Source organism: Mycobacterium sp. Soil_C_30, from assembly GCF_057656995.1.
Genome location: NZ_JBDGJH010000003.1, coordinates 453217 through 509257, shown reverse-complemented (window position 1 = coordinate 509257; position 56041 = coordinate 453217). Strand labels below are relative to the sequence as shown.

55 protein-coding genes (2 of these 55 running past the window's edge) are annotated in these 56041 nt (G+C 67.2%); 27 read left to right on the top strand and 28 right to left on the bottom strand.

The genetic code is table 11. The annotated features are described in order from the left end of the window. From AC3A6P_RS08155 to AC3A6P_RS08140, 4 genes are all read right to left on the bottom strand, one after another. Positions 1 to 3, bottom strand: partial view of an ABC transporter permease gene (locus AC3A6P_RS08155; RefSeq protein ID WP_487690551.1) — the 5' portion only. 816 nt of this gene lie to the left of the window's left edge; only the first 3 of its 819 coding nucleotides appear in the window; the start codon lies at positions 1 to 3; its stop codon lies off the left edge, out of view. Positions 4 to 41: 38 nt separating this feature from the next. Beyond that, positions 42 to 887 carry an ABC transporter permease gene (locus AC3A6P_RS08150; RefSeq protein ID WP_487690630.1) on the bottom strand — a complete coding sequence of 282 codons (846 nt, stop codon included), beginning with the start codon at positions 885 to 887 and terminating at the stop codon, positions 42 to 44. Positions 888 to 897: 10 nt separating this feature from the next. Then, positions 898 to 2016, bottom strand: coding sequence for an ABC transporter substrate-binding protein (locus AC3A6P_RS08145; RefSeq protein WP_487690550.1), 1119 nt, complete (start codon positions 2014 to 2016; stop codon positions 898 to 900). A gap of 146 nt (positions 2017 to 2162) precedes the next feature. Beyond that, positions 2163 to 3143, bottom strand: coding sequence for an esterase family protein (locus tag AC3A6P_RS08140; RefSeq protein ID WP_487690549.1), 981 nt, complete (start codon positions 3141 to 3143; stop codon positions 2163 to 2165). Positions 3144 to 3411: 268 nt separating this feature from the next. On the opposite strand from AC3A6P_RS08140, the gene AC3A6P_RS08135 reads away from it, so the two are divergent. From AC3A6P_RS08135 to AC3A6P_RS08120, 4 genes are read left to right on the top strand one after another with little or no spacing between them, the layout of a single operon-like run. Continuing rightward, positions 3412 to 4026, top strand: coding sequence for a TetR family transcriptional regulator (locus tag AC3A6P_RS08135; protein ID WP_487690547.1), 615 nt, complete (start codon positions 3412 to 3414; stop codon positions 4024 to 4026). A 32-nt stretch (positions 4027 to 4058) separates the two neighbouring features. After that, positions 4059 to 5630, top strand: a complete 1572-nt coding sequence (locus AC3A6P_RS08130) for a phytoene desaturase family protein (RefSeq protein ID WP_487690545.1) — start codon at positions 4059 to 4061, stop codon at positions 5628 to 5630. Between the two features lie 30 nt (positions 5631 to 5660). Beyond that, a complete protein-coding gene (locus AC3A6P_RS08125) occupies positions 5661 to 6401 on the top strand; it encodes an alpha/beta hydrolase (RefSeq protein WP_487690543.1) in 741 nt (246 codons plus the stop codon). A gap of 36 nt (positions 6402 to 6437) precedes the next feature. After that, a complete protein-coding gene (locus tag AC3A6P_RS08120) occupies positions 6438 to 7253 on the top strand; it encodes a HugZ family pyridoxamine 5'-phosphate oxidase (RefSeq protein ID WP_487690542.1) in 816 nt (271 codons plus the stop codon). On the opposite strand, the gene AC3A6P_RS08115 is transcribed toward AC3A6P_RS08120, so the two are convergent. Then, a complete protein-coding gene (locus AC3A6P_RS08115) occupies positions 7244 to 9121 on the bottom strand; it encodes an HNH endonuclease signature motif containing protein (RefSeq protein WP_487690540.1) in 1878 nt (625 codons plus the stop codon). The genes AC3A6P_RS08120 and AC3A6P_RS08115 overlap by 10 nt on opposite strands. Before the next feature lie 157 nt (positions 9122 to 9278). Here AC3A6P_RS08115 and AC3A6P_RS08110 point away from each other — a divergent pair, with 157 nt between their 5' ends. Next, the gene (locus AC3A6P_RS08110) at positions 9279 to 9557 is read left to right on the top strand and encodes a hypothetical protein (RefSeq protein WP_487690538.1); all 279 of its coding nucleotides are present in this window, start codon (positions 9279 to 9281) and stop codon (positions 9555 to 9557) included. 6 nt (positions 9558 to 9563) lie between these two features. On the opposite strand, the gene AC3A6P_RS08105 is transcribed toward AC3A6P_RS08110, so the two are convergent. After that, on the bottom strand, positions 9564 to 10481 hold the full coding sequence (locus tag AC3A6P_RS08105; protein ID WP_487690537.1) for a TIGR03564 family F420-dependent LLM class oxidoreductase: 918 nt from the start codon (positions 10479 to 10481) through the stop codon (positions 9564 to 9566). Between the two features lie 31 nt (positions 10482 to 10512). Between AC3A6P_RS08105 and AC3A6P_RS08100 the strand changes: the two genes are divergently transcribed. The 6 genes from AC3A6P_RS08100 (at position 10513) to AC3A6P_RS08075 (ending at position 16310) form a co-directional block, all read left to right on the top strand. Next, positions 10513 to 10911: a TIGR03668 family PPOX class F420-dependent oxidoreductase gene (locus AC3A6P_RS08100; RefSeq protein ID WP_487690535.1), complete on the top strand. Its 399-nt coding sequence runs from the start codon at positions 10513 to 10515 to the stop codon at positions 10909 to 10911. Between the two features lie 5 nt (positions 10912 to 10916). After that, positions 10917 to 11537: an FMN-binding negative transcriptional regulator gene (locus AC3A6P_RS08095; protein ID WP_487690533.1), complete on the top strand. Its 621-nt coding sequence runs from the start codon at positions 10917 to 10919 to the stop codon at positions 11535 to 11537. Positions 11538 to 11546: 9 nt separating this feature from the next. After that, complete coding sequence (locus tag AC3A6P_RS08090; protein ID WP_487690531.1) at positions 11547 to 12551, top strand: magnesium transporter CorA family protein; 1005 nt, start codon at positions 11547 to 11549, stop codon at positions 12549 to 12551. 35 nt (positions 12552 to 12586) lie between these two features. Next, on the top strand, positions 12587 to 13369 hold the full coding sequence (locus AC3A6P_RS08085) for an SGNH/GDSL hydrolase family protein (protein ID WP_487690529.1): 783 nt from the start codon (positions 12587 to 12589) through the stop codon (positions 13367 to 13369). A gap of 79 nt (positions 13370 to 13448) precedes the next feature. Beyond that, entirely contained in the window at positions 13449 to 14189 is a 741-nt protein-coding gene (locus AC3A6P_RS08080) for a L,D-transpeptidase (protein ID WP_487690528.1), read from the top strand. 72 nt (positions 14190 to 14261) lie between these two features. Beyond that, the gene (locus AC3A6P_RS08075; RefSeq protein WP_487690526.1) at positions 14262 to 16310 is read left to right on the top strand and encodes an elongation factor G; all 2049 of its coding nucleotides are present in this window, start codon (positions 14262 to 14264) and stop codon (positions 16308 to 16310) included. Here the strand turns inward: AC3A6P_RS08075 and AC3A6P_RS08070 are convergent. Both AC3A6P_RS08070 and AC3A6P_RS08065 read right to left on the bottom strand, forming a co-directional pair. Continuing rightward, positions 16297 to 16485 carry a ferredoxin gene (locus AC3A6P_RS08070; RefSeq protein WP_487690524.1) on the bottom strand — a complete coding sequence of 63 codons (189 nt, stop codon included), beginning with the start codon at positions 16483 to 16485 and terminating at the stop codon, positions 16297 to 16299. The two genes, AC3A6P_RS08075 and AC3A6P_RS08070, sit on opposite strands and share 14 nt — an antisense overlap. Then, positions 16482 to 17693 carry a cytochrome P450 gene (locus AC3A6P_RS08065; RefSeq protein WP_487690629.1) on the bottom strand — a complete coding sequence of 404 codons (1212 nt, stop codon included), beginning with the start codon at positions 17691 to 17693 and terminating at the stop codon, positions 16482 to 16484. Before AC3A6P_RS08065 ends, AC3A6P_RS08070 begins: the two co-directional genes overlap by 4 nt. A 173-nt stretch (positions 17694 to 17866) precedes the next feature. On the opposite strand from AC3A6P_RS08065, the gene AC3A6P_RS08060 reads away from it, so the two are divergent. Then, positions 17867 to 18439 carry a TetR/AcrR family transcriptional regulator gene (locus AC3A6P_RS08060; RefSeq protein ID WP_487690522.1) on the top strand — a complete coding sequence of 191 codons (573 nt, stop codon included), beginning with the start codon at positions 17867 to 17869 and terminating at the stop codon, positions 18437 to 18439. 37 nt (positions 18440 to 18476) lie between these two features. Continuing rightward, positions 18477 to 19199 (top strand): SDR family NAD(P)-dependent oxidoreductase, encoded by a 723-nt coding sequence (locus AC3A6P_RS08055; protein WP_487690520.1) that lies wholly within the window; start codon positions 18477 to 18479, stop codon positions 19197 to 19199. A gap of 36 nt (positions 19200 to 19235) precedes the next feature. On the opposite strand, the gene AC3A6P_RS08050 is transcribed toward AC3A6P_RS08055, so the two are convergent. After that, the gene (locus tag AC3A6P_RS08050) at positions 19236 to 19520 is read right to left on the bottom strand and encodes a DUF1330 domain-containing protein (RefSeq protein WP_487690519.1); all 285 of its coding nucleotides are present in this window, start codon (positions 19518 to 19520) and stop codon (positions 19236 to 19238) included. A gap of 119 nt (positions 19521 to 19639) precedes the next feature. Further along, positions 19640 to 21010 (bottom strand): FAD-dependent oxidoreductase, encoded by a 1371-nt coding sequence (locus AC3A6P_RS08045; RefSeq protein WP_487690518.1) that lies wholly within the window; start codon positions 21008 to 21010, stop codon positions 19640 to 19642. A 97-nt stretch (positions 21011 to 21107) separates the two neighbouring features. Between AC3A6P_RS08045 and zwf the strand changes: the two genes are divergently transcribed. Both zwf and AC3A6P_RS08035 read left to right on the top strand, forming a co-directional pair. Further along, positions 21108 to 22607 (top strand): glucose-6-phosphate dehydrogenase, encoded by a 1500-nt coding sequence (gene zwf / locus AC3A6P_RS08040; protein ID WP_487690516.1) that lies wholly within the window; start codon positions 21108 to 21110, stop codon positions 22605 to 22607. A 37-nt stretch (positions 22608 to 22644) separates the two neighbouring features. Then, the gene (locus AC3A6P_RS08035) at positions 22645 to 24318 is read left to right on the top strand and encodes an acyl-CoA synthetase (protein WP_487690515.1); all 1674 of its coding nucleotides are present in this window, start codon (positions 22645 to 22647) and stop codon (positions 24316 to 24318) included. On the opposite strand, the gene AC3A6P_RS08030 is transcribed toward AC3A6P_RS08035, so the two are convergent. Further along, positions 24278 to 25558: an MFS transporter gene (locus tag AC3A6P_RS08030; RefSeq protein ID WP_487690514.1), complete on the bottom strand. Its 1281-nt coding sequence runs from the start codon at positions 25556 to 25558 to the stop codon at positions 24278 to 24280. The two genes, AC3A6P_RS08035 and AC3A6P_RS08030, sit on opposite strands and share 41 nt — an antisense overlap. Before the next feature lie 48 nt (positions 25559 to 25606). Continuing rightward, positions 25607 to 26680, bottom strand: a complete 1074-nt coding sequence (locus AC3A6P_RS08025) for an NAD(P)H-dependent amine dehydrogenase family protein (RefSeq protein WP_487690512.1) — start codon at positions 26678 to 26680, stop codon at positions 25607 to 25609. Positions 26681 to 26756: 76 nt separating this feature from the next. Between AC3A6P_RS08025 and AC3A6P_RS08020 the strand changes: the two genes are divergently transcribed. Then, positions 26757 to 27512: a glucose 1-dehydrogenase gene (locus tag AC3A6P_RS08020; protein ID WP_487690510.1), complete on the top strand. Its 756-nt coding sequence runs from the start codon at positions 26757 to 26759 to the stop codon at positions 27510 to 27512. Positions 27513 to 28102: 590 nt separating this feature from the next. Beyond that, positions 28103 to 29410: a hypothetical protein gene (locus AC3A6P_RS08015; protein ID WP_487690509.1), complete on the top strand. Its 1308-nt coding sequence runs from the start codon at positions 28103 to 28105 to the stop codon at positions 29408 to 29410. A 55-nt stretch (positions 29411 to 29465) separates the two neighbouring features. Here the strand turns inward: AC3A6P_RS08015 and AC3A6P_RS08010 are convergent, their stop codons facing one another. Genes AC3A6P_RS08010 through AC3A6P_RS07955 form a run of 12 tightly spaced genes read right to left on the bottom strand, consistent with a single transcriptional unit; the run spans position 29466 to position 42028 of the window. Further along, positions 29466 to 29960, bottom strand: coding sequence for an SRPBCC family protein (locus AC3A6P_RS08010; protein WP_487690508.1), 495 nt, complete (start codon positions 29958 to 29960; stop codon positions 29466 to 29468). A 31-nt stretch (positions 29961 to 29991) separates the two neighbouring features. Then, the gene (locus tag AC3A6P_RS08005; protein WP_487690507.1) at positions 29992 to 30342 is read right to left on the bottom strand and encodes an ArsR/SmtB family transcription factor; all 351 of its coding nucleotides are present in this window, start codon (positions 30340 to 30342) and stop codon (positions 29992 to 29994) included. Between the two features lie 48 nt (positions 30343 to 30390). Continuing rightward, complete coding sequence (locus AC3A6P_RS08000) at positions 30391 to 31458, bottom strand: acyl-CoA dehydrogenase family protein (protein ID WP_487690506.1); 1068 nt, start codon at positions 31456 to 31458, stop codon at positions 30391 to 30393. Then, positions 31455 to 32621, bottom strand: a complete 1167-nt coding sequence (locus tag AC3A6P_RS07995; RefSeq protein ID WP_487690505.1) for an acyl-CoA dehydrogenase family protein — start codon at positions 32619 to 32621, stop codon at positions 31455 to 31457. The genes AC3A6P_RS08000 and AC3A6P_RS07995 overlap by 4 nt, the downstream gene beginning before the upstream one ends. Further along, positions 32618 to 33532, bottom strand: a complete 915-nt coding sequence (locus AC3A6P_RS07990; protein WP_487690504.1) for an acyl-CoA dehydrogenase family protein — start codon at positions 33530 to 33532, stop codon at positions 32618 to 32620. Before AC3A6P_RS07990 ends, AC3A6P_RS07995 begins: the two co-directional genes overlap by 4 nt. After that, positions 33529 to 34680 (bottom strand): acyl-CoA dehydrogenase family protein, encoded by a 1152-nt coding sequence (locus tag AC3A6P_RS07985; RefSeq protein ID WP_487690503.1) that lies wholly within the window; start codon positions 34678 to 34680, stop codon positions 33529 to 33531. Before AC3A6P_RS07985 ends, AC3A6P_RS07990 begins: the two co-directional genes overlap by 4 nt. A gap of 2 nt (positions 34681 to 34682) precedes the next feature. Further along, a complete protein-coding gene (locus AC3A6P_RS07980; RefSeq protein WP_487690501.1) occupies positions 34683 to 35840 on the bottom strand; it encodes a CaiB/BaiF CoA transferase family protein in 1158 nt (385 codons plus the stop codon). Beyond that, positions 35833 to 36759: an SDR family NAD(P)-dependent oxidoreductase gene (locus AC3A6P_RS07975; protein ID WP_487690500.1), complete on the bottom strand. Its 927-nt coding sequence runs from the start codon at positions 36757 to 36759 to the stop codon at positions 35833 to 35835. The genes AC3A6P_RS07980 and AC3A6P_RS07975 overlap by 8 nt, the downstream gene beginning before the upstream one ends. Next, positions 36756 to 38591: a flavin-containing monooxygenase gene (locus AC3A6P_RS07970; protein WP_487690498.1), complete on the bottom strand. Its 1836-nt coding sequence runs from the start codon at positions 38589 to 38591 to the stop codon at positions 36756 to 36758. Before AC3A6P_RS07970 ends, AC3A6P_RS07975 begins: the two co-directional genes overlap by 4 nt. Continuing rightward, positions 38588 to 39796: an LLM class flavin-dependent oxidoreductase gene (locus AC3A6P_RS07965; protein WP_487690497.1), complete on the bottom strand. Its 1209-nt coding sequence runs from the start codon at positions 39794 to 39796 to the stop codon at positions 38588 to 38590. Before AC3A6P_RS07965 ends, AC3A6P_RS07970 begins: the two co-directional genes overlap by 4 nt. A gap of 4 nt (positions 39797 to 39800) precedes the next feature. Next, the gene (locus AC3A6P_RS07960; protein WP_487690627.1) at positions 39801 to 41123 is read right to left on the bottom strand and encodes an aromatic ring-hydroxylating oxygenase subunit alpha; all 1323 of its coding nucleotides are present in this window, start codon (positions 41121 to 41123) and stop codon (positions 39801 to 39803) included. A gap of 47 nt (positions 41124 to 41170) precedes the next feature. Further along, positions 41171 to 42028: an SDR family NAD(P)-dependent oxidoreductase gene (locus tag AC3A6P_RS07955; protein WP_487690495.1), complete on the bottom strand. Its 858-nt coding sequence runs from the start codon at positions 42026 to 42028 to the stop codon at positions 41171 to 41173. A 154-nt stretch (positions 42029 to 42182) separates the two neighbouring features. Here AC3A6P_RS07955 and AC3A6P_RS07950 point away from each other — a divergent pair, with 154 nt between their 5' ends. The 8 genes from AC3A6P_RS07950 to AC3A6P_RS07915 all read left to right on the top strand — a co-directional run bounded on the left by AC3A6P_RS07950 (position 42183) and on the right by AC3A6P_RS07915 (position 51746). After that, positions 42183 to 43793, top strand: a complete 1611-nt coding sequence (locus AC3A6P_RS07950; protein WP_487690493.1) for an SMP-30/gluconolactonase/LRE family protein — start codon at positions 42183 to 42185, stop codon at positions 43791 to 43793. Then, entirely contained in the window at positions 43790 to 44530 is a 741-nt protein-coding gene (locus AC3A6P_RS07945) for a GntR family transcriptional regulator (protein ID WP_487690492.1), read from the top strand. The genes AC3A6P_RS07950 and AC3A6P_RS07945 overlap by 4 nt, the downstream gene beginning before the upstream one ends. A gap of 10 nt (positions 44531 to 44540) precedes the next feature. Then, positions 44541 to 46070, top strand: a complete 1530-nt coding sequence (locus AC3A6P_RS07940; RefSeq protein ID WP_487690490.1) for an AMP-binding protein — start codon at positions 44541 to 44543, stop codon at positions 46068 to 46070. After that, on the top strand, positions 46067 to 46843 hold the full coding sequence (locus AC3A6P_RS07935) for an SDR family NAD(P)-dependent oxidoreductase (RefSeq protein WP_487690488.1): 777 nt from the start codon (positions 46067 to 46069) through the stop codon (positions 46841 to 46843). Before AC3A6P_RS07940 ends, AC3A6P_RS07935 begins: the two co-directional genes overlap by 4 nt. Then, positions 46840 to 48327 carry an AMP-binding protein gene (locus tag AC3A6P_RS07930; RefSeq protein WP_487690487.1) on the top strand — a complete coding sequence of 496 codons (1488 nt, stop codon included), beginning with the start codon at positions 46840 to 46842 and terminating at the stop codon, positions 48325 to 48327. The genes AC3A6P_RS07935 and AC3A6P_RS07930 overlap by 4 nt, the downstream gene beginning before the upstream one ends. 109 nt (positions 48328 to 48436) lie before the next feature. Beyond that, entirely contained in the window at positions 48437 to 49564 is a 1128-nt protein-coding gene (locus AC3A6P_RS07925) for a GGDEF domain-containing protein (RefSeq protein WP_487690626.1), read from the top strand. 16 nt (positions 49565 to 49580) lie between these two features. Then, positions 49581 to 50462 carry a LysR family transcriptional regulator gene (locus AC3A6P_RS07920; protein WP_487690485.1) on the top strand — a complete coding sequence of 294 codons (882 nt, stop codon included), beginning with the start codon at positions 49581 to 49583 and terminating at the stop codon, positions 50460 to 50462. A 75-nt stretch (positions 50463 to 50537) separates the two neighbouring features. After that, positions 50538 to 51746 carry an MFS transporter gene (locus AC3A6P_RS07915; protein WP_487690483.1) on the top strand — a complete coding sequence of 403 codons (1209 nt, stop codon included), beginning with the start codon at positions 50538 to 50540 and terminating at the stop codon, positions 51744 to 51746. A gap of 11 nt (positions 51747 to 51757) precedes the next feature. Here AC3A6P_RS07915 and AC3A6P_RS07910 read toward each other — a convergent pair whose 3' ends face one another. After that, the gene (locus AC3A6P_RS07910) at positions 51758 to 52000 is read right to left on the bottom strand and encodes a hypothetical protein (protein ID WP_487690481.1); all 243 of its coding nucleotides are present in this window, start codon (positions 51998 to 52000) and stop codon (positions 51758 to 51760) included. Between the two features lie 58 nt (positions 52001 to 52058). After that, positions 52059 to 52934, bottom strand: a complete 876-nt coding sequence (locus AC3A6P_RS07905; RefSeq protein ID WP_487690480.1) for a rhomboid family intramembrane serine protease — start codon at positions 52932 to 52934, stop codon at positions 52059 to 52061. A 207-nt stretch (positions 52935 to 53141) separates the two neighbouring features. Between AC3A6P_RS07905 and AC3A6P_RS07900 the strand changes: the two genes are divergently transcribed. Beyond that, positions 53142 to 53753 (top strand): TetR/AcrR family transcriptional regulator, encoded by a 612-nt coding sequence (locus AC3A6P_RS07900; RefSeq protein ID WP_487690479.1) that lies wholly within the window; start codon positions 53142 to 53144, stop codon positions 53751 to 53753. 16 nt (positions 53754 to 53769) lie between these two features. On the opposite strand, the gene AC3A6P_RS07895 is transcribed toward AC3A6P_RS07900, so the two are convergent. Together AC3A6P_RS07895 and AC3A6P_RS07890 are read right to left on the bottom strand one after the other, a co-directional pair. Next, a complete protein-coding gene (locus AC3A6P_RS07895; RefSeq protein WP_487690478.1) occupies positions 53770 to 54693 on the bottom strand; it encodes an LLM class F420-dependent oxidoreductase in 924 nt (307 codons plus the stop codon). 8 nt (positions 54694 to 54701) lie between these two features. Then, positions 54702 to 55346, bottom strand: a complete 645-nt coding sequence (locus tag AC3A6P_RS07890) for a hypothetical protein (RefSeq protein ID WP_487690476.1) — start codon at positions 55344 to 55346, stop codon at positions 54702 to 54704. 57 nt (positions 55347 to 55403) lie between these two features. Here AC3A6P_RS07890 and AC3A6P_RS07885 point away from each other — a divergent pair, with 57 nt between their 5' ends. After that, positions 55404 to 56041, top strand: partial view of a DUF427 domain-containing protein gene (locus AC3A6P_RS07885; protein WP_487690475.1) — the 5' portion only. It continues 70 nt past the right edge of the window; only the first 638 of its 708 coding nucleotides appear in the window; it begins with the start codon at positions 55404 to 55406; its stop codon lies beyond the right edge, outside the window.

The window sequence follows — 56041 nt, the reverse complement described above, 5'->3', positions numbered from 1 at the left end:
CATTCTTTGACTCGCCATTCTTTGACTCGCCATTCTTTGACTCACCGAAGCCACCGGCTCGTGCGTCGCACCAGCAGGTTGTACGCCACCATCACCACGGCGACCACGATGATCATCTCCAGTGCCAGCGCGTAGGCGAATCCGGACTGTCCCAACACCACCTCACTGGTCAGCGCCGCCCGGATCAGCAGCGGCAGGATGGGACTGCCCTGGCTGACCAGCGCCGCGGCCGTGGCGTAGGCCGCAAAAGCGTTGGCGAACAACAGCAGTACCCCACCGAGAAAGGCCGGTGTCAACAACGGGAGCGCGACTTCCCGCCAGTACTGCCAGGTGGTGGCTCCCAGGCTGACCGCCGCTTCGCGCCACTGTTCTCGCAACCCCTCGAGTGCGGGAAGGAACACGATGACCATCAGCGGGATCTGGAAGTAGGTGTACACCAGCACCAGCCCGGACAGGCCGTACAACCAGCCGCCGCCGGCGAGGTTGAACCCGGACAGGGCGACCACCCAGACGGTCAGCACACCGTTGAGCCCGATCGTCGCCAGGAACGCGAATGCCAGTGCCACACCGCCGAACTGAGCCAACACGCTGCACAACGACAGCGCCGCCCGCCGGAACGCCGACGTCGCCGGGCGGGCCAGGATCAGCCACGCCAGCACCGCCCCCAGCACCGCACCGATGATCGCCGTACTGCCGGACAGCAACAGGCTGCGCCACAGTGCGGCCAGGGCGGTGTCCGAGAACAACGCGGCCACCAGGTCGAAGGTGAAGCCTTCGTCCCCCACGAAGGCGTTCACGATCACCGTCACGGTCGGGACGATCAGGAAGATCGCGACGAAGGCGAAGAACGGCAGCAGCGGCAGCCCGTCCCGCAGCCGGCGGACCAGCACGGTGGTGTCAGCCAACGGCCGCGGCCCAGTTCTCCGCCAGGTACTTCGACGCCGCGTCCGTCTGCTCCTTGGTCAGGATCGTCGTCGGCCCCTCGATCTCGGGAAGCTGCACCCCGCTCTTGATCAACGCATCGGCCCGCACCGGTCGCACCCCGCCCTCGGCGTAGAGCTTCTGGCCCTCGTCGCTGTAGAGGAACTCCTGCCACAACCGGGCGGCGGCGGGATGCGGAGCGTCCTTGTTGATGGCCTGGTAGTAGTAGCCGGCCACGGCGGCGTCCTGCGGCACCAGCGTCTGCCAGCTCGGCAGCTTCTTGGTCTCGGCTTCGTTGAGGTAGTTCCAGTCGATCACCACCGGGGTCTGACCCGATTCGATGGTGGCCGGTGTCGGATCGACGGGCAGGAAGTTGCCCGCCTCCTTGAGCTTGCGGAAGAACTCCACGCCGGGGGCGATGTCGTCGGCCGATCCGCCCTGGGACACCGCCACCATGACGACACCGGAGAACGCCGCGCCGGCCTGAGTCGGGTCTCCGTTGAGCGCGACCTTGCCCTGGTACTCGGGCTTGAGCAGATCGTTGACGCTGGTGACCGGCGGCACCTTCGCCGAGTCGAACCCGATCGACATGTAGCCGCCGTAGTCGTTGACCCACAGGCCGTCGGCGTCTTTAAGTTCGTCGCCGATCTCGCCGAAGGTCTCGACCTTGTACGGGGCGAACATCGCGGTGTTGGCCAGCGCCACCGACTGCCCGAGGTCGAACACGTCAGGCGCGGTGCTGCGGCCCTTCTGCTGGTTCGCGGCGTTGATCTCGTCCTGGCTGGAGGCGTCGGGCTGAGCCGAGTTCACCTTGATGCCGTACTTCTGGCTAAACGCGTCGATGACGGCGCCGTAGTTCGCCCAGTCCGGCGGCAACGCGATCACATTGAGCTCACCTTCGGCCTTGGCGGCTTCCACCAGACCTTCGAGCCCACCGAAGTCCTCCGCGGAGGTGGCTTCCGCGGCATTGACGCCGCCGTCGGTCTGCTCGCCGGAGCTCTCCTTCTCCGGCGGTGCGCAGGCAGCCATCGCGAGGACCAGAGCACTGGCCGAGACAGCGCCGAGGAGGCGCTTGGACGTGAAGACAGATGTCATGGCCGAACCTTCCGATGGTCATTCGACTACCACGTGACGCGCCGGTTTACGCCGCACGGCGCCGGGGTGAACGTAACCGGAGAACACGGCCCACAACGAGAAAATCCCCCAACTGTGACAGTTGGGGGATCTTCTCGTGATTCGGGTCAGCCGATCAGATGCGCCTGCAGGTCCGGCTTCATTGCCTGCAGCTCCCGGCCCCAGTAGTTCCAGTTGTGGGTGCCGTTGTTCGGGAAGTTGAAGACACCGTTGCTACCGCCCGCCGCGATGTAGTTGTCGCGGAAGGTGATGTTGGTGCGGATGGTCAGGCCCTCCAGGAACGTGGCCGGCAGGTCGCCGCCGCCGAGCTCGTTGGGCTGGCCGTTACCGCAGTAGATCCAGATGCGGGTGCCATTGGCGACGATCTGCGGGATCTGCACCATCGGGTCGTTGCGCTTCCAGCCGCTGTTCGGGTCTTCGGTCTTGCCCCACATGTCGTCGGCCTTGAAGCCGCCGGCGTCACCCATCGAGATGTTGATCAGGAACGGCCACCAGCCCTCGGAGGGGTTCAGGAAGCCGGACATGGAGCTGGCGTAGGTGAACTGGTTCGGGTGGTACACCGACAGGATCAGCGACGCCGAGCCGGCCATGGACAGCCCGACCGCGGCGTTGTTGGTGGAACGCACCTGACGATTGGCGGCCAGCCAGTTCGGCAGCTCCGAGGTCAGGAAGGTCTCCCACTTGTAGGTCTGGGTCGGGCCCTTGTTGCGGGCCGGGGCGTACCAGTCGGTGTAGAAGCTCGACTGTCCACCGACCGGCATGACGATCGACAGACCCGAGTCGAGGTACCACTCGAAGGCCTGGGTGTTGATGTCCCAGCCGTTGAAGTCCTCCTGGGCACGCAGGCCGTCGAGGAGGTAGACCGCCGGCGAGTTCGGGCCGCCGCTCTGGAACTGGACCTTGATGTCCTTGCCCATCGAGGGCGACGGCACCATCAGGTATTCCACCGGCAGGCCCGGGCGCGAGAACGCCCCTGCCGTCGCGGTCATCCCGGTCACGCCGAGCAGTCCGGGCAGAGCCGCGGACGCCACCGCCGCGACACCGAGCCGACGCGCCCAATTCCCACGCAGCTTCGAGAAGAATTTCATCAGTTGATTTCCAGCCAATCTGTGCTTACGACGCAGATGCCGTCGCGACTCCATTGCCGACGCACCGTGGCGCGACGGCGATCCTGTACCAGTCGTCTTCGTTGTCACACATGACGCTCCCCTGCCGGCTGACCCTACAGGGGACACCCAGCTAGCGATAGTGGACGCTAGCTGATAAAGGGGTGGTTAGGCGAACCGTAAAAACTGACCGTTTCGGCAAATATGCCATCCCGCGGGGGCCTCGGTCAGCTCCGGTAGCGTGGCGGCGATGGTCCGACCTGCACAAACAGCCCGCAGCGAACGCACCCGCGAAGCGCTGCGCCAGGCCGCGCTCGTCAGGTTCCTCGCCCAGGGCGTGGAGGCGACGTCGGCCGATCAGATCGCCGCCGATGCCGGCGTTTCGCTGCGGACCTTCTACCGGCACTTCACCTCCAAACACGATTTGCTGTTCGCCGACTTCGACGCCGGCCTGCAGTGGTTTCGCGCCGCGCTGGCCTCCCGGCCCGCTGACGAACCCGTCCTGGTGGCAGTCAACACCGCCATCGCGGCCTTCCCCTACGACGCCGAGGCCGTCACCAAGATCGCCCGGCTGCGCGCCGGCGAACTGGACAGCGAGCGGATCGTGCGCAACATCCGCCAGGTGGAAGCGGACTTCGCGATCGCTGTCGAAGCGCATCTGCGCCGCACTCACCGGGGCAACGGCTCCGGAGACCGGCGTCTGCATCTGACCGTCGCGGCCCGGTGCATCGCCGCAGCGGTGTTCGGTGCCATGGAGGTCTGGATGGTCGGCGAGGACAGATCGCTCGACGAACTGTCCCGGCTGTGTCAGACCGCGTTGTCATCCCTCGAATCCGGCATCGTGCACGACCTGGTTTCGTCATAATTGACAAAACTTTGACGTGAGGGAGCCCGGTCATGCCCGATTTTGACGTGATTGTGGTCGGCGCCGGGCACAACGGGCTCACCTCCGCGGCCATCGCGGCGGCAGCGGGCCTGCGCACGGTCTGCCTGGACTTCAAGCTCTACGCCGGTGGCATGGCCTCGACGGTCGAACTCTTCCGGGACAACGGGGCTGGCTATCGGTTCGAGATCGCCGGCTCGCTGCAGTTCCCCACCTCACTGGAAGTGAGCGCAGAGCTGGGCCTGGACACCTTGCCCACCATCGACGTCGACGTGATGTCCGTGTCGCTGCGCGGCGTCGGCGATGCACCCGTCGTCTACTACACCGACCCCATGCAGCTGATGACGCATCTCAACGACGTGCACGGCGCCGAGGCCGTCAACGGCATGGCCGGCCTGATGGCGTGGAGCCTGGCGCCCACCCGGGCCCTCGGCCGGTTCGATGCCGGCCGGCCACCGAAGACGTTCGACCAGATGTTCGCGTGCGCCACCAACGATTTCGAGCGCGCCGCGATCAACGACATGCTGTTCGCCTCGGTGTCCGACGTACTGGACCGTTACCTCCCCGACCGGGAGAAGCACGGCGCGCTACGCGGAATGCTCGCCTTCCTCGCCGTCAACACCACCTACCGCGGACCGCAGACACCCGGCAGCGCCGCGGCGCTGGCCTACGGACTGGCGGTACCCGACGCCGGCGCCGTGCTGATGAAGAAACTCAAAGGCGGCATCGGCGCGCTCACGGTGCACCTACGCGAGCGCGTGGAGTCACACGGCGGGCAGGTGCGGTTGCGCAGCCGGGTCGACGAGATCCTCGTGACCGACGGCCGCGTCAGCGGCGTGCGCTTGCAGGACGGGTCGGTGCTGACGGCTCCGATCGTCATCTCCAGCCTGGCTCCCGATGTGACTGTTTCTCTTGTCGATGGCGGCACGATGCCGGTCGAGGTGCGCGACCGCTACGCCCGCATCGACCACCGCGGCAGTTATCTGCAGATGCACTTCGCCCTCGACGGCATCCCCGAATTCGCCGCACCCTACGAGGTACTCAACGATCCCGCGATGCAGTCCGCCATCGGCTTGTTCAGCACTCCCGAGGAGCTGCAGGAGCAGTGGGAAGCCAGCCGCCGCGGCCACGTTCCCCGTGATCCGGCCATCGCGCTGCAGATTCCGTCGGTGCATGATCCGGAACTGGCGCCCGAGGGCAAGCATGCGGCGTCGGCATTCGCGCTGTGGTTCCCCGTCGAGGAGCACGAAGCCGGTTACGGCGAACTGAAAGCGGCGATGGGCCAGCGGGTCATCGACAAGATCACCCGGTTGGCGCCCAACTTCGAACGGTCGATCATCCGGCACACCACCTTCACCCCGAGACACATGGGCACCATGTTCGGCGCGCCCGGCGGGGACTATTGCCATGGGCTGCTGCACTCCGATCAGATCGGGGTGAACCGCCCCGGGCCGCGCGGCTACGTCGACCAGCCTCTGCCTGTCGAGGGGCTGTATCTGGGTGGCGCGGGATGCCATGGTGGGCCGGGCATTACCTTCATCCCGGGGTACAACGCCGCCCACCAGGCGCTCATCGATTCCGGCTAACCGCCGACCGATCGCAGGCATACTGGCGCCATGGGCGCCAATCCCCGGAAGATCCTGCTTCTGCACAGCTTCTTCGGCCGCCCGTCGCTGTTCGGCCCGTGGATCGACTACTTCACCGCCGCCGGCTACGACTGCCACGCCCCCGCCCTGCCCGGCCGCGACCCCTCCGACGATGCGGTGCTCACCCGCACCGGCATCGACGACTGTTACGCGGTGGCCCTGTCCGCCTACGACGCCCTCGGGGAACCGGCGATCGTGATCGGACACAGCCTGGGTGGCCTGCTCGGCCAGAAGGTCGCCGCGGCCCGTGATCCCGCCGCACTTGTTCTGCTCGCCTCGATTCCGCCGGGGATCCTCGTGCCGCAGGCCAGAGTGCTGCGACATCTGGTGCCGCTGCTTCCGGACATTCTGCGCGGCCGGCCGTTCCTGCCGTCGGAGTCGACCATCCGGAAGGTGCCGCTGAGCACGCTGGCGCGTGCCGAGCAGGACGTCCTGCTGCCGCGCCTGGTACGCGACTCCGGTCGGGTGTTCCGTGAGATGTCCCTGGGCGCCTCGTCCACCAGAGTGAAGTCCTCGGCGGTGACGTGCCCGGTTCTGTGTGTCAGCGCCGGCGAGGACCGGAATGTCGCGCAATGGATCTCGCGCCGGATCGCAGCGCGGTACGGCGCCGCACACCAGGTGCACCCGATGCTCCCGCATTGGATCATCGCCGAATCGGCTGTCGAGACAGTGGCGCCCCCGGTGCTGTCCTGGCTGCGGCGTACCGTCTGACATTCGACTTCGCCATCTGAACCTACGAGGAGACATGTGGCAAACCGTGACCATGGCGACCCCGGCGACGCGCCGTCCATCCCGCCGCCGCTGACCCAGCCCGTCAATCCGGTTCGGCCGTCAGCTGCCGAGGAGGCCCGCACCATCGCGGCCTCCACCAACACCGGGACCCTGGCCACTCTCACCACCGACGGTGACCCGTGGGCGTCCCTGGTGACCTATGGCTTGCTCGACGGAGCGCCGGTGCTGTGCGTCTCGCACATGGCCGAGCACGGTCGTAACCTGGCCGGCGATCAACGCGCCAGCATCGCCGTCGTGGCGCCGGCCACCGATACCGATCCACTGGCCAATGCCCGCATCACCCTCGCCGGGGTGGTGCAGCATCCCGTCGGCGCTGAACTGGAGGCCGCTCGCGCCGCTCACATCGCTGCCGTGCCCGCCGCCAAGTACTACATCGACTACAGCGACTTCGCGCTGTGGGTCCTGCGCGTACACCGGGTCCGCTGGGTCGGCGGTTACGGCCGAATGGATTCGGCCGGCGGTGCCGATTACTCTGCGGCAGAGCCGGATCCGGTGACGCTACAGGCGGCCAATGCGATTGCGCACTTGAACGCCGACCATGCCGGCTCCCTGGCCCTGATGGCCCAGCACCTCGGCGGCTTCCCCGACGCCACCGCAGCCACCTGCACCGGCGCCGACCGCTACGGCCTGGACCTGAAGGTCACCACCCCGCGCGGCATCGCTTACACCCGCGTGGGCTATCCGGAGCGACTGAATGCCGTCGCCGAGATGCGCGCTGCCAGTGTGGCTTTGGTGAAGGCCGCGCGTGAAGCAGGTGCGGGTCAGCCCTGACCCGCCCAGCCCTTGGGCGGGGGTCTACTCCGTCCACCATCTTCGAGGGCGCGTTGGGTGGCGTTGTATTCGCGTTCGGCGTCGATGCGTTGTTGGCGGTCTTGTTCTCGGGTGCGTTTGCGTATAGGCATGGTGGGGCCCGGGTCGGTCTTGCGTCGTTTCGTGCGTTTGGCCGGTGGTGGGAGTTTGGCGGTGGTGGGGTCCCAGTCGGAAAACACCAGCCGGGTGCCGGGTTCGGTGAGGTACTCGTGTCCCGTGGGTGCTCGCCAGATGACTTCGCCGGTGGGCAGTTGTTCGTCAGTCCATCCCTCGGGCCCGGTGCGGAACGTCTTGGCGAGGTGATGCTCGCGGCACAGTACTTTGCCGTTGGAAGCGTGGGTGGGGCCGCCGTCGCTGTCGGGGATGGTGTGGTCGATGTCGGCGTATTCGGCGCGGCGGTTGCAGCCCGGGAACCGGCAGCGCATGTCACGGCATTGCACGAATTCGCGCAGTGTTCCGGTGAATGCGTATCCCGTCCTGGGTTGTTCGGTGGGGATCGGTAAGGCCTTGACTGTCGCCCCGGTGCGGATCAATTCGGCCAGCAGCCCGGTGGGGATGACGGCACCGGTGAGGGTGACCGCCGGCCGCACCGGTGCGGCGCTCGCGGCGGGTGGGGTGGCCTCGGCCGAATCCGGCTGCGGTGCACAGCATTCCGGGTCGGTGCCGGTCTCGAGCGCCGCGGCGTCGCTCGAATCACAGGGCCCGGGCGATGGCTCCGGCGTGGTGCGGGTGGCACACGGCGGGCCTTCCTCGTCCTCGTCATCGTCGTCGGGCGATGTCGACTCATTCGAATCATCAAGCGGTCGAGCGTGTCCCGAGGTGTCCGCGCCTGGTTCGGGGGTGAAGTCGTCGAGGGCGGGTGGTTCTGCCCCGAGGTCAGGTGCAGTGCAGTTCCAATCCGCCCAGCCCTGCTCACCTGAGGTCGGCGCCTCCAGATCCACCGTCGGGGCTGGGCTGTCATCGGGCTGAAAGCTCCGGGCGGCCGCGACGTCGGCGAGGGCGGCCTCCAGGGTGGCTTGTTCGGCCAGCACATGCACGATCACCGACTCGACTCTCGAGGGGATGGTGGTCGCAGCACACTCGGGGTTGCCGCACTGGCACACCAGGCGGTCCTGGCGGCGGAACATCGCCCCGTAGGCCGCGGCGCGCAATTCGCCCCGGGAACGGGGGTCGTCCTTGCAGACGGTGTCGGCGTAGGCGTTCAAGATCCGCACCGACAGGTCGGCGTCGATGTCGGAGACCCGCCCGTAGAGCGATTTGGTGCCGGTGGCGTCATCACGTTTGCCAACCGCCACATCGCAGTTCTTGGCGGCCTGGCGATACCGGCGCACGGCATCGGGGTCGTGTTCTTCGATCACCGCATCGATGGCGGTTTCCAAGTCGGTCTCCGAGAGGGTGGTGAACCCACCGGCACGCTCGGCGATCTCGGCATCAACGGCGGCTTGGGCGCCGGGGGCGACGAGTGCGGTGCGGTAGACGATGGTGGCGGCGACCTGCGCGGAGATCATGCCGTGCTCAAGCAGTGACGCCATCTGCGGCAGGCGCACCGCCAGGGCTTCGGCCAGCCGCATCTGGCCCGAGGCCCGGCGCGGGCTCAGACTCAAGGCCGGGCCGACTTGATCGCATACCGCGGCCCAGGCGTCGTGCGCCCAGTGCTGTTGCTGCCGGGCTGCTTCCTCGTCTTCGTGATCGCGCAGCAGCATCGCGATGAACGCCCAGGTCCGGGCGGTCGTGGTGGCTTGCAGGCGGTGGTATTGCCGGATCGCGGTGACCATCTGCGCGCGGGTGATCTCCCCGCAGGTCGCCGGATCCAACAAGTCATCGAACATGTGTTCGATTCTAGACCCACCCCCCGACAATCCCGTGGCGACGCAGTTGACCTCGGGCAGCGCGGCCTTGGGCCGGCCGATTCCGGTCTGACCTGTGACGCGACAGGCGTAAAATTCGGCTGGACCCGGGTTGGGGATCGATCGAGGGAGGCCTGCCATGGCGGGCACAGTTCACCGTTTGGAGATCATCGGCGTGTCCTCGTTGGCGCCGCTCGCCTTCGTGACACTGATGTCACCCGGCGTCGCTGACGCAACCGAATGCGGTTGGGGAACCGTCTACGACCCGCCGTCGAACACATGTGTGGCAGCACCGCTTCCACCGCCGCCGCCCCCTCCGCCACCGGCGTGGAACGGGGACCTGACGCCGGGCTTCGGGGTGGGAGTCTGCGTGCCGATTCCGGTTCCGTTCGCACCGTCGGTGTGCACCGGCATCTGAGCGCAGTCACCCAGCCCAGCGGCGCAACAGGGCACGGGTACGCGCCCGGCCCTCGGCCGAGCGATCGAACGTCGCCCCCACGAACTCGTCGACACCAGCGGCCCGCAACTCGTCCAAGCGACCCGACACCACCGACTCGTCGCCGATCAGAGCCGCGTCCTCGGGACCGGCGAAGCCTTCGCGGTCCAACATCGCCCGGTAGGACGGCACCCGCCCATAAGGGGCGTACTCCTCGGCGGCCATCCGGCGTGCCGCAGCAACGTCATCGGTGACGCTCACCGGCAATGCGGCAACCACCCGCACCGAACCGGGCGCGCGGCCGGCTTCCTCTGCCGCGGTTCGTATTTCAGGCCCAATGTGGTTCTGGAGCGTCTTGATTCCCGTCATCCACGTCACCGTTCCCGCCGTACGCCGACCGGCCACGCGCAGCATCTGCGGCCCCAGGGCGGCGACGTAGACATCCGGGGCCGGGGCGCCCGGGATACGCAGAGAACCCCTGGTGGTGACGAGTTCACCCCTGACATCAGCCGGCTGGCCCGCCAACAGCGGCAGCAGGCCGTCGAGATACTCGTTGAGCCGCCGGATCGGCCTCTCCCACGACACACCCCACATTCCCTCGGTGATGAATGCGTGCGTCAGCCCGATGCCCAGCGTGAAACGCCCGCCCGCAATGAGATTGAGTGTGAGGGCACGTTGTGCCAGCTGCATCGGATGCTGATTGTGGATGGGTAGCACGCCACTGCCGACTTCGATGGTGCCGACTTCACGGAACGCCACCGCCAGCGCGGTCAGCAGATCCCGCTCATAGGGCAGCTGGGTGCTCCACAGCCGGGCGAAGCCCTCGTCACGCACCTGCGCCAGCTGCGCCACGTAGGAGTCGATGGTGAACGGGTCGCCGGTGTACTCGAGGACGCTGATCTGCATGCGTCGATAATGACGCACCTAGTCTGAAGCCATGGCCGAACCCCCGCTGCCGGCGCAGTTCATCGACGCGCCGGTGGCCAGACTCGCGACCGTGGGCCCCGGCGGCGTACCGCACCTGGTGCCCGTGGTGTTCGCAGTGCAGGGCAACACTGTCTTCACCGCCGTGGACGGCAAGCCCAAGTCCACCACACGGCTCAAACGCCTGGCGAACATCCGGGAGAACCCCCACGTCAGCATGCTCGTCGACCACTACGACGACGACTGGACACAGTTGTGGTGGATCCGGATCGACGGAACAGCCCAGATCGTGGAGAACCGCACCGCACTGACCCTTTTGCGCGCCAAATACGTTCAGTATCAACATATTCCGCTGGACGGACCGGTGATCGAAATCGAGTTGCAGCGGTGGGTGTCCTGGGGACTACCCTGAGGCGCATGTACATTCCACCGGCGAATCGACTCGACGACGACGAGGCCATCCGTGCCCACGTCGCCGCGGCGGGTTCGGCCGAGTTGGTGACGGTGGCCGGTGACGGTTTCCCGGTCTCGACCCTGCTGCCGATTCTGTGGGACGGCGATACCGTCGTCGCGCACATGGCACGCGCCAATCCGCAATGGCGCGCAATCAGCGACGGTGACCCCGTCCTCCTGATCTGCGCGGGCCACCAGGCCTACATCAGTCCGTCGTGGTATGCCGCCAAAGCCGAGCACGGCCGCGTCGTGCCCACCTGGAACTACAGCGCGGTCCACCTCACCGGCACGGTGCGCGTGCACGACGATCCCGGCTGGTTGCGCAACGCCGTGGAACGGCTCACCGACAACCACGAAGCCGGTCGCGCACAACCGTGGCAGGTGGCCGACGCACCGGAGCCCTATATCCAGGGCCAGCTGAGGGGCATCGTCGGTATCGAGGTGACCGTGCTCCGCGTCGAGGCCAAAGCCAAACTGAGCCAGAACCGCTCGCAGCCCGACCAGGCCGGGGTGGTCACCGGCCTTCGCGGCGAACCGTTCGCGGGCGCGCGCGCCATCGCCGATGCCATGGAGTCGCAGCTCTAACATGATCGGGTGACGCCGCCGGGATGTGTGGTGCAGGGCCGGGTATGGCGCTCGGGACACCTGCAGCAGGATTTCGACTTCGACCGCATCTCCGACTACCTCACCGAGCCGGAAACCCTGGTGTGGGTCGACATGTACGACCCCGATCACAGCGCACTGGCTGACCTCGCCCAGGAACTCGGTCTCAACGTCTGGGCGGTCGAGGACGCCGTCGCACCGTCGGAGCGCGTCAAGGCCACCGTCTACCCCACTCACACCTTCTTCACGGTGTACGCCGTCGAGATGGCCGCACCCGATCCCAACGGGGAACCGCGGTCACTGCTGTCCAAGCACCGCATCTCGGCGTTCGTGTTGCCCCAGGCGCTGGTGACGGTCCGGCTGGCGCCGCACTACGACATCACCGCGGTGCTACAGCGGTGGGACGACCTCGGCGGCCAGCAGTACGGAGTCGGCGCGCTGGTCCATGGCCTGCTCGACGTGGTGGTCGACGAACACTTCGACGCGGTGCAGGTGCTCGACGACTGTATCGAGGACATCGAAGACGCCCTGTTCGATCCTCCGTCGCGCGACGCGAACATCCAGCGCCGCAGCTTCGCCGTGCGCAAGGACCTGGTGAACCTGCGCCGGGTGGTCCTGCCGATGCGTGAGGTGATCAACGCGATCCAGCATCACCGCTCCGACGGCACCCAGGCTCCGGAACTCGACCCGCTCTACGTCGACCTCTACGACCACGTACTGCGGGTGTCGGAGTGGACGGAGTCGTTGCGCGACATGATCACCACCGTCTTCGAGACCAATCTCTCGCTGCAGGACGCGCGGCTGAACATGGTCATGAAGAAGCTCACCGGGTGGGCGGCCATCATCGCGGTGCCGACGGCCATCACCGGTTTCTACGGGCAGAACGTCCCGTATCCCGGGTTCGACACGTTCGGCGGCTTCGTGGCCAGTACGGCTCTGATCTTGATCATCGGGTTCGCGCTGTATGTGACGTTCAAACGCCGCGACTGGTTGTGACGTTCTGTTCACCGAGCACCAGTAAGGTCCCCGCCATGGCGTACACCCGCTATGTGGCGCTCGGCGACAGCCAGACCGAAGGACTCTGGGACGGTGACGACGACACCGGTGTGCGCGGCTTTGCCGATCGACTCGCCGCACACCTGGCCGAGCTCTATCCGGGGCTGCAGTACGCGAACCTCGCAGTGCGTGGGCGCACCACCCGCGATGTCCTGGACAACCAGCTACCCGCGGCGCTGGCCATGGCACCGGATCTGGTGACGCTTTGCGTGGGGATGAACGACATGGTCCGGCCCGGCCGCTGGTTCGACACCGCACTCGTCGAACTCGAAACCGTCTACACCCGGCTCGCCGAGACGGGCGCCACCGTCGTCACCACCACCTTCCCCGATGTGGCCAGGATCCTGCCCGTCGGTCGGGTGCTGGCCGCCAGGCTCCGGCAGATCAATGCCGTCATCACCAATTCGGCCGCCCAGCACGGCTTCGGGCTCGTAGATCTGTTCAGCGCACCGTCCATGCTCGACTCGCAGGTGTGGAGCATCGACCGCATGCACGCCTCGCCCTACGGCCACCAGCTGTTCGCCGATGCCGCCGCTGAAGCCCTGGGACTGCCTGGGAGCAACCATGATTGGGCCACTGCCCGGGGGTCGGGGGAGCAACCCGGCCCGGCGGCGCGGATGCGGGCGCAGGCCCAGTGGACCCGCAACATGCTCGTACCCTGGGTCTGGCGCAATCTCCGCAGCCTCCCCGCCGGACACGGCAAGACGGCCAAATTCCCCGAGCTGACGGCCGTGCCGACCGATCGATGCCGGATGTAACGGCCGGCCGGCAAACACCGACGTCCCGGGTGACGGGCCGCTACCATCGGTGGTCCACCGCAGTGAAGGGAGGATCACCGTGCGGCATGCGCTTCGATTCATCCTCGTTCTGGCTATCTCGGTCCTGATGGTGCCCACGGGCTCGCCCGGGCCGGCCTCGGCGGCGGTCCCCACCACCCCCGTCACCGACGTGGTGCCCGCGGCAGGGGATCGCGTGGGCGTCGGGCATCCCGTCGACATCACCTTCGGCGGACCGGTCAACCGGCGCGTCATCGAGGATTCGGTGACCATTCTCGAGCCGAAAGACTCTGCGGTTCAGTTTGATTGGCCAACCCCCGACACACTGCGGGTCACCCCGCAGCGATTCTGGCCGGCGCACTCGACCATCCGGTTGTCCGTCGCCGGCACACCGCTGAGCTTCAACACCGGGGCGGAGGTGCTGGCGGTGGCCGACATCTCCGCGCACACCTTCGTGGTCAGTATCGACGGTGTGGTGGCCAGGGAGATGCCCGCCTCGATGGGCAAGTCGGGATTTCCCACCCCCGTCGGATCGTTCACCGCGCTGGCCAAGGAGCGTGACGTGGTGATGGACTCCCGGACCATCGGTATCCCGCTGGACTCCTCTGAGGGCTACCTGCTCGACGTCAACTACGCCGTGCGGGTCACCTGGGGCGGTGTCTACGTGCACTCGGCACCGTGGTCGGTGGGCTCACAGGGGTACGCCAACGTCAGTCACGGCTGCATCAATCTGAGTCCCGACAATGCCGCCTGGTACTTCGACACGGTCAGCGTGGGCGACCCGATCGTCATCAACGCCTGATCTCAGCCGGTTCCGCCATTCGGCCGTGCCGGCGGCCCCATCCGAGCACAATCGGGGGGCAGGAGGACCGTCATGGCTGACAAGACGAACGCGTCCCGCGACGCAGCGCCCACTGCCACCGCACCGGAGGCCATCCGCAACATCGTCCTCGTCGGCGCGTCCGGCGCGGGCAAGACGACTCTGATCGAAGCACTCCTGGTCGCGGCCGGGGTGCTGACGCGGGCCGGTTCGGTGCCCGAGGGCAGCACGGTCTGCGATTACGACGACGCCGAGATAGCCCAGCAACGTTCGGTCGGTCTGGCGCTGGCCTCACTGCAATACCGCGGCATCAAGGTGAACCTGATCGACACACCCGGCTACGCCGATTTTGTGGGTGAGCTCCGGGCGGGGCTCCGCGCCGCGGACTGCGCGCTGTTCGTCATCGCCGCGAATGACGGAGTCGACGCCGCAACCAAGGCGCTGTGGCATGAATGCAGCGATGTCGGCATGCCGCGGGCAGTGGCCATCACCAAGCTCGACCATGGCAGAGCCGATTACCCGGCCGTCCTGGCCGAGGCTCGAGAAGCGTTCGGCGAGAGGGTGGCTCCGCTGTACCGCCCGGAACCCGACCGTCTCGTGGGCCTCCTCGACGACCCGTCGTTGATCGAGGCCATCATCGAGGAATCCGAAGACGAGTCGCTGATGGAGCGCTACCTCGGCGGTGAGCAGATCGACGAGGCCGTGCTGATCGCCGACCTCGAGAACGCCGTGGCCCGCGGGTCCTTCCACCCGGTGATCCCGGTGTGCAGCACCACCGGCGTGGGCCTCGACGAACTGCTGGACATCGCGACCCGGGGATTCCCGTCGCCGTCCGAGCATCCCCTCCCCCAGGTGTTCACCCCGGTGGGTAAGTCCCATCAGCCCCTGTCCTGCGATCCGGACGGTGCTTTGCTGGCGGAGGTGGTGAAGACCACGCAGGATCCCTACGTCGGGAGGGTCAGCCTCGCCCGGGTGTTCTCCGGCACCATCAGGCCCGACACCACTGTGCATGTGTCGGGCCATTTTTCGGCGTTCTTCGGGGACGCGGCGGCCAACTCCTTCCATGATGACCACGACGAGGACGAGCGCGTGGGAGCGCTGACCTTCCCGCTCGGTAAACAGCAGCGTCCCGCCCCGTCGGTGGTAGCGGGTGACATCTGCGCGATCGGGCGGCTGACGCGCGCCGAGACCGGTGACACCCTGTCCGACAAGGCCGATCCTCTGGTGCTGCGGCCGTGGACGATGCCGGAACCGTTGTTGCCCATCGCCATTGCCCCGCACGCCAAATCCGACGAGGAGAAACTGGCCGGCGGTATCGCGCGCCTGGCCGCCGAGGACCCGGCGTTGCGCATCGAACAGAACCCGGAGACGCATCAGATCGTGTTGTGGTGCATGGGTGAGGCGCACGCCGGGGTGGCGCTCGAGGCGTTGTCGCACCGCTTCGGGGTCGGCGTGGACACCGTAGACCTGCGAATCCCGCTGCGCGAGACGTTCACCGAGTCGGCGACCGGGCACGGCCGGCATGTGAAACAGTCCGGCGGGCACGGCCAGTTCGCGGTGTGTGACATCGAAGTGGACCCGCTGCCGGAAGGCACCGGGTTCGAATTCGTCGACAAGGTGGTCGGCGGCGCGGTGCCGCGGCAATTCATCGCCAGTGTCGAGAAGGGTGTCCGCGCGCAGATGGAGAGGGGGCTGGAATCAGGGAATCCGCTCGTCGACATCAGGGTCACGCTCGTCGACGGCAAGGCACACAGCGTGGACTCCTCGGATCACGCCTTCCAGATGGCCGGTGCGCTGGCGCTGCGTGATGCCGCCGCCCGGTCCGAGCTGGCGGTGCTGGAGCCGGTGGATCAGGTCTCGGTGGTGCTGCCCGACGATCTGGTGGGCACCGTGATGAGCGACCTGTGCGGGCGGCGCGGACGGGTGCTGGGCACCGACACCAGCGCCGACGGCACCACGGAGGTCAAAGCCGAAGTGCCGCAGCAGGAGTTGGTGCGGTATGCGATCGACCTGCGGTCGATGTCGCACGGCGCGGCCACCTTCACCCGGACATTCGTGCGCTACGAGCCGGCCGCACTGCCGAAGGCGGTCAGCTCACGGTGATCGCGTGTTCGGGGCACGCTTGCGCCGCCTCGCGCACGCCATCCTCGTGCTCGGGGGCCACGTCACCCTCCTGGGCTTCGGCGTAACCGTCGTCGGTCACCCAGAACACGTCCGGGCACACCGCCTCACACACCCCGTGTCCGCGGCACAGGGCGTCGTCCACGCGGGCCCTCATTTGACGTCGAACTCCAGGTGCAGCGCGGTCACTCCGCGCAGGATGAACGTCGGGACGTAGGTGAAACGCCTGTTTCCCGCCGGACCGTGATGCTCCTCCGACAGCCGGATGTCGTTGGTGCGGGCCAGCATTCGATCCAGGGCAACCTTGGCTTCGGCCCGCGCCAGCGGTGAGCCCGGGCACGAGTGCACACCGCGGCCGAAGGCGATGTGGCGCCGGGCATTCGACCGGTCGACGTCGAGGGTGTCGGGATCGGGGAACTGGCGAGGATCGCGGTTGGCCGCACCGTTCATCACCATCACGGTGGTGCCCGCGGGAATCTCGACACCGCCGATGGTCATGGTCTTGCGCGCCAGCCGGAAGTCACCCTTGACGGGGCTCTCGATGCGCAGCATCTCCTCGATGAAGTTGGGGATCTTGCCGGGTTCCTTGCGCAGCTGATCCTGGACGTCCTTGCGTTCGGCGAGCACCATCAGCGCGGAGCTGAGCAGACGGACGGTGGTCTCTTGGCCCGCGGTGTAGAGGTTGGCGGCGATGCGCACCACGTCCATGACCTCGGGGGTGGAGCCGTCAGGGAACTTCGCGTTGGCCATCTCGGTCAGCGCGTCGGCACGCGGGTGGCTGCGGCGGTCGGCGATGTAGGCGGAGAACTTCTCGTACAGGTACTCCAGCGGGCTGTGCGACAGCGAGCCCTCGCCGGTGCTGCCGACGCCACCCTGGCTGTGATCCATCCGCTTGGCGAACTCGGCCCGGTCCTCCAGCGGCACACCGAGCAGATCGGCGATCACCGCCAGGGTGAACGGTGCGGCGAAACCCTTGATGTACTCACCACTTCCGCCGGCAAGGTACGGGTCGAGCACCTTGTCGTTGTGGTCCCACATGAACTCTTCGTTCTCTTTGAGCCGCTTGGGGGTGATGAGCCCCATCAGCAGGGCCCGGTGCGCGGTATGCGTCGGCGGGTCCATCACGGTCACCTGGTCGCTGAACGGCAGTTCGGCGCGGTGCGTGTCGATCAGCTCCGCGATCTCGCTCTCGGACCGGCCTTCCAGCGGTACCGGAAAGCCGGGGAACGGCCCGGTGACCGCGGTGCAGGAGGAGAAGTTCTCCGCGTCGCCGAACACCGCCAGGGCTTCGTCGTAACCGGTCACCACCATGACGTTCTGGTGCGGTTCACGACGGACCGGGCAGCCGCTGCGCATGGCCTCCATATAGGGGTACGGGTCGGCGACAAGGGTCTGGTCGGTGAAGAAGTTGAGGGTCTCGAGTTCCGTCTTCGCGAGATCTGACACGTGGCACTCTCCTTTACGATCGACTAGTAAGCTACTATACGATCGTAAAGTTGGTACAGCGTTTTGCAGACTCGGGAGAAGGGATCAACCGCATGGGCACCCCTTCCCCCGTCGAAGTCGACACGCGCCAGCGATTGATCGATGTCGCCGTCGATCTGTTCACCAGACACAGCTTCGCCGGCACATCACTGCAGATGATCGCCGACGAGCTCGGCTTCACAAAAGCCGCCATCTACCACCACTTCCGGACCCGCGAGCAGTTGCTCGACGCGGTGGTGGCCCCGATTCTCGAGCAGCTCACCGTGGTGATCGGCGCCGCCGAGCAGCTTCGCGGCGCCCATGCGCGCGCCGATCACATGCTGACCGGTTTCGCCCAGTTGGCCGTCGACAACCGGGTGGTGGCCGTGCTGGCGGCCGACCCCGCAGTGGGCGAGATGCTGCGCACCCGCGGCGAGTGGGACGAGCTGATCGAGCGCCAGATGCGACTGCTGGCCGATGTGGAGCCCGGGCCGGCCGGCATGGTCAAAGCGGCCGTGGTGCTCGCAGGCATGGCCGGAGCCTCGGGCCCGACGTTCGTCAACCTCGACCGTGACGCACTGCGCGAACACCTGGTGGACGCCGGCCGAAAGGCCCTGGGTCTGCGGGTGCCCCGCCGTAAAGCCTGAACAACAACTGACAACCAGCCCCAGGAAAGGACACGCGATGCCTGCGCGCAACGACACCCCCAGAGTCGCCGTGGTGACCGGCGGTGCCTCCGGTATCGGCAAAGCCATTGCCGAGCGACTGGCCGAGGACGGCCACCAGATCGCGGTGTTCGACCTCAATCCGGGAGAGGCGAAGTACTCCTACGCCGTCGACGTCACCGACCGCGCCGCGATCGATACCGCGCTGGCCCAGGTTCACGACGACCTGGGTCCGGTGGGGATTCTGGTCAATGCCGCCGGCTTGGACGGCTTCAAACCGTTTCTGAAGATCTCGTTCGACGACTGGCAGAAGGTCGTGAACGTCAACCTGCACGGCGTGTTCCACATGGTCCAGGCGGTGCTGCCGGAGATGACCGAGGCCGGCTGGGGCCGCATCGTGAACATCTCGTCGTCGAGCACGCATTCCGGCACGCCGTACATGTCGCACTACGTGTCGGCCAAGTCCGGCGTCAATGGGCTCACGAAGTCGCTGGCGCTGGAGTTCGGTCCCACCGGTGTCACGGTCAACGCGGTGCCGCCCGGTTTCATCGACACCCCGATGCTGCGCAAAGCCGCCGACCGCGGTTTCCTCGGGGATATCGACAAGACCATCGAGGCCACCCCGGTGCGCCGGATCGGCAAGCCCGAGGACATCGCCGCCGCGGTGGCATTCCTGGCCTCCGAGGAGGCCGGTTACATCACCGGCCAGATCCTCGGGGTCAACGGCGGCCGGAACACCTAGAGGCGGCCGACGGAGGAGTGCCGGCGCCGTCAGACATCAGAACCCGGAGATGATGACGCCGTTGCAGTCGGCAGCGGCCTGACGCAGCTTCGCCGCCGCCTGGTACTCGTCGGAGTAGTACCAGGCCTTGGCGGCGTCCACCGAGTCGAACTCCAGGAGCACGGTCTGCGAACCGTGCCATTCACCTTCGATGGTCTCGGCCTTGCGATCGGCGGCCAGCACCGTGGCGCCACCCATCGCTTTCATCGCGGCTTCCCCGTAGGCCTTCATCGCCTCGGCGTCCTTGATGTCTTCGGTGATGATGACGTATCCCTTCGGCAATGCCCCACTCCTTCGACGTGTTCGAGAATCAGGTTCTCATTATCGGAGGGTGACATTACCTCACTTTACGCCCGGCCCCACCTCCCCGACTCCTTCGTCGCCGCCTCGGCGACCGGGCCTCAGTGCAGGGCACCCAGGAGCTGGTTGAACCCCTCCGTCATCGACGGGTGGGTATAGATCTCGTCCCGGAGCGCCGAGGCGGTGATGCCGTGGCGCATGGCCAGGGCCACCGTGTTGATCACCTCATGCGAATCGTGGCTCAACAGGGCGGCGCCCAGGATGGTGTCGGTGTCGGCGTCGACCACCACCTTCATCATCCCGCGGGGGTCACCGACGATGCGGGCCCGCGGTACCGTCGCCATGTCGGCGACCCGCATCGCGGCCACCTTGACCCGGTACCCGGCCGCGCGGGCCGCCCGCTCGGTCAATCCCACCCGCGACAACGGCGGGGTGACGAACAACGAGTACGGCACCGCCACGCGGTCGGCGGTGCTGCGCACACCGGAGCCGGCCAGTTGGCCGGCCACGATGCGGTAGTCATCGAGTGAGATGTAGGTGAACTGTGGGCCGCCGTTGACGTCGCCCACCGCGAAGATGTGCGGCCGGCTGGTGCGCAGATGCTCGTCGACGAGAACCGACCCGTCGGCCCGCAGATCCACCCCGGCCCTGTCCAGCCCCAGCCCCGCGGTCACCGGCCGACGTCCCAGTGCCACCAGGATGACATCGGCGTCCACGGTGGCCGCTGCCCCGTCGTGCACGAAATGAACACGGCCACCGTCGATTTCGGTCACCTGCGCAGCGGTCAGCAGCTTGACCCCGGCCTCGGTGAGGATATCGCCGACACTGGCGGCGATATCGTCGTCCTCGCCGCCCAGGATGCGCTCGTGCTTCTCGAGCACCGTCACCGCCGAGCCGTACCCGGCGAACATCGCCGCGAACTCCAGCCCGACATAACCACCGCCGAGCACCACCAGGCGCGCGGGCAGATTGTCGTGCACCAGGAGTTCGGTGCTCGTGACCACCCGTTCATTGCCGGCCAGCCCGGGAATGTCGGGCAACACCGGTTCCGATCCTGTGCCGATCACGATGTGGGGTGCGCGGAGACGGTAACGGTCACCGTCGTCCGCGGTGACCTCGACGGTGTTGGCGTCGGCGAATTCGGCGCGTCCGGTCAGCACCGTCACGGTCTCGAGGTTGTCCAGCATGGCGAAGTTCTTGCCGCGCAGCAGTGCGGTCAGCTCCTGGGTGGTCTGCACCGCAGCCCGATACTCGGCATCGTGCGGCGCCCCGGCGTCGAGGTGTTCGGCCTGATAGACCATTGATTTGGTCGGCACACAGCCGATGTTGATGCAGGTGCCGCCGTACATCCGCGCGGACTGCTCCACCATGATCACCCGCCGGCCCTGCGCGCCCAGTGCCGCGGCCAGCGTCTTACCGCCTTTACCGAAACCGATGACAACAAGATCGACGCTGATTTCCTCGGGGCTCATGCCCCATCCAGCGCACCACCGCCGCGGTTGATTCCGGCGGGGCGAAGTTCACCCCGACGTCCTGCGCTGGTCCTCTCATCCTGGGATCATCCGTCAGATGGCCACCAACAACCCTCAGACGATCGCGTACCCGTCGCCCAGCGCCCGCCCGCGCCGCGGAGAAGAGCCGCTGACCCCGCATGTCATCGTGCTCTTCGGCGCCACCGGCGACCTGGCCAAGCGAAAACTGCTGCCGGGGATGGCATACCTGGTCAAGTCGGCGCTGGCCCCCAAGATCAGAGTGGTGGGCACATCGCTGGAGGACCTGTCCGACGACGAGTTCCGGGCGCTGGCCCGCGAGGCCATCAACTCGTTCGGCAACCACAAGCTCACCGACGAGGAGTGGGCGGCGTTCGCCTCGAGGGTGTCCTACGTGCCGCAGGGCGCCGGTCCGGACGCCCTGGCCGCCGCGGTCCGACAGGCCGAAGGTGAGCTCGGACCAGATGTCCGGCGGTTGCACTATCTCTCGGTGCCGCCGAAGGCCGCACACGCCGTCATCACCATGTTGCGGGAGGCCGACCTGGTGGATCGCTCGCGGGTGGTGATGGAGAAACCGTTCGGCACTGATCTGGCCAGTGCCGTCGAACTCAACGACTTCGTCCACCAGACCTTCCGGGAGCGTCAGATCTTCCGGATCGACCACTTCCTCGGCAAGGAAGCAGCCCAGAACATCCTGGCCTTCCGGTTCGCCAACGGTTTGTTCGAACCGATCTGGAACCGCAATTTCATCGACCACATCCAGATCGACATCCCCGAGACGCTCGGCCTGGACCAGCGGGCCAACTTCTACGAGAGCACCGGCGCCTACAAGGACATGGTGGTGACACACCTGTTCCAGGTGATGGCGTTCGTGGTGATGGAACCGCCCACCGCACTGGAACCGCGGGCCATCAGCGAGGAGAAGAACAAGGTCTTCCGGTCCATGCTGCCGATCGACCCCGCCAACGTGGTCCGCGGCCAGTACACCGGCTATCGCGAAGAGCCCGGCGTGGCAAGGGATTCCGACACCGAGACGTTCATCGCCCTCAAGGTCGCGATCGACAACTGGCGGTGGGCCGGGGTCCCGGTGTACCTGCGCACCGGCAAGCGGATGGCCGAAGGGCAGCGCATCATCTCGATCGCGTTCAAGGAAGCCCCGCGCACCATGTTCCCGCCCGGCTCGGGAGTGGGCTCGCAGGGCCCCGACCACCTGACCTTCGACCTGGCCGACTCATCGAAGGTGTCGCTGTCGTTCTACGGCAAGCGGCCCGGGCCGGGGATGAAGCTGGAGAAGCTCTCGATGCAGTTCTCCACCCAGGAAACCGAATACGTCTCCGATGTGCTCGAGGCCTACGAACGCCTGATCCTGGACGCCATGCGCGGTGACCACACGTTGTTCACCACCGCCGAAGGCATCGAATCGTTGTGGGAGCGTTCGGCTCAGCTGCTCGACGACCCGCCGCCGGTGAAGATGTACCCGCAGGGCACCTGGGGTCCCAACGCCATCCATCAGCTGATCGCCCCCAACGGGTGGCGGCTGCCGTTCGAGCGGGTGTGGCGGGAGAAGAAGAAGAGTTAACCGCATCGCCGACTAGAACGTGTTCTAGATTGGTGCCATGAGCCGCGACACCTTCGACCTGTCGAGCGTTTTCGCCACCGTTGCCAGCACCATCCCGGATCACACCGCGCTGCTCTGGCGTGGGCGGCGGTTGACCTATGCCGAACTCGACGGCCGCATCGACGGTGTGGCGCACTATCTGGCATCGGTGGGCCTGGGCTGCCACACCGAGCGCAGCGACCTGGCCGGCCACGAATCCGGACAGGACCACATCGGGCTGTACCTGCGCAACGGCAATGAGTACCTGGAGTCGATGGTCGCCGCGTATCGCGCCCGGGTGGCGCCGTTCAACGTCAGCTACCGCTACGTCGAGGACGAGCTGCTGTACCTGCTCAACGACTCGAAAGCCACCGCGGTGGTCTACAACGCCGAGTTCGCGCCGCGGGTGGCCGCCATCCGGGACCGGCTTCCGCATCTGAAGGTGCTGATCCAGGTGGCCGATCACACGGGCAACGAATTGCTGCCCGGGGCCGTGGATTACGAGTCGATCGTGACCACGCCGGCACCTGCCGAGGGTATGCCCGCCCCGACCGGTGACGACCTCTACATCCTCTACACCGGCGGCACCACCGGCATGCCCAAGGGCGTGTTGTGGCGGCAGCACGACATCTTCATCTCCGCGATGGGCGGCCGGCCCTTCGGCAGCAGCGAGGCGCTGACGTCCTACGAGCAGATCGCCGAGCGGGTGAAAGCGGCCGCCGGGGCGATGTCGCTGCTGATGTTGCCGCCGTTCATGCACGGCGCGGCGCAGTGGGCGGCCTACAACATCATCACCATGGGCGGCTGGATCGCGATCCCCGACGACGTCGAGCGCTTCCGCGTGGCCGACGTGCTGCGGCTGGTCGAGCGGGAGAAGGTGCTCAGCATCCCGGTGGTCGGTGATGCGATGGCGCGACCGCTGATCGACGAGATCGAGACCGGCGCCTACGACCTGTCCGGCCTGATCTCCATCACCAATGGCGGAGCGCCGATGTCACCGACCGTGCGGGACCGGATCCGGGCCGCACTGCCGCATGTCCTGCTGATCGACGCGGTGGGCTCGTCGGAGTCCGGTCAGCAGATGACCACACTCGCGAACACTGAAGCGGGCGACGACTCCGGCACCTCACCGGTGTTCACCCCGCAGGCCGACACCGCCGTCGTGGCCGCCGATTTCAGCCGGGTACTGGCCCCCGGCGACGGCGAAGGATGGTTGGCCCGGCGCGACCTGATCCCGCTGGGCTATCTGGGCGACGAAGCCAAGACGGCGCGTACCTTCCCGACGATCGACGGTGTGCGCTGGTCGGTTCCCGGCGATCGGGCCCGCGCCCTGGCGGACGGCCGCATCGAACTTCTGGGCCGCGATTCGGTGACCATCAACTCCGGTGGCGAGAAGATCTTCGCCGAAGAGGTGGAGCGCGCCATCGCCGCGCACCCGCACGTCTACGACGTGGTGGTGGCCGGGCGGCCGTCCGAGCGTTGGGGCAGCGAGGTGGTCGCCGTGGTCCAACTGGTCGACGGCACCTCGGTCACCGACGACGAGCTCATCGAGGTCTGCCGGCGCACCATCGCCGGGTACAAGGTCCCCAAGGCATTCGTCCGCACCCCGAAGGTGGTGCGCTCCCCTGCGGGAAAGGCGGACTACCGTTGGGCTAAATCCGTTGCAGCAGAGGCTGTTTCGCTGTCTCCCTGATGGTCAGCACGGTGATCAGGGAGACGACGGCCGCGACACTGAGATAGATCGCCGGGGCCAGGATGTTGCCGGTGCGGTCGGTCAGCCAGGTGACGACGTACGGCGTGGTTCCGCCGAACAGTGCAACGCAGATGTTGTAGCCGATCGAGAAGCCGCTGTAGCGGACCCGGGTGGCGAACATCTCCACCCCCGCTGTCACCGCGGTCGAGACGAAGATCGATTCCAGCACGGCCAGCGCGCAGTGTCCCGCGATGGCCGCCGCCACCGAACCCGACGTCATCAGGAGGAACAGCGGATAACTGAGTACCACGAAACCCACTGCGGCACCGAGCAACAGCGGCCGGCGGCCGATCCGGTCCGACAGTGCGGCGAACGGCAGGATCAGCACGATCGCCACCAGGCTGGCGGCCGTCACCGAGGCGAATGCCTGGGTCTTGCTGAACTCCAGGTTCTTGATGAAGTACGTCGGAAGGAAAGTGAACACCACGTAGTAGCCGACGTTGAACAGGATGAACAATCCGATCACCCGCACGATGGCCGGGCCGGCGTCACGCACTGCCTCCCGCAGCGGTGATGCGGCCACGTCGTCGGATTCGCTGAGGGCGGTGAACTCCGGGGTGTCGTCGAGTTTCAGCCTGATGTAGAGCCCCACGAGCCCCAGCGGGCCGGCGATCAGGAACGGGATGCGCCAGCCGTAGGCGTCCATGGCCTCGGCGGACAGCCCCGCCTGCAGGAGCGTGACGGTCACGGATCCGATCAGAAAACCCACCACCCCGGACCATGCCATGAAGGTGACCGTCCTGCCACGGTTGTCATCGCGCGCGTACTCGGCGAGATAGACTGCGCCGCCGCCGTATTCACCCCCGGCGGAAAAGCCCTGCAGACAGCGCAGGAGCAGGAGCAGCAGGGGCGCCGCCACGCCGATGGTGGCGTAGGTGGGCAGTAACCCGATCGCCAGGGTGGCGGCCGACATCAGCAGGATGACGATCGCCAGCACCCGCTGCCGGCCGATCCGGTCCCCGAGCGGGCCGAACACGAAGCCCCCGAGTGGGCGCATGAAGAAGGCCGCGGCGAAGATCGCGAAGGTGTTGAGCAGTGCCGCCGTCTCGTCGCCGCTGGGAAAGAAGTTCGCGGCGATGAAGGTGGCCAGAAAGCCGTAGATGGCGAAGTCGAACCACTCGACGGCGTTGCCGATGGAGGCACCGGTGATGACCCGCTTGAGTGTCCCTGGCGCTGTCATGGAAACCATCCTCTCGTGCAACGAGAAGACAGTTTACAGTCAGCTGCTTTAACTTCGGTATACGCCTTTCCCGGTGACCAGCGGCATGTCCAGCGTGGTGCGAATCCCCGGCGGAGCTGCGACGACGTCGGGAATCGCGTTCACGATCCGGCCGGCCGCCACCAGGATGGCCGCGTAATTGTGGTCACCGCGGCTGCTGGTGGGGCAGATGTCGACGGCATACGACGGTTCGCCGGTGATCTCGACGCGGTAGGAGCCACCCGGCTGTGCGGGCTGGGCCCAGTCCGGCCGCAGATCCTCCCGCACGCGGGTGATGTGTTCGACCACCACCACCGGTTTGCCGCCGGCCATACCGTTGATCTCGAAGCGCATTGCGGCCACGGTGCCTTTCTCGATGACACCGAGGGCCGTCTCGATGTCCTCGGGTGCGGGCTCCAACTCGTAGTTCTCGGTGATCTCGTCGAGCTCGACCCCGATCCCCGCCGCCAACATCTTCAGCGCCGTCCCCCAGGCCGCGCTGAGGACCCCGGGCAGCAGCAGCATGCCCGGTTGGTCGATCGGATTGCCGAAGCCCATCACGATCTTCATCACCACCTCGCCGTCATAGGTGGCGTAGTCGGCGATCTCCATGGTGCGGATCTGCTCGATCCGCTGACAGGTGCCCGCCAGCGCGAACGGCATCAGGTCGGTGGCAAAACCCGGGTCCACGCCGGTGATGAACACTGTCGAATTGCCTTGTTGCGCCGCGTCTTCGACACGCTGGATGGCCTTGTCCGGCATCACCCCCCAGGGGAACTGCAACCCACCGGGCGCCGATCCGACGACGTTGATGCCGGCCGCCAGCGCAGCGGTGACGTCCCGGGTGGCCTCGATGGGCCGGGTGTCGCCCATGGCGCAGTAGACAAGACAGTCGGGTCTGGTGGCCAGTACCCCGGCGAGGCCTCTGGTGGCCACGACTCCGGTCGTCACGTCGAGGCCCGCGAGGTCGCCCGCGTCCATGCCCAGCTTGTCGTCCGTGGAAACCCCCACCGCGGTGAGTTCGAAGCGGGGGTCCTCGATCAGCTGGGTCAGGGCGATGCGGCCGCAATTGCCGGTGCCCACGAGTGCGACGCGGATGGTCATGGTTGGCAGTATGCGGGCTCAAGCACGGAATTGAAACATGTTCTAGTTTTTCCGCGGTCGGGTAGCCTGACGCCTCATGGGACGCGTGGACGGAAAAGTTGTACTGATCAGCGGCGGCGCACAGGGCATGGGTGCCGCACACGCTAAGTTGCTCGTCGCCGAGGGCGCGAAGGTGGTGATCGGCGACATCCTCGACGAGAAGGGGGAAGCGCTGGCCGCGGAGCTGTGTGCCGCAGAATCGGGATCAGCGCGCTACGTCCACCTCGACGTCACCGACGCCGAGCAGTGGGACGCCGCGGTCAAGACCGCTGTCGACACCTACGGCGGGCTCACCGCACTGGTCAACAACGCCGGCATCGTCGCACTGGGCAAGATCGGCAAGTTCGATATGGCCAAGTGGCAGAAGGTCATCGACGTCAACCTGACCGGGACGTTCCTCGGCATGCAGGCCGTCGTCGGGCAGATGAAAGCCGCCGGCGGCGGGTCCATCATCAACGTGTCGTCGATCGAAGGCCTGCGGGGCGCACCGATGGTGCACCCCTACGTCGCGTCCAAGTGGGCGGTCCGCGGCCTGGCCAAGTCGGCGGCACTGGAGCTGGGCCCCGACAACATCCGGGTGAACTCCATTCACCCCGGCTTCATCCGCACCCCGATGACCAAACACTTCCCCGACGACATGGTGACGGCCCCGCTCGGCCGGCCCGGCAAATCGGAGGAAGTCGCGACGTTCATCGTGTTCCTCGTCAGCGACGAGTCCTCCTTCGCGACGGGCAGTGAGTTCGTCATGGACGGCGGCCTGGTGACCGACGTCCCCCACAAGAACATCTTCTGAAGGTCCCCCTCTCTCCCGACGACACCCCACTCTCCGCGAGCGCGCGTGTCTGTACGGCGGCACGCCGCAGATCCCGTACGAACACGCGCGCTCGCGCCCGCTTTTGACAACGGTTGCTTTCGAAGTGGCAGTGGATGCCACCCGGTTGCAGCGCCACTCTGGCGGCGAAACCGGGCGGCCCTCGATCCGACGACGTGCCGGTTTTGCCAGCCCCACTCCCGGGGCGCGGCGACGCAGGGCCGTGTACCCCTGGTTCGTGGCAACCTTCTCGTCCTTGTGTTGTGAACTACCACGAGAGAAGAGCGCCCGCACCGCACCACCTGCGGTGATATTGACGCAGACGCCAGTCCCCGGGTGGACGTTCGATCCACCGACGGACAAATGTCCGCGACCGGCAAAGCTTTGCAAAACGCAACCAACCTGGTTGCAGTGCGTCTGAACAGCTAGCTTCCCTATGCCGCAAACGTATTTGCTCGACTTGACAGTCGTCATCCAAGACGAATCTGTTTTTACGAAAAGTGACTCTTTGTCAACTTACTGTGGAGTAGATTCCGGCTGCCCATTTCTTACGTTCTCGCCAAGGAGAGTCCATGTACGTTGCAGCCCGGTCGTACCTAGCAACGGGTGTCGCCGTCGTCGGAGCGAGCGCTCTGGCAATCAGCCCGTTGTCACCGGTGAGCACTCCGCTGTCCGATGTCACCGTTCCGGCCATCTCGACGGCTGCCGTCGATCTGACGTCACTTGCCAATCCTCTCGAGCTGTGGGTTCAGGTCCTGTCGAAGGCGGTCGACAACGCCGGCGCGCTGGGCCAGAACTGGCTCTCCGACCCCGCGCCGATCCTCCGGCAGCTCGCGGCCAACCAGATCGGGTACATCGAAACCCTGGCCGCCGCCGCCAACGGTGTGGTGGCCGGTCTCGGTGAGTACTTCTCCCCGGACAACCCGTACGGGGCAGCCGTCGAAATCGAGCGCGCAAAGCAACTGTTCGCCGCCGGCAACATCGGCGGGGCCGTCTCCGCCCTGTCCGGGGCCCTGATCACCGGCACCATCATCGTGGGGTTCGGCTTGCCCCTGTTCGAGTCGGGCGTGCTCGACATTCCGTCGAAGATCGCTCAGAACGCCGCCGACGTGGTCACCGCGATGTTCAGCCTGACCACGGCATTGCCTCTGCTGACCGGTGTTCTCGGGCCCATCATCAACCCGATCAACGCGCTCGGCGCCACGGCCCAGGATGTCCTCGACTCCCTCGAGGCCGGGGACCTGCTTGCCGCGGTCACCGCCGTGGTGAACATCCCGGCGGTCATGACCGGTGCACTGCTCAACGGTTTCGAGGCCGCCGACGGCAGCTTCCTCCCGGGTCTGCTGTCTCTGGACAGTTTTGCCGGTGGTCTGGTCCAGGGCCTGTTCATCACCCTCCCGCGCGCCATCGCCGGTGCGCTCGGCGCCAACTCGTCGCTGGCCAAAACCGCGGCCACCGATGAGGTATCCGCCCTCACCACCGAGCCCGCGGCAACGGTGACCCTGGATGTGCCCGGCGCCGCGCCGGCCGTGGTCTCCGAGCCCGCTCACGAGGCCGCTGCACCCGAACCGTCCGGCGTTGAGCCCGCCGTGCCCGTCGTCGATGAGGAGCCGGTCGAGGAACCGGTGACCGACGAGGCCGAGGTGCCGGCCGAGGAAGCGGAGGCCCCGGTGGAGGAGCCGGCCGTCGAGGAGGAGCCGGCCGCTGAGGAAGAGCCGGCAGCCGAGGAAGAGCCCGCCGCCGAAGAAGAGGAGCCGGCAAGCGAGGAAGAGCCGGCGGACGAAAGCGAAAAGGCCGACAGCACAGACGATTCGGCCAACGAAACGGGTGATTCCGACTCCGACAGCTCCGACGCGAGCGATAAGGACGTGGCGGCGTAACCCCCTTCGCCGCCCGGCGCGGGCCCTCACCTGCACAGGTGAGGGCCCGTTGCCGTCAACGCGCCTTGATCAGCGCGACCATCTGGTCCAGGGCGGCGCCCCAACCGTCGGCGAAGCCCATTGCCTCATGCTGTTTGCGCGCGGATTCGCTGTCGTGCAGCGCGGTTGCGGTGTAGCGGGTGCCACTACCTTCGGCCACGATGTCGATGATCGCGGTGAAGTGGAACTCGCCCTCCGGCACCGGAACCGGCCGGTACCCCGGCCCCAGCGCCGACGTGAAGACGAGCCGACGGCCATCGACCACCTCGAGGTAGCACCCGGTGGACGGGTATTGCTCACCTTCGGGCGAGGCCATCACGGTGTGCATCTTGCCGCCGGGCCACAGATCCACCTCGACCGCCACCGTCGACCACGGCGCCGGGGTGAACCACTGCACCAGCTGGTCGGGAATGGTCCAGGCGTCCCAAACGGCCCTGGGGTTCACGTCGACAAACCGGTCCAGAACCAGGTCGGTGGTGGGGTCGACGTCGACGGGGCGAAGTTCGGTCATGGCAATTACTCCTTGGTCAGGTGGCGGTCGATCAGGTAGACCCGCCACGGGTCAGAAATTCATCGAGCTGGTCGAGCCTGCGCTCCCAGCGCGAGTGCTGTTGTGAGAGCCAGGTTTCCGCTGTGGCCAGATGGTCAGCGGTCAGCTGGTACGTCCGGACCCGGCCCGCCTTGTTCGACGCCACCAGTCCGGCATGCTCCAGCACCGTCATGTGCTGGGTGAAGGACGGCAACGCCATCGAGAACGGCCGGGCCAGTTCCGAGGTGGACGCGGGCCCCCGGCTCAGCCTCTCGATCACGGCGCGGCGGGTGGGATCCGCAAGCGCGTGGAAAACACCGTCCAGCGGTTCACCCGTCATCACGGCGCCGGATTGCTTAGGCATACACCTAAGTATTACGACACCTGAGGTCTCCGGTCAACCCTTGATCTGTCAATCCAGATACTGCTGCGCGATCAGCTGCCGGTGCGCGGCCGGCGAGCCCGCCAGAGAACGGTTGAGCGTCGCCCGCTTCAGGTACGCAGGCACGCCGCTTTCCCAGGTGTACCCGATGCCACCGTGCAACTGCAGTGCCTTACCGGCGATCTCGACGGCCGATTCACCGGCGAACGCTTTCGCCTTCGACGCCGCCACGCCGGCGTCCGGGCGCGCGCTCGCCACGGCCTCCACTGCCTCCTGGACCAGCTGACGCGTCACCGCGATCTGCACCAGCATGTCGGCGCAGGCGTGCTTGACGGCCTGGAAGGAGCCGATGGGCCGGCCGAACTGTTGACGCAGACCGACGTAGGACACCGTGCGCGCGAGCATCGCCTCACTGAGGCCGAGGCTGTCGAGGGCCACCGCAGTGGCGGCGCGGGCGGCCAGCAACCGCAGGGCTTCTCGCGGGTCACCGGCGAACCGCAACACCGACCGCGCCTCCACCGTCACCCCCTCGGCGACGATCACACGCAGATCGCGCGTCTGGTCGGTCACCGGTTGCGCCGTGACGGTCAGGCCCGGGCTGCCCGACGGAACCACCGCAACCACCGGTTCTCCCGACGGGTCCTGCGTCACCAGCAACAGGACGCCGGCGCCGCCATCGGGAACGAATCGGGCTCTGCCCTGCACCCGCCACCCCGCCGACGACTCCGCCACGGTGAAACCTGGTGTAAAGCAGGCATTCTGGTGGTCATCGCCGAGGGCGACCGCCACCGCCGACGATCCGGCGGCCATGCCGGCCAGCAGTTCGTCGCGCACACCGTTGCGGTGAGCCGCCAGTAACACCCCCACCGCGAGCGTGCCACCGAGGTAACCCGTACGCGCGGCGGCCCGCCCGATCTCGATCAGGATCACCGCGGTCTCCCGGAACGTGGCGTCCGCGCCGTCGAGAAGTCCGGGCACCTCCAACCCGGTCCAGCCGGCCTGCGCCAGCAGCTTCCAGGTCACACCGGCTTCCTCTTTGGCGAGCAACTCCGCTGCCACAGAGCGCAATTCGTCATGCAGTTCGGCGAACTCGGTCATACCGCGCTCGGCTCTCGCGGCAGGCCCAGCCCACGCTCGCCGATGATGGTCCGCTGGATCTCGCTGGCGCCCCCGGGAATGGTCCACTCCCAGGACCCGATGAAATCCAGTGCCCAGGCGCCGGATTCCCAGCCGCTCGACAGTGGTTTGCGGATGTGGGTGTGAGCGTCCAGACCGCCGATCTCGGTGCCGAAATCGGTGAGCCGCTGCAGCAGTTCGCTGTAGTACAACTTGACGATCGACGCGTCCGCGGGCCCGCCACCCTCGGACTGTACGAGTTGGCGGGTCAGCCCGCGCAGACCGGTGATCTCGATATCGAACTGCGCCAGTCGATCCCGTACCCGCGCATCACCGGCGTGGTGGATTCGGCACAACTCGACCAGCCACCGGAAACCCGCATGCCCCAACCGCTCCGCCAGCTCCAGCATCGTCATGCCCCGCTCGGCGCCCAGAGTCGCCTGCGCCACCCGCCAGCCGTCGTTCTCCGCGCCCACCAGGTTGGTCTCGGGGATCTCGACGTCGTTGAGGAAGATCTCGCAGAAATGCGAATCGCCCACCGCATTACGGATGGGCCGCACCTCGACACCCGGTGTGGCCATGTCCATCAGGAAGTACGAGATACCCTTGCGCTTGGGTGCAGACGGGTCCGTCCGCGCCAACAGGAGGCACCAGTCGGCGTGCAGTCCTCCGCTGGCCCAGAGCTTTTGGCCGTTGACCACAAAAGTACGGCCGTCACGGCGTGCGGTGGTCCGCAGGCTCGCGAGGTCCGAACCGGCCTCCGGCTCCGAAAAGCCCTGCACCCAGATCTCACCGTCCAGGATCGCGGGCAGGTGCTTTCGGCGCTGTTCATCGGTTCCGGCCATCAACAATGTCGATGCGGCATGGTGGATCCCGACGAAGGCCAGGACCAGGCGCGGCGCGTCATGCGCCGCGAGTTCCTGGTACAAGACGACCTGCTCGGCCACCGGCATCCCGCCACCCCACTCGGCCGGCCAGTGCGGAACCGCGTAACCCGCGCTGTGCAATTCGGCGAACCACGCCTTCTGGAAGTCAACGAAGGTGTGGTCGTCGGCACCGGTCTGCGACGTGCGCCAGTCGCTGGGCACATGCTCGCGACACCACTGCCGGACCTGTGTGCGGAAAGCGTCGAGACCGGCAGTCACGGCACGAACAACCCGGTCAGACCACGACGGCCGAGTCGCCGGGTCAAATGGGCCCGCGTCGCTGACAAGCCGAACGGCAGCCTGCGCAGCGGTTGGCTGTAGCGCGACAGCCAGGACACGGTGGTCTCATCGCAGAACCCCACGGCACCGTGCAATTGATGACACACCCGGAACACCACCTCGGCGGCTTCGATGGCGGCCATCCTCAGCGCCAGCGCGTCCTCGAGGCCCGACATGCCGTTCAGGCTCCACAGTGTGTACTTGGCCAGGATGTCCAACCCGCTTCGTTCCACCTCGGCGTCGGTGAGTTGGAACTGCACGCCCTGGAAGCCGGACAGCGGCTGACCGAACTGCTTGCGTAAACCGACATGGGCCACCGTCTCGTCGAGGGCCCGGTCGAGCATGCCGAGCAGGGTCCAGCACGGCAACACCAGTGCCAGCCTCAGATCCTCGGCGCCGTTGTCGTCGATGTGGTCGAGCGCCAACTCGCCGGTGAAGGCCGCACCCGTCCCGCGTACGCCCGTCACCACGCTGCGCCTGCCGTCGATACCGACTGCGGCCCAACGATTGTCCAGCCCCGCCAGACCTGCCTCGGCGCGCGCCTCGTCCACCACCACCACACCGTCGACCTGGAGATCGGCCGGGCGGGCCAACCGCTCGGCCACCGGGTACGGCAGCGCCCAGTACCCGGCGCTGCGGCACAGCGCCGCGGCGGCCTCGAGGGATTCCGCGTCCGCGCGCGGCTCCAGCTCCCACGCACCGAGGTCGGCAAGTGCCGGGCCGACCAGGGTCTCACGCAGTTGCGGTTTGGCTTCGGCTTCGATGACCAGCTGATCACCTCCGGCGGCCTGGAATGCGCGCCGCGCCTGCTTTCCGTATTCCACCGCCTCGGCGGACAGTTCGAGGTTCACCGCTGCGCCGCCAGCATGCTGCGTGACAACAGGATCCGCTGCATCTCGATACTGCCGGAGGAGACGGTGGAGGCCTGTGCGTACCGCCAGTGATCCTCCACCTCTGCCCGGAAGTGATCGGTCGCGGGCAGCCCGGCCGCAATCTCCATCAACACCTCGGCGCTGTCCTGGTCCAGTTTGGTCACTGCGATGCGATACGCTGCGGCATCCCCGGGATTCACCCGACCCTGCGCCTGCATGGCGACCACCCGGTAGGCCATCAACCGGGCACGCCGGCAATGGGTCAGCATCCGCGCCCACCGGCCGCGCAACTCCTCGGGCAGGCCGTCCCAACGCTCACCCACGGCCTCGGGCGCCAGCGCAAGCAGTCGCTCGCACCGGGCGTACCTGGCGATCCCCACCCGCTCGAACGACATCACGTCCTGCACGATCGACCAGCCCGCGTCGACGGTGCCGAGCACGTCGGCGTCGGTGACCCGCAGGTCGTCGAAGAACACCTCGTTGAGGTGGTGCGGCCCCAGCATGGTGCGGATCGGCCGCACCTGGATGGCCGGGTCGTCCATCGGCACCAGGAAGATCGTCAAGCCGTGCTGCTTCTTGGCGGCGCCTTCGACGTACCTGGTGGTGCGTGCCAGCAGGAAGCACCACTGCGCCATGGTGGCGTACGACGTCCAGATCTTCTGACCGCTGATCAGCCAGCTGTCACCGTCGCGGCGAGCGAAGGTGCGCAGCGACGCCAGATCGGAACCGGCCTCCGGTTCGGAGAAGCCCTGGCACCAGATCACCTCGCCGCGGGCGATCGGCGGCAGATGTGTGCGCTGCTGCGCGTGCGTGCCGTGGCGCATGATGATCGGGCCCACCCAGTTGACCCCCATGTACTGTGCGCCGCGTGGTTCGTGATGGGCCCACATCTCCTCGCGGACCACGGTCTGTTCCCACACGGTGGCGCCGCGGCCGCCGAACTCCTCCGGCCACGCCATACACAGCAACTCCTGCTCGGCCAGGGTACGGCAGAACTGTTGTGCCACCGCCAGATCCGCCGGATCGTCGGTGAAGGCGCCGAGGAACCCGGCGGGCACGTGCCGGTGCACCAGATCGCGTAGCTGCCCACGCAGTTCTTCTGCGCCGCTTCCCATCTCGAAGTCCACGCTCACGCTCCGAACAACGAGGTACGGATGCCGAGCTCACGCAACACCGCATCGGTGTCGGCGCCCAGCTCCGGCGCCGGTCCGTGCACCCGGCCCGGGGTACGCGAGAACCAGGTCGGGACGCCGGGGAAGCGCACGGGACCGTATGCGGTGTCGACGGTCTCGAACAGACCGACGGCGTTGAGATGCGGATCGTCGAACAATGCGTCTGGGGTGCGCAGCGGCGCGGCCGGGATCTCCAGCTCCCGGAACAGGGTCAGCCACTCGTCGGTGGTGCGCTCGGCCAGGGTCTGGGCCACCAACGCGTACACCGCGTCGATCTGTTTCGCGCGCCGTTCCAGCGTGGCGTACAGATCGCTGCTCCAGGGCGGCTGCACCGCTGCGATGAACGCATTCCAGTGTTTGTCGTTGTAGATCAACGCGGCGATGTAGCCGTCCTTGGTGCGGTAGGGCTTGCGGTTGGGGGCCACTGTGCGTGGGTAGACGGCAGGGCCCAGCGGTGGGCTGAACATCGCCCCGTTGGCGTGCTCGACGAGCATGAACGAGGCCATGGTCTCGAACATGCTGACCTCCACCTCCTGGCCCTCGCCGGTGCGTTCACGGTGGAACAGCGCCATCATGGTGGCGTACAGCGCGGTCAGCCCCGCCACTTTGTCGGCCATGATGGTGCCGACGTAGTTCACCTCACCGGTCAGTTGCTCCTGGACCGCCGGCAGCCCGCACTCGGCCTGGATGGTGTCGTCGTAGGCGGGGCGGTCGGCCTCGGGTCCGCGACGGCCGTAGCCGTAACAATTGGTGTAGACGATCTGCGGATTCAGTTGCGCCACCTCGGGATAGGCGAAGCCGAGCTTGGCCACGGCCTTGGCCCGCATGGAATGGATGAACACATCCGCCGACTCGATGAGCGCCTGCAGCGCACGTTTGCCCTCCGGGGTCTGCAGATCCAGGACCGCACTGCGCTTGCCGCGGTTGACGTTGACGAACACCCCGCTCATCCCGGGCGCCGGGCCCACCGAGATGTAGCGTGTGTTGTCACCCTCGGGTGGTTCGATCTTGATGACCTCAGCGCCCATATCGGCCATGATCTGCGTGCAGTAGGGACCCATCACCATTGCGGTGAGGTCCACCACCCGCACCCCGGTCAGGGGGCCGCTAGACATGTTCGGCCGCTCGGGAGAAGCTGTACCGGATGTGGTCGGCGTGGCCGCCCGGCACCGGCGGGAAGATCACCGGAGCGCTGAGATCCCTGATCTCATCCAGGGATTCGGCCACCTCCTCGATGGACCACGACGCGCGATACGCACCGGGTGATTCGGCGATCACCGCTCGGGCCACCCTACCGGCCAGGGCCACGAAGATCTCCCCCGTCACCGAGCAGCTCTCGTGCGACAACCACCCCACCACAGGCGCCACCAGTTCCGGCCCCATCGGCGGGTACGCGGAAGTGTCGATACCCTCGGCCATCCGGGTGACCGCGGCGGGAACCACGACATTGCACCGCACATTTGCCGGCGCCCCCTCCAGCGCGGCGACATTGGACAGCCCGATGATGCCGGCCTTGGCGACGCCGTAGTTGGCGACCTCGTGATTGCCGTACAGGCCGCCGATCGACGACGTGAGCACAATCCGCCCGTACTCACGCTCCAGCATCACCGGAAACGCCGGCCGCACCACGTGAAAAGCGCCGCGCAGATGCACGTCGAGAACCGCGTCGAAGTCGTCGTAGGACATCTGCGCCAGCGGCGCGCGCCGTACGTTGCCCGCGTTGTGGATCAGCACGTCGACCCGTCCGAATGCCTCGAGGGCGGTGTTGATGATCGCCGCGCCCCCGTCTGCGGTGGCCACCGATGCGGTGCTGGCCACCGCTACCCCGCCTGCGGCCACGATCTCGGCCGCCACCTCGGCCGCGGGCCCGGCATCGGTACCGTCACCGGTGAGGGTGCCGCCGGAGTCGTTGACCACCACCGCGGCGCCGCGCGAGGCGAGCAACAGTGCATACGCCCGGCCCAGACCGCGCCCGGCGCCGGTGACGACGGCCACCCGGCCTTCGAAACCCAGTGGGTACCTGGCTTCGCTCATCGGGTTCCGAGGTCGAGTCCGGCCAGCTCCCCCTGAGAGCGCCACTGCGCCAACAGGTCTCCGAAGGCGTAGAACCCGGGGCCGTACGGTTCACCGAGATGGCTCCGGATACCCTCGCCGCCGCCACCGCCTTCGTTGTTGTAATACCCCGGCGTGCAGGACGCGTCGAACGCGGAGTTGTCCACCGCGCTGTCCTTGATGGTCCGGCACCAGTCGTCCTGGGCCTCCTGCGTGGGTTCCACCACGGTCACGCCGCGGTTCAGCGCCTCGGCGATGATGTAGGCGATGTGCTCACCCTGCAGTTCGTAGTTCGCGGCGATGTTGGCCGAGATACCCACTTGTGTGAAGCCGGTGAAGAACTGGTTGGGGAAGCCGCGGCTGGTCATACCGTGCAGCGTCTGATACCCGTCGCGCCAGTAGTCGTAAAGCGATAGCCCGTCGCGGCCGGTGATGGCGTCGATCGAGTAGCGGCGGCTGATCTCGGTGGTGATCTCGAACCCGCTGGCGTAGATGATGCAGTCGACTTCGTATTCCCTGCCGCCGGCGACGATACCCGTGGCCGTGATCCGCTCGACGCCACGGGAATCCGATACGTCGACCAGGGTCACGTTGTCGCGGTTGAACGCAGGCAGGTAGTCGTCGTTGGACAGCGGGCGTTTGCACAGGAAGCGGTAGTACGGTTTGAGCGCTTCGGCGGTGTCCGGATCGTCCACCAGATCACCGATGCGGCGGCGCAACCGCTCCATGATCTTGTAGTCCTCTTCCTCCCGGAGCGACATGAACAACTCCGGTGTCATCGAGGCCGGATCTTCCAGCGCCAGCACCCGCGCGGCGGTGTTTCGGCCCAGTTCGGTCCAGAAGTCGCACACCAGATCCGGTTGGCCCGGCGCCATGCCTTCGAAGGTCCACGCATGGAAGTTGCGCTGGCGCTCCTTCTGCCACCCGGGTTGTAGGGTCTTGACCCAATCGGGATCGGTGGCGGTGTTGTTGCGCGCATCGACGGTGGACGGCGTGCGCTGGAAGACGAACAGCTCTCCGGCATCCCGGGCGAGGAAAGGCACCACCTGGATGCTGGTGGCCCCGGTTCCGATGATCGCCACGCGCTTGTCGGCGAGCTTGTGCAGACCCCCGGTGCTGTCGCCGCCGGTGTAGTCGTAGTCCCACCGCGACGAGTGGAAACTGTGTCCGGTGAAATCCTGCATCCCGGGGATGCCCGGGAGCTTGGGCCGATGGAACGGCCCCGACGCCAGCACCACGAAGCGGGCCCGGATGTCGTCGCCGCGGTTGGTGCTGATGCGCCACCGGGAGATCGCGGTGTCCCAGTGCAGCTCGCGCACCTGGGTGGAGAAGATCGCCGAGTCGTAGAGACCGAAGTGCTTGCCGATGCGCCGGCAGTGCTCGTAGATCTCCGGGCCGTCGGCGAACTTCTTGCTGGGCATCCAGTCGAGTTCTTCGAGCAACGGTATATAGCAATAGGATTCGTTGTCGCATTGGATGCCGGGGTACCGGTTCCAGTACCAGACTCCGCCGAAGTCGCCGCCGAGTTCGATGATGCGGACGTCCTCGACGCCGGCCTTTTTCAGGTGTGCTGCCGACAGCAGTCCGCCGAAGCCGCCGCCGAGCACCGCAACGTCGATGTCCTCGGTGATCGGGCCACGCGGCGTCACCTCGGTGTACGGGTCGGTCTCGTAGTAACCGGCGAAGTCGTCGGTCAGTTCGACGTACTGTTTCGACCCGTCCGGCCGGAGCCGTTTGGCACGTTCCTGCGCGTACTTCTCGCGCAGGGCGTCGATGTCGATGTCTGTGGGAGTGTCCGTGGGTTCACAGCTCATGCGGGCGCCTTCTCCGGCAGTGCCGCGGCGTGCAACGGCGCCTCCATGTCGTGGACGGCGGGTAGCACCTCCTCGGCGAACAGCTTCACCGAGTCGATGGCGTCGTCATACGGCATGCTCCCGAACTGCGGGACGATGGTGACCTCGGAGAACGAGCACGCCTCTTGGGCGGCCTTGAGCTTCTTGAAGATCTCCTCGGGCGAACCGATCAGCAGATTGGACGCGTGATATCCCGGCGGGCCCTTCTTTTCCTTCGGTTTGACGCCTCCGGTGCCATCCCCCTGCACGGACTCGGCGAGCACCGCGGTGGCGGTGGCCTCCCGGTTGGCATACGACTCGTAACCTTTGATGCCCTTGAAGTTGGAGGCGTCGGCAAAACCGTAGTGCACGTTGACGTCACGGTTGGCGGTGTAGATCCACTCCTCCGTCTTGGACTCCAGCTCCGACTTGTCGCCGGTCTCCGGCACGCAGTACATGAACATCACGTTTTTCGGCTGGCAGGGCGGCAGGCCTTCCTCGGCGCGGAAGGTGTTGACCTTCTGCACTTCCAGGCCGGCATCCCAGATCGGCTTGTTTCCGACGAACAACGGCACCATGCCGCGGCGCGACAGGATCTCGAGCGACTCCGGCGTCGACGACGAACTGTAGATCCGGCTGTACAGATCGTCACTGAAGGGTGCGGGACGCAAGGACATCTCGGGGAAGGAGAAGATCTCGCCGTCATAGGAAAAGCGTTCACCGGAGAACGCCAGCTTCAGGATGTCAAGGCATTCGTTGAACCGCTGCCGGCTCTCTTCGCGCGGAACACCGACGGCGTCGAACTCCGATTTCGACACTCCTCGCCCGATGCCGATGGTGGTGTAGCGGCCCTTGGACACGATGTCGAGGTAGGCGATCTGGTGGGCGAGACGCACGGGATGCCACCACGGCGCCACGGCCACGAACGTGCCGAGGCTCACCCGCTCGGTGCGCCCGGCGAAATACGTCAGGGCCTGAATCGGATTGGGGGTCATGCCGTAGGGCGTGCCCTGGTGCTCGGGGAACCAGATGCCGTCGAACCCGAGCGGCTCGGCCAGGTCGCCGAGTGCCAAAGCGCCCTGGACGCACTCCCAGTCGGGGGTGGCGGGCGGGCTGGCATAGTCTCCGGCGAGCACCCGCTCCCAGTCCTGCGAATTCTGCGCTCCGGTACCGAGGTTGACTTTCACGTGCCTACTCCTTGAGCTCTGCAGGGGCTCCGGTGCCCATGTACTTCGACAGCTGATAGTGCAGGTTGACGGTGCTGCGCTCGCGGTACGGGTTGGGCAGCGTGCCGGGGAACCCGGCCGACTTCATCCCCCGCTGCACCGCGGCCATGTTCGAGAAGTCCTGAGGTAGCACCGACAACCAGTTCGGCGAGTCCTTCGGGGTGTGCTCCCACGCCGTCTGCGGCTCTTGGCCTTTCGGATACAGCTCCAGACATGCCGCCTCGAAGATGCACTTGTCGGGGTCATAACTCGGGTCGGGTCGCGCGCTGTAGCACAGGGCGCTGGTCAGCCCCTGGCCCACCTGGAAGTTCGGGAACACCTGCCAGGCGGTGCCGCTCTGGCCCAGGATGTCGGGCGGGATGACCGGCCAGATCACCCCACGTGCGGCGTCGTCGCGGCGCGCCGAGGTCAGCCAGTGTTCGAGCACCTTGTCGGCCGGCGTGCCCTCGGGCAGTTCGTCCACCAGTCGTTTGGCGGCGTTGACCAACGTCTCGGTGGTGGTGGCGTTGGTCTCCTCCATGGTGTAGACCTGCATCTCGGCGGTGGAGATACGCGGGTCGCCGGTGCCGAGCCGGATCTTGGACTTGGTCTCGTCCAGCCCCTTCGGCGCGTCATAACCGATATTGCTGTGTTTGCCTTGCGCTTTGGCCCAGCCCTTGAACTCCCCGAACCGGTTGAACTCCGGGTGGGTGGTGAAGACGTGATAGGTCTCGTTGAACGCTTCGAGAGCGACCTTCCAGTTGCAGTCGAAGTGCAGCCACTTGCGCCATTTGAAGCGCATGTTCTCCAACCCGAACGGGTCCAGGATCTTCGCCGCGGGAAAAAGATAGTCCGCCAACGGTTCACAGTCAGGGTCCATGTTGATGAACAGCCAGCCACCCCAGGTGTCCACCTGTACGGGAGCCAGGTGGGTGTTGCGCGGTGTCAGGGTGCCCTGCCAGTCGTCCTGTTCCCGGATGTGGGTGCAGGCGCCGTCCAGACCGTAGGTCCAGCCGTGGAACCCGCAGACAAAGGATTTACGGGCCCTGCCGAGGGCGTTCTTCTCTCCCGGCGGGGTGTCGACGAGGCGACGGCCACGGTGCATGCAGACGTTGTGATGCGCCCGGAACTCTTGTGGGCCCGTGCGCACCACGATGATCGAGTCGTCCAGGATGTCGTAGGTGAGATAGCTGCCCACCTCGGGGAGCTCCTCGACCCGGCCCACCTGCTGCCAGACCTTGCGCCACAACTTGTCCCGTTCCGCGCGGGCGTACTCGGGTGAGATGTAGGCCTCGACGCCGATGGTCATCGGCGTCGAGAGCTCTTCCACCGTCTCGATGTTCAGGTCGGTATCGGTCACGCTTCCTCCCAGCGGGTGATGGCGGCACGAAAGTTCTCGTCTTTCAGGAACAGCGAGGTGTTGTCGGCGCCGACGTGGGTCCAGCGCAGGTTCAGCCCGCCATCCACGAGGAGGGTCTGCCCGGTGATGTAGCTGGACAGCTCGGACAGCAGGAACAGGATGGCGCCCGCCTGTTCGGCGGGGGTGCCGCGGCGGCCCATCGCGATGGCCCGGCGGTCGCGGTCGGGGTCGTCGTCGACATAGGTGCCCGACGCCGGTGTCTCCGTGACGCCGGGGGCCACCGCGTTGACCCGGATCCCGGACTGCGCCAGCTCGGCGGCCATGGTCCTGGTGGCCGCGACGACGGCGGCCTTGGCGGTGCCGTAAGCGATGTGGAACGGGGCGGTGTTCATTCCGCTGATGGAGGAGACGGACACGATCGATCCCGGCCGCCCGGCGGCGCGTACCTCCGCGGCCACCGCCTGGCTCATGAAGAACATCGTCTCCAGGTTCTGGGTGAACAGCTCCCGCCACTCGGTCCGGCTCACCCGGGTGGACGGCATCCACGTGGCCGGAGCCGCGCCGCCTGCCACATTGACCAGTCCGTACAGTTCGCCGTCGGCCTCACCGGCGGCCGCCAGTGCGGTCCCTATGCCCTCGTCGGTGGAGGCGTCGGCGGCCACCGGCACGATCGGCAAGCCCTTGTCGATCAGCGGTCCGAGGTGCTGGTCCAGCTTCTCCTTGGACCGACTGACCGCCACCACGGTGGCGCCCGCTTCGGCCACCAGAGCGGTCACCGAGGTGCCGATCCCGCCGCCCGCCGCGCCGGAGACCACCACCACGCGTCCGGTCAGCCCGAAGGGATCAGCCGTCATGACGGGCCCCACTCGGCCTATTTGTCCGGACCAGAATGTATGATGCTTCCATTTGGAGAGCATCATTCTCCTATGTTCGGGCGCACGTCAAGCAATGATTCACGTGAAACCTTGGCTGTTGTCTGGACGAAATACCGTTGCTATTGTCCGACCGATGGACGACGGCCCTCCCTCTCGATACGCGCACGCCGCCACCTACCGCCTCGCGGACGGGTGGGCGTGCCGGCGCATGACGCCGCCGAGTCGGCTGTTCGGCGCCAACGGCCTGCGCACGGGTCCCGACGGGCGCGTCTACATCGCCCAGGTGACGGGCAGCCAGATCAGCGCCCTCGACGTCAACACCGGCCAACTGGACACCGTGAGCGCCAAGGGCGGGGAGATCACCGCCCCTGACGACGTGGCGTTCGCCGACGACGGGACGCTGATCGCCACCGAGGTGATGGACGGCCGGGTCAGCGTGCTCGAACGCGGCCGCACACGGGTACTGCGCGACGACATCCCCTCCGCCAATGGCATCACCGTGTATCAGGGCCGGCTGTTCGTCGGCGAATGCCGCGAGGGCGGCCGCCTGATGGAACTGGACCTGGCCGGCGGCGCACCGCGGGTCCTGCTGGACAACGTACCGTCACCGAACGCCATGGAGTTCGGCCCCGACGGCCTGCTGTACTTCCCGGTGATGGGCGCCAACGAGATATGGCGGATCGATCCCGGCGCCGGCCGGCACAGCCAGCCCGAGCGGGTGGCCGCCGATCTGGGCGTACCGGATGCCGTCAAGTTCGACAGCGACGGGAACATCGTCTCGACACAGGTACACAGCGGACAGGTGCTGCGTATCGACCCACGCAGCGGTCACCGCACCGTATTGGCGCAACTGACACCGGGTTTGGACAACCTCACGTTCGTGGACGGCCGGCTGTTCGTGTCGAACTTCACCGGTGAGATCACCGAGATCCTGGACCATTCCGGTACCCGGACCGTGTTGCCCGGCGGGCTCAACTGGCCGATGGACCTGGCGGCCGGTACCGATGGTGAGCTGTACGTGGCCGACGGGACATACCTGTACGTGCTACGACCGGGCAGCCCTCCCGAGACCGCCGGAATGCTGTTCTCCCCGGGCTATCCGGGCTTCGTGCGCGGCCTGGCGGTTGCCGGACTTGGTGAACTCGTGGTCACCACCTCGGGCGGCCAGGTCGCCCGCTACTGGCCCGCGAAGAACGAGAGCGAGTTCCTGGCAGACGGTTTCGACCAGCTCTACGGTCTCGCGCTGACCCCCGACGGCACCCCCGTCGTGGCCGAGTTCGGCACCGGCCGCGTCCTGGCCGTGCACCCCGACGGTCCACACGTCCTGGCCACCGGACTGGTCGATCCCGTGGGTGTGGCGGTGACCGCCGACGGTGCGGTGCTGGTGGCCGAATCCGGTGCCGGACGGGTGCGCAAAATCGTTGGTGCACAACGTGAGACCGTGGTCGACGGCCTGCAGCGCCCGCAGGGCCTGCTGCTGCGCGGCGACACCCTCTACATCGTCGACGCCGGAGCCAAAGCGGTGATCGCCGCCGAGTTGAGCAGCGGAGAGCGTCACACCATCGCCGCCGACCTGCCGATCGGGCCGCCACCGGGGGTGGTGCCGAAACCACTGCTGGGCATGCCGCCGTTCTCGGGACCGCAGGGCCCGTTCGCCGGTATCGCCGCCGGACCGGACGGAGCGCTGTTCGTGTCCGCCGACGGTGAAGGTTCGGTCATCGAGTTACGGCGGGTCAGGCAGTGACCGAACTGCGCGCCGACGATCCCCGCTACCTGCAAGTGGCCCGGACCCTGCGGCAGGAGATCGTCGAGGGCGTCTATCCCGTCGGTTCACAGCTACCCACCGAACACGCTTTGTGTGAACGCTTTTCGGTGAGCCGATATACCGTCCGCGAAGCGCTTCGCCGACTCCGCGACGACAACCTGGTGTCGTCGCGGCCCAGGACGGGCACGCTGGTGGTGCCACGCGCCTCGACCGGTTCCTATGCCCAGGACGTGATGTCGATCAACGATCTGCTGGCCTTCGCCAGTGGCGCCCTGTTCGTCATCGAGTCCAACCGCATGGTCGACATCGACGACGAACTGGCCGCACGCACCGGACTCACCCCCGGCGACAGTTGGCTCGCGGTCCGCGGATTCCGTCGGGCCGAGGGCGCATCGTTTCCGGTGTGCCGCACCGAGTACTACATCAACCGCGCCTTCGCCGCGGTCGGCCGGATGCTGCAACGCCACAACGGCCCCATCTTCCCGCTGATCGAGGACATGTTCGGCCGCACCATCATCGAAGTCCACCAGGAGATCTCGGCGGTCCTGATGCCCGCCGACGTGGCCGTCGAACTCAAGGTCGGCGTGGGATCGGCGGCCATGGAGGTGTGTCGCACCTACACCACCTCCGACGGCGAGATCGCACAGGTCACCATCAACACCCACCCCGCGTCGCGATACCGGCACTCGATGACCATGCGCCGGGTACGAGGATGAGGCCCCACAGGTGAAAGAGGCCGCCTATGCCGCCGGTCTGTGGGTGCACCGCACACTGGCCGATGACCTGCGCGAGGCCGCCGCACGATCCCCGGAACGCGAACTGCTGATCGACGGTGAGCAGAGGCTCACCAGCGCGGACCTGTACCGGCAGGCATCCGCTGTGGCACAGGCGATGTCAACCAGAATGCCCGTCGGCAGCGTGGTGTCGTTCATGTTGCCGAACTGGTACGAAGCCGCCGTCGTCTACCTGGGCGCCACCCTGGCCGGAATGGTGGTCAATCCGATCCTGCCGTCGCTGCGCGACCGGGAGCTCGCCTTCATCCTCGAGGACTCCGGAGCCCGGATGCTCGTGGTGCCCGAGGAGTTCCGGGGCCACGACTACGCGGCGATGGCGGGCCGGGTGACCTCCGGGCTGGCGAGCCCGCCCGAGGTGGTGGTGGTCCGCGGAAACCACCACACGCACACCCCGTTCGCGGCCTTGCTCGACACCCCGCCCCAGGCGACACCGGTGGCGCTGGACCCTGACGCCGTGAGGATGGTCCTCTACACCTCCGGCACCACCGGTCGACCCAAAGGTGTTCTGCACAGCCATAATTCGATCCATGCCCTGATCTGTCAGCTACGCCGGCACTGGCAGATCAAACCCGGTGACCGCTTCCTGGTGCCCTCCCCCATCGCCCACATCGGCGGCTCGATCTACGCCTTCGAATGCCCGCTGCTCCTGGGGACCACCGCGGTGTTGATGGACCGCTGGGATCCCGGGGCTGCCGTGCAACTGATGACCCGGGAGCGCTGCACGCACATGGCCGGCGCCACTCCCTTCCTCGACCAACTGCTCCGCGCCGCCGAAACCGCGCACACCCGTCTCCCGGACCTCGAGGTCTTCATCTGCGGTGGCGCCTCGGTGCCGCCGGCATTGATCCGCCGCGCGGCGGCCTACTTCGAGCGCGCCAGGGTGACCCGGGTGTACGGCTCCACGGAGGTGCCCGTGACGACGGTGGGCTCACTGGACACCGACCATGGCGCCGACACCGACGGCCGGGTGGGAATCGCCGAGGTCCGGCTGGGCGGCTCCGGTGAGATCGAGGCGCGCGGGCCGCAGATGCTCACCGGCTACCTGCGCCCGGAGGACGCTCGCGAATCCTTCACCGGCGACGGCTTTTTCCGCACCGGCGACCTGGGGCGCTGGGTCGACGAGGACCACCTGGTGGTCACCGGCCGCGCCAAGGACATCATCATCCGGAACGGAGAGAACATCTCCCCCAAAGAGATCGAGGACATGCTGGCCGGACACCCCGGCATCGCCGAAGTCGCCGTGGTGGGGATCCCCGACCCGCGGACCGGAGAACGGGCGTGCGCCGTCATCGTTCCGGGTACCGCGGCCGCGCCCGGTGTCGACGAGCTGCGGATGGTCCTGCGCGACTCCGGACTCGCAACCTTCAAAGCTCCCGAGCAGGTGGTGGTGTGGGACTCACTGCCCAAGAACGACGCCGGCAAGGTACTCAAACACCGGATCCGAGAGGTACTCACGTCATGACACAGGTGGCCATCGTCACCGGCGCCAGCAGCGGGATCGGCTTCGGCTGTGCGACCACACTGGCCGACGCCGGGTACGCGGTGCTGGGCACGGGCCGCGACGCCGGGCGACTGGCCGAACTGGAGAACGCGGTCGGGGACAGCGAGCGGATCGCCACCGTCGCGGTTGACCTGACCGACGACGACGCCCCCGCCCGCATCGTCGATGCCGCCGTCGGGCGATGGGGTCGCATCGATTTCCTGATCAACAACGCCGGGGTGGGCAGCCCCAAACCGTTGCACGAGACCACCGACGACGACCTCGACTACTTCCTCGGCCTGATGCTGCGCGCCCCGTTCCGGATGGCGCGCGAAGTGCTTCCACACATGCGCGCCGGGTCGGCGATCATCAACGTGACGTCGACCTTCGCGGTGGTCGGTGGGCTTCGGGGCGGCGCCTACTCCGCGGCCAAAGGCGGCCTGACGGCACTGACCACTCACATCGCCTGCCAGTACGGACCCGAAGGAATCCGCTGTAACGCCGTGGCGCCCGGTGTCACGGTCACGCCGATGGTCGAACACCGCCTCACCGATGAGCGCTTCCGCAAGATCAACACGGAGATGACACCGCACCAGCGGCTGGGCCGCGTCGAGGACATCGCCAGCACGGTCGCGTTCCTGTGTTCTCCGGGTGGGGGTTTCATCAACGGTCAGACCATCGTCGTCGACGGCGGCTGGAGCTCCACGAAGTACCTGTCCGATTTCGCGTTGAACTCCGACTGGGTGCCGCGGTGAACCTGTTCCAGATGCTCGACCAGGCCGCCGCACGGTTCGGCGACCGGGGCGCGGTCTATCGCGGCGAGACCTGCCTGAGCACCTGGACCGAGTTGCGCGACCGGGCGCTGCGGCTGGCCGGGTCATTGCGCGTCCCGGCAGGTGCGCGCATCGCGATCGCCAGCGAGAACCGCCCGGAGATCGTCGAGCTGTTCTTCGCGATCTGGGCCGCGGAATGTGTTGCGGTGCCCATCAATTTCAAGCTGCACCCGCGGGAGATGCAGCAGATCCTCGAGGACTCCGGCGCTGTCGCGGTGTTCGCGTCGCCGAAGATCGGCGCCGCACTGGAACCGCTGACCGACATCGGGGTCGACATTCTCGGCTCCGCCGCCTACCTGGACCGGCTGTCGGCCGAACCCGCGGAGGTACCCGAGACCGACCCGGCGACCCTGGCCTGGCTGTTCTACACCAGCGGCACCACCGGTAGATCCAAAGGCGCGATGCTCTCGCACCGCAACCTGACCGCCATGACGGTGGCGCACCTGGCCGATATCGACGCCCCGGACGAGGACTGCAGCCTGATCCACGGTGCGCCGATGTCACACGGTTCCGGGCTGTACATCACGCCGTATGTCCTGCGCGGCGCCCGCCAGGTGGTACCCGCCTCCGGTGCGTTCGATCCCGACGAGTTCCTGGACCTGTGCGACCACCACCCTGGGTCCAGTGCGTTCCTGGCGCCGACGATGATCCAGCGCCTCGTCGAGACGGGGCGCGCGCGTCCGCGCCACCTGCGCACCATCGTCTACGGCGGCGGACCGATGTACGTCGACAGCCTCAAGAAGGCGCTGGCGGCGTTCGGCCCGGTCTTCGCTCAGATCTACGGCCAGGGCGAGTCGCCGATGACCATCACCGGGCTTTCGGCGGCCGGCCACACGGACGCCGACGACACCGTCCTGGGCTCGGTGGGGTGCGCCCGGTCCGGGATGCGCGTGGTGATCCTCGACGCCGACGGGCACCCGGCGCCCGTCGGTGCGATCGGCGAGATCGCCTGCCGCGGGGACGCCGTCATGGCCGGGTATTGGAACAACCCGGCCGCCACCGCCGACGCGCTGCGGCGGGGCTGGTTGCATACCGGCGATATCGGATCGTTCGATTCCCGGGGATTTCTCACGTTGCGCGACCGCTCGAAAGATGTGGTGATCAGCGGTGGCAGCAACATCTACCCCCGCGAGGTGGAGGAAGCGCTGCTGGAGCACCCCGGCGTCGCCGAGGCGTGTGTGGTCGGTGCGCCGGACCCGCAGTGGGGTGAAATCGTGGTCGCATTCATCGTGGCTGCGGTGCCGGAGGGACCCGGCGACAACACACTCGAGGCCACCCTCGACGCGCACCTCTTACAGCGCATCGCGAGGTTCAAGCGTCCCAAGCGATATGAGTTCGTCGCACGACTCCCCAAAAACAGCTACGGCAAGGTGCTCAAGCGCGAACTTCGCGCGCAGCTGAGCTGACTCCGAGCGCGTTTGCGCAGGTCTCGACCCCAAACGCATCCCTTGGTACCGTTCGGACATCGAGTCCAGAGGCTGGTCGCGCACGAGGCGAGGAGGCGGCTACCCGGTGATGGCCCTACGGCGCTGGTGGCGCCAACCCGATCACTTCTACTGGCTGACATCGCTGCTGGCATCGCGGGGGCTACAGGCCGTCACATGCCGGGTGTTGGCCGTGACCTTGCTCGGCCTCGGGGCCGTGAACATCGCGATGCTGTTCAGCCCATCCGGGCCTGCGGGCGTCGTGCCCCGCGCCGTGGCCATCGCGGTGGCGACGGCCTGTGTGGTGATGGCCGCGGTGTGGCTGCGGCGCCGATGGCCGGCCAAGGCGGTCTCGGCGGCGTTCGTGGTGATCGGCAGCCTGTGCGTCGCGGCGTCGTGTCTGGTGCAGACGCATCCGATGGCGGGCATGCTGGGCTGCACCGCATTCGCCGCCCTCGGGGGCTACGTCGCGTTCTTCCACCCGCCGCGCTTCATCGCATTCAACATCGTGGTCGCCTTGGCCACCGCGGTGGTGCTGGCGCAGCGGCTCGCCGGCGTCACCGACACCGTGTTCGCGGTGTGCGCATGGGTGTTCATCTCGGTGGTCACCATGTCGGTCCCGGCCGCCTGTCAGGCGATGGTGCACTTGCTGGGCATCAACGTGCTGGCCACCGAGATCGACCGGCTGACGGGCCTGTTGAACCGGGAGGCGTTCTACCGGGCCACCGGGGCGCTGATCTCGGCGCGGGGTCGCGTCGACGATCGCTACCTGGTGGTCCTGCTGGTGACGCTGGACAATTTCAGTCTGTTGCGGAGCACCAAGGGCACCATCGCCTGTGAACGCGCCCTCGTGGCGGTGGCACAAACCCTGCGTGAGACCACCCGCAACAACGCCATCGTCGGCCGGTTCGGGGACGCCGAGTTCGTGGTGGCCGACACGTTCTCCTCGACGGATTCCTCACCGCTGGTCGAGCGTATCCGCGGCGCTGTGGCCACCACTCCGCCGCGACTGACTGCGAGTATCGGTGTGGTGTGCACACCGCTGGGGGTGCTGTCCGACTGCCCACCGCAGGAACTGCTGGACGAGCTCGTCGGGCTGGCCGGCCAGAGCATGGCCGATGCCCGGCGCGGTGGCGGGAACCAAGCGCGCTACACGGTGTGCCCGACGCCGGCGGCGATCGACAAGCAGAACCGGTTCGATTCCGACGACCCGTGGTGAGCTTTATCATCCAGCGGTGAATCTGGACGAGCTGCGGTGGTTCGTGGTGCTCGCCGAAACCGAGCACGTCACCGAGGCTGCCACCGCGTTACGCATCAGCCAGCCCACGTTGTCCCGGGCCCTGGCCCGCCTCGAAGAGCAGGTGGGCGCCCCGCTGTTCGACCGCATCAACCGCCGGTTGACCCTCAACGGGTACGGGCGGATCCTGCTGGAGCACGCCCGCCGGTGCACCGCCGAGATGGATGCCGCGGTCGAGCGGATCACCGCCCTGCGCGACCCGGACACCGGAACGGTCCGGCTGGCGTTCCTGCACTCGGTGGCCAGTTGGTATGTGCCCGAACTGTTGCGCCGCTTCCGCACCGAGGTGCCGCACGTGGAGTTCGATCTGCACCAGGGTGCGGCGCACGAGATCTCGGAGCGGCTGTGGACCGGACAGGCCGATCTCGCGATCACCTCCCCGCGTCCCTCGGGCCCCGGGTTCGGATGGCACGCACTGTATGTCGAGCGACTGTGCCTGGCCGTGCCACGTGGGCATCGTTTCGCCGGCCGCACCGCGGTGCGGCTGACCGACATCGCCGCCGAACCGCTGGTCGCGCTGCCCGTGGGCTTCGGCATCCGGCAACTGAGCGACGAGATGCTGGCCCAGGCCGGGGTGTCGCCGCGGATCGTGTTCGAGGCGATGGAGATTCCGGCGGTCGAAGGCCTGGTGGCGGCTGGCTTCGGGGTGGCGGTGGTACCCGAGCCCCGACCCGGGCGGGGCGAGCCGATGTGCGAGTACGTCGCGCTGTCTCACCGCGGCGCACAACGACACGTCGGGCTGGCGTGGACAGCCCACCACGACCTCCCGCCTGCGGCCGAACGCTTCGCCTCCTTCATCCGCGCGACTCGTCCCGACTGATCATGCTTTTTACGCATCAACTTCATCACTTTCATACATTGGACACATTGCCGACCGCTGCTTAGCGTGGACCGGGTGTCCGTCGAGATCCAGTCGCAGAACCGCCCCGGGTGGGCCGGGCACCCGAAAGGCTCCACCGAATATCGCCGGCTGCTGGCCGCGCTGTTCTGCGCAGGTGTGGCCACCTTCGCCCAGCTGTATTCGCTACAGGGGGTGCTGCCCCAGGTCGCCGAACAGTACGGGATCGGGGCGGCGGACGCCGCACTCACCGTGTCCCTGGCCACCATCGGCCTCGCGATCTCGGTGATTCCGTGGTCGATGGTCGCCGACCGAGTGGGCCGGGTGCGCGCCATGTCCATCTCCGTCTCGGCCGCCACCGCCCTCGGTCTGTTGGTGCCGCTCGCGCCGGCCTATCCGCTGCTCCTCGGCGGCCGGTTGCTCGAGGGCCTCGCGCTCGGCGGGGTTCCCGCGGTGGCCATCGCCTATCTCACCGAGGAGATCGAGCGACGGCATTCCGCGCGCGCGGCGGGTATCTACGTCGCGGGCACCACCATCGGCGGCCTGCTGGGCCGGGTGGTCGCCGGCCCGTTGGCCGAGACGGTGCACTGGCGGATGGGCGTCTTCGTCGTCGCCGTGCTCTGCGCCTTCGCCGCGGTGGGTTTCATCGCGCTGGCGCCCCAACCGCGCGGGTTCGTGCCGTCGGCCGGACGCGGATTGGTCCAGCGCCTGGCCACCAACCTGCGCTCGCCGCGTCAACTGGCCTTGTTCGCACAGGCCTTCCTGCTGATGGGCGGGTTCGTCGCCCTCTACAACTTCCTCGGATTCCGGCTCACCGCAGCACCGTTCAACCTGCCGCAGCATCTTGTCAGCCTGGTGTTCCTGGCTTACCTCGCCGGCACCTGGGCCAGCTCACGAGCCGGCGCGGAGGCCACCCGGTTCGGCCGCAAACCGGTGCTGCTGGTCGCGGTGGCGGTGATGGCTGCCGGTGTCGCGATGACGCTGTCGAGTCATCTCCTCGTGGTGCTGGTGGGCCTGGTGATCGCCACCATCGGCTTCTTCGGCGCGCACGCCGTCGCCTCCGGGTGGACCGCCGCCGAGGCCGGGACCGGAAAAGCGCAGGCCTCTTCGCTGTACAACCTGGCCTACTACGGCGGCTCCAGTGCCGTTGGCTGGCTGGGCGGTGTGGCTTTCGACAGTCACGGCTGGCCGGCGGTGGCGGGTACCGTGCTGGCGCTCACCGTGGTCGCCGGAACGATCGCGACAGTGGTGTTGCGCCGGAACTGATCTGGTGCGGCTCAGCAGAGGAACGGCACCAGCAGCAGGATCGGCCACAGCACCGTCGACTCACCGAACGCCACCAGATTCGCCCCGGCAGGCAGATAGAACTCGAGCTGGCTCTGCATCACCTGCATGGGCACCGGATCCAGGAACGTCAGCACCACACCGATCAACAGATACGGGATGGCCAGCCACAGTCCCGTCTCCAGCAGCGCCTCGACACTGACGCGGTAGCCGAGCACCTTGCGCAACATCAACATTTCTTCGGCACCATGCTCAACACCTCCCCCGCCACCGCATCGTAGGCAGAGGAACGGGTCAGGCGAGGCCGAACTGCGCGAACAGAGATTGGGTGCGCCACCAGACCAGTGCGACGAACACCACCAGCAGAGCCAGGACGAGGCCGCCCTGGATCAGACTCTGCCGCTGCCGCGGCGCGTACACCAACGCCGCTGCCACCAGCGCGCCCGCGATCAACCCACCGAGGTGGCCCTGCCAGCTGATGTGCTGCGAGGTGACCAGCGGCACGATCAACGTGAACGCGACATTGAGCCCGATCAGCGCGACGATGGGCCGCACATCCAGATTCTGGCGCTTGGCCACGATGAACAGCGCACCGAACAGTCCGTAGATCGCACCCGAGGCGCCCGCGGTGGCGGAGTTCAGCGGCGAGAGCAGGTACACCAGCACTGAACCGCCGAGTGCGCTCATCCCGTACAGCGTGCCGAAGCGCAGTCTGCCGAACGTCTGTTCCAGCTGTGGGCCCATCACGTACAGCACCAGCATGTTGAACAGGATGTGCACGATGCCGTAGTGCAGGAACGCTGACGTCACGAGCCGGTACCACTCGCCGTCGGCGACCGCCGGCGCCCACAGCACCAGTTGCCGTTCGAGATCCGGGGACACCATCTGCACCACGAACGCCAGCACATTGATGGCGATCAGCGTGTAGGTGACCAACGGTGTGCCACCGGTGGGTCGCACCCCGCCGAACTGACCGCGCGGCTGGCGGACGCTCTTGTTGCCCTCGTTGACACACTCGACGCAGTGGTGGCCGACCGCCGCCGACCGCATGCACTCACCACAGATGAAGCGGCCGCACCGGGTGCACCGGACATACGTCTGCCGGTCGGGATGGCGGTAGCAGGTGGGGGTCTCCGTCGGCGGCGGCGGGGGTGTGCCGGGATAACTCATCGGCCAACTCTCATGGCCGCGAGTCTAGTGATCACCGGTAACGCAACCCGTGCCCGAACCGGAACTCCGGGTCCACGGTGTCGAACGCAACGTCGGCACCGCGACGTCGCCGCGAAGCTCGGCGGATCGGCTCATCTGAAACGCGCCCGAACTTGCCAAATCCTGCAAACTTGCCAGATTGGGAACCGGTATGAATACAGTGTCCCGATGAGTGGCGGCGCGATGAAGACGGGGCTACGTGAACAGAAGAAGGCCGAGACCCGGGCAGCGTTGAGCAAGGCTGCGCTCGACCTCGCCACCGAACACGGGCTGGACTCGGTGACCGTCGACGCCATCGCCGCACGCGCGCACGTCTCCAGTCGGACGTTCCGGAATTACTTCTCCAGCAAGGAAGACGCCATCCTGGCGCTACTCGAAGACGTGCACCGCCGTGTTGCCGACACCCTCGACGCCCGGGATCCCGACGAGCATGTCCTGGACTCCCTGGCCGCCGCGGTGCTCGAACTGTTCACCTCCGCCGAGGCCGTCGACCGGACGGTCAGCGTGGTACGGCTGGTGAGTCAGACCCCTCCGCTGATCGCCCGCTCGCTGGTGGCCCACGACGCGATGACCACCAGGATGGTGTCCGAGATCGCCCGTCGCACCGGCACAGAGCCGGACCTCGATCTCTATCCGCGGCTGGTGTATCACGCGGCGAGTTCGGTCATGGCGGCCATCCTGGACTTCCTGGCCGCCGCTCCCCCGGATGCACCGTCAGCAGAGTCGTTGGTACGCAACGGCTTCGCACAGCTGCGCGGCGGCCTGGCGGTGCCCCGGTGATGGTCACACCCGGCCGTCAACCCAGCACCGCAATCACGGTTTCACCGAACCGCGCGAGCGTCTCCACCAGGTGATCACGGCTGTCGCCGGGGACCGTCACCTGGAGCCAGGTCACCCCGAGCTTCTCCAACTCCGCAATTCCGTCCAGATAGGCCGCGGCGTTGAAGTCGTCCGCGCCAGGATCTCCGCCCCGGAGGTTGGTGAACATGATGTCCACGGCCGCAGGGTCTTTGCCTGCGGACTCGATTCGGCGCCGCAGGTCATCGGCCGCAGCCGAAAGCCGCTCCACGCTGTCCAGCGCCGCGGTGCGCGCGGTGGCGGCCAGGCCGGGCGGCGCGGGGAACGGGCACCAGCCGTCACCGTGATCGGCGACGCGCTGCCGCGCGGCGCCGGTGTTACCGCCGATCCAGATCGGAGGATGAGGCTCACTGGCCGGGCGCGGATGAGCGGTGATACCGCCGGCCGCAAATCGCTGACCCACAATGGAGAGGTCGTCCTCGGTCCAGATGCGGCGGATCACCGCCAGCGCTTCGTCGAACAGCGCGGTCCGCTGGTCGTAATCGACACCGAGAGCGGCGAACTCCCGCTTGAGGTAGCCGGCGCCCACGGCGAGGGTGAACCTGCCGCCAGAGAGCAGATCCAGTGTGGCACCGGCTTTCGCCACGATGAACGGGTTGCGGTAGGGCAGCACAACGATATTGGGGATGAGCCGCAACACCGTGGTGTGGGCGGCGGCGAAGGCCATTGCCACGAACGGGTCCAGCGCATCATGCCCACCCGCGTCCAGCCAGCGCTGAGTGGGTGCCGGGTGGTCGGTGAACCCGAAACCGTGGAAGCCTGCGGACTCCGCGGCAGCGGCGACGCCGGCCATCCCGGCGCCCGTGACCAGCTCCGGGTTGTAGGGGTGGGTGTGCATCGGGTAGGTGAACGCGAAGCGCATCACCGGGCTCAGCCGCCCGACGCCGCAGGGATCAGGTCGTCGGCCAGACCGCGTAGTGCGCCGCTGCAGAACAGCTCGATGCCGCCGACGGAGTGCGTCGCGACAGGCGCGGCGGCGCGCAGGGCGTGGGCCTTGAACGCCTGCGCCGCCGAGCTGAGCACATGCTCGACGCTGGCGAACCGGGCGCTCAATTCGGTGGGAATGGCCTCGCCCCAGACGGTGACTTCCAGAAGATCTCTGTCGTAGGCGTGCAGCACACGATCTCTGATCCGGGCGTCCATGGTGAACAGGTCAGCGGCCACAGCCACCGCGTCGGCACGCGTGCTGCGGTTCGAAGACGGCTCGTGGCGCAAGCTCGATGCCGACGCGCCGAGAATCCGCAACGGCCGTGCCGCAGTCTCGTCGAGCTCCGGCACCGCCACCAACACCTCGACATCCCAGCCGGCGAGGGCCCGGTCGGCCAACCAGCCGCCGGCCCGGTGCACCACGTCGTCGACGGTTCCCGCGAGCACATCCAGACGTGGACGTGCCGCCGGTCGACTGACCGCCGGCCGGCGTCGTGGACGCCGGGATGGCTGACCGGCGGCCGCGGCACCGACCGTCATCGAACTCCGCTCCCAGATGTATTCCACGACATGAGCTGAGCGTGACATTATCTTCTTCATTTGTAAAGATCGGTCCAAAGCGGTTTCACGGGAACGGAGGACACGATGAGCCTGGTCGCCGGTCGCGGTCCACTGAGCGCCGACCCGTCGGGCTGGTTCACCCCGGCACTGACCGCCGACGTCGTGTTCGTGGAGCCTCATCCGCGCCGGGTCCAGGCCATCCGCGGTGGCCAGACCGTCCTGGACACCGAACAGGTGCTGCTCGTGCACCGACGCGGCCACCCCCTCGGATATGCGTTCCGCGCCGACGCGGTGGCCCATCTGCCCGCTGCGCCGCTGCCCGAAGCTCCGGGGTTCGTCACGGTGCCGTGGGACGCGGTTGAGACCTGGATCGAGGAGGGCCGCACCCTCGTGCACTATCCGCCCAATCCGTACCACCGGGTGGACTGCCGGCCGGGTACCCGGCGGCTCACGGTCACTGCCCACGGCGTGGCGCTGGTGGACACCACCGACACGGTCACGGTGTTCGAGACATCGCTGGACCCGCGACTGTATGTTGCTCCCGCGCACGTGCGGACCGACCTGCTGCGGCCGTCGACCACCACCAGCTACTGCAACTACAAGGGTGTGGCCGCCTACTGGTCCGCAGTCGTCGACGGCACCGTCATCGACGATGTGGCGTGGAGCTACCCGGATCCGCTACCCGAGAGTTCCGCGATCGCCGGGTATTTCAGCTTCGATGC

Excerpts from the sequence above, each read along its gene's own strand:
- AC3A6P_RS08070 (WP_487690524.1), bottom strand. The coding sequence starts at position 16,485 with ATGAGGGCCCGCGTGGACGACGCCCTGTGCCGCGGACACGGGGTGTGT.
- AC3A6P_RS07975 (WP_487690500.1), bottom strand. The coding sequence starts at position 36,759 with ATGAGCGAAGCCAGGTACCCACTGGGTTTCGAAGGCCGGGTGGCCGTC.
- AC3A6P_RS08055 (WP_487690520.1), top strand. The coding sequence starts at position 18,477 with ATGCCTGCGCGCAACGACACCCCCAGAGTCGCCGTGGTGACCGGCGGT.
- AC3A6P_RS08060 (WP_487690522.1), top strand. The coding sequence starts at position 17,867 with ATGGGCACCCCTTCCCCCGTCGAAGTCGACACGCGCCAGCGATTGATC.
- AC3A6P_RS08095 (WP_487690533.1), top strand. The coding sequence starts at position 10,917 with ATGTACATTCCACCGGCGAATCGACTCGACGACGACGAGGCCATCCGT.
- AC3A6P_RS08005 (WP_487690507.1), bottom strand. The coding sequence starts at position 30,342 with ATGCCTAAGCAATCCGGCGCCGTGATGACGGGTGAACCGCTGGACGGT.
- AC3A6P_RS07900 (WP_487690479.1), top strand. The coding sequence starts at position 53,142 with ATGAGTGGCGGCGCGATGAAGACGGGGCTACGTGAACAGAAGAAGGCC.
- AC3A6P_RS08125 (WP_487690543.1), top strand. The coding sequence starts at position 5,661 with ATGGGCGCCAATCCCCGGAAGATCCTGCTTCTGCACAGCTTCTTCGGC.
- AC3A6P_RS07910 (WP_487690481.1), bottom strand. The coding sequence starts at position 52,000 with ATGTTGATGTTGCGCAAGGTGCTCGGCTACCGCGTCAGTGTCGAGGCG.
- AC3A6P_RS08035 (WP_487690515.1), top strand. The coding sequence starts at position 22,645 with ATGAGCCGCGACACCTTCGACCTGTCGAGCGTTTTCGCCACCGTTGCC.
- AC3A6P_RS08020 (WP_487690510.1), top strand. The coding sequence starts at position 26,757 with ATGGGACGCGTGGACGGAAAAGTTGTACTGATCAGCGGCGGCGCACAG.
- AC3A6P_RS07905 (WP_487690480.1), bottom strand. The coding sequence starts at position 52,934 with ATGAGTTATCCCGGCACACCCCCGCCGCCGCCGACGGAGACCCCCACC.
- AC3A6P_RS08030 (WP_487690514.1), bottom strand. The coding sequence starts at position 25,558 with ATGACAGCGCCAGGGACACTCAAGCGGGTCATCACCGGTGCCTCCATC.
- AC3A6P_RS07955 (WP_487690495.1), bottom strand. The coding sequence starts at position 42,028 with ATGACGGCTGATCCCTTCGGGCTGACCGGACGCGTGGTGGTGGTCTCC.
- AC3A6P_RS08000 (WP_487690506.1), bottom strand. The coding sequence starts at position 31,458 with ATGACCGAGTTCGCCGAACTGCATGACGAATTGCGCTCTGTGGCAGCG.
- AC3A6P_RS08145 (WP_487690550.1), bottom strand. The coding sequence starts at position 2,016 with ATGACATCTGTCTTCACGTCCAAGCGCCTCCTCGGCGCTGTCTCGGCC.
- AC3A6P_RS07950 (WP_487690493.1), top strand. The coding sequence starts at position 42,183 with ATGGACGACGGCCCTCCCTCTCGATACGCGCACGCCGCCACCTACCGC.
- AC3A6P_RS08045 (WP_487690518.1), bottom strand. The coding sequence starts at position 21,010 with ATGAGCCCCGAGGAAATCAGCGTCGATCTTGTTGTCATCGGTTTCGGT.
- AC3A6P_RS08085 (WP_487690529.1), top strand. The coding sequence starts at position 12,587 with ATGGCGTACACCCGCTATGTGGCGCTCGGCGACAGCCAGACCGAAGGA.
- AC3A6P_RS08015 (WP_487690509.1), top strand. The coding sequence starts at position 28,103 with ATGTACGTTGCAGCCCGGTCGTACCTAGCAACGGGTGTCGCCGTCGTC.
- AC3A6P_RS08010 (WP_487690508.1), bottom strand. The coding sequence starts at position 29,960 with ATGACCGAACTTCGCCCCGTCGACGTCGACCCCACCACCGACCTGGTT.
- AC3A6P_RS08105 (WP_487690537.1), bottom strand. The coding sequence starts at position 10,481 with ATGCAGATCAGCGTCCTCGAGTACACCGGCGACCCGTTCACCATCGAC.
- AC3A6P_RS07895 (WP_487690478.1), bottom strand. The coding sequence starts at position 54,693 with ATGCGCTTCGCGTTCACCTACCCGATGCACACCCACCCCTACAACCCG.
- AC3A6P_RS07890 (WP_487690476.1), bottom strand. The coding sequence starts at position 55,346 with ATGTCACGCTCAGCTCATGTCGTGGAATACATCTGGGAGCGGAGTTCG.
- AC3A6P_RS08130 (WP_487690545.1), top strand. The coding sequence starts at position 4,059 with ATGCCCGATTTTGACGTGATTGTGGTCGGCGCCGGGCACAACGGGCTC.
- AC3A6P_RS07960 (WP_487690627.1), bottom strand. The coding sequence starts at position 41,123 with ATGACCATCGGCGTCGAGGCCTACATCTCACCCGAGTACGCCCGCGCG.
- AC3A6P_RS07935 (WP_487690488.1), top strand. The coding sequence starts at position 46,067 with ATGACACAGGTGGCCATCGTCACCGGCGCCAGCAGCGGGATCGGCTTC.
- AC3A6P_RS08110 (WP_487690538.1), top strand. The coding sequence starts at position 9,279 with ATGGCGGGCACAGTTCACCGTTTGGAGATCATCGGCGTGTCCTCGTTG.
- AC3A6P_RS08115 (WP_487690540.1), bottom strand. The coding sequence starts at position 9,121 with ATGTTCGATGACTTGTTGGATCCGGCGACCTGCGGGGAGATCACCCGC.
- AC3A6P_RS08065 (WP_487690629.1), bottom strand. The coding sequence starts at position 17,693 with ATGGAGGCCATGCGCAGCGGCTGCCCGGTCCGTCGTGAACCGCACCAG.
- AC3A6P_RS08075 (WP_487690526.1), top strand. The coding sequence starts at position 14,262 with ATGGCTGACAAGACGAACGCGTCCCGCGACGCAGCGCCCACTGCCACC.
- AC3A6P_RS08025 (WP_487690512.1), bottom strand. The coding sequence starts at position 26,680 with ATGACCATCCGCGTCGCACTCGTGGGCACCGGCAATTGCGGCCGCATC.
- AC3A6P_RS07980 (WP_487690501.1), bottom strand. The coding sequence starts at position 35,840 with ATGTCTAGCGGCCCCCTGACCGGGGTGCGGGTGGTGGACCTCACCGCA.
- AC3A6P_RS07925 (WP_487690626.1), top strand. The coding sequence starts at position 48,437 with ATGGCCCTACGGCGCTGGTGGCGCCAACCCGATCACTTCTACTGGCTG.
- zwf (WP_487690516.1), top strand. The coding sequence starts at position 21,108 with ATGGCCACCAACAACCCTCAGACGATCGCGTACCCGTCGCCCAGCGCC.
- AC3A6P_RS08135 (WP_487690547.1), top strand. The coding sequence starts at position 3,412 with ATGGTCCGACCTGCACAAACAGCCCGCAGCGAACGCACCCGCGAAGCG.
- AC3A6P_RS07970 (WP_487690498.1), bottom strand. The coding sequence starts at position 38,591 with ATGAGCTGTGAACCCACGGACACTCCCACAGACATCGACATCGACGCC.
- AC3A6P_RS08100 (WP_487690535.1), top strand. The coding sequence starts at position 10,513 with ATGGCCGAACCCCCGCTGCCGGCGCAGTTCATCGACGCGCCGGTGGCC.
- AC3A6P_RS08140 (WP_487690549.1), bottom strand. The coding sequence starts at position 3,143 with ATGAAATTCTTCTCGAAGCTGCGTGGGAATTGGGCGCGTCGGCTCGGT.